Annotated in this window: 35 protein-coding genes, 1 tRNA gene and 1 pseudogene (1 of these 37 cut by a window edge); 8 read left to right on the top strand and 29 right to left on the bottom strand. The window is 60.5% G+C overall.

The features are described 5' to 3' along the window. Positions 1-20: 20 nt before the first annotated feature. A pseudogene (locus ACU18_RS20150) lies at positions 21-987 on the bottom strand (IS3 family transposase); the annotation flags it as partial. A gap of 77 nt (positions 988-1,064) precedes the next feature. After that, positions 1,065-1,676, bottom strand: coding sequence for a DUF6414 family protein (locus ACU18_RS03325; RefSeq protein ID WP_050684113.1), 612 nt, complete (start codon positions 1,674-1,676; stop codon positions 1,065-1,067). 1,225 nt (positions 1,677-2,901) lie between these two features. Here ACU18_RS03325 and ACU18_RS03320 point away from each other — a divergent pair. The 4 genes from ACU18_RS03320 to ACU18_RS03295 all read left to right on the top strand — a co-directional run bounded on the left by ACU18_RS03320 (position 2,902) and on the right by ACU18_RS03295 (position 9,625). Beyond that, entirely contained in the window at positions 2,902-3,924 is a 1,023-nt protein-coding gene (locus tag ACU18_RS03320) for a DUF4192 domain-containing protein (RefSeq protein WP_050684112.1), read from the top strand. Positions 3,925-3,944: 20 nt separating this feature from the next. Beyond that, positions 3,945-4,217: a glutaredoxin family protein gene (locus tag ACU18_RS03315; protein ID WP_050684111.1), complete on the top strand. Its 273-nt coding sequence runs from the start codon at positions 3,945-3,947 to the stop codon at positions 4,215-4,217. Positions 4,218-4,827: 610 nt separating this feature from the next. Continuing rightward, positions 4,828-8,394 carry a MobF family relaxase gene (mobF, locus tag ACU18_RS03305; protein WP_197273506.1) on the top strand — a complete coding sequence of 1,189 codons (3,567 nt, stop codon included), beginning with the start codon at positions 4,828-4,830 and terminating at the stop codon, positions 8,392-8,394. Positions 8,395-9,040: 646 nt separating this feature from the next. Further along, positions 9,041-9,625 (top strand): hypothetical protein, encoded by a 585-nt coding sequence (locus ACU18_RS03295; RefSeq protein WP_050684107.1) that lies wholly within the window; start codon positions 9,041-9,043, stop codon positions 9,623-9,625. Between the two features lie 234 nt (positions 9,626-9,859). Here ACU18_RS03295 and ACU18_RS03290 read toward each other — a convergent pair whose 3' ends face one another. The 3 genes from ACU18_RS03290 to ACU18_RS03280 form a co-directional block, all read right to left on the bottom strand. Next, on the bottom strand, positions 9,860-10,141 hold the full coding sequence (locus ACU18_RS03290; protein ID WP_050684106.1) for a hypothetical protein: 282 nt from the start codon (positions 10,139-10,141) through the stop codon (positions 9,860-9,862). Positions 10,142-10,240: 99 nt separating this feature from the next. Further along, positions 10,241-10,747, bottom strand: a complete 507-nt coding sequence (locus ACU18_RS03285) for a single-stranded DNA-binding protein (protein ID WP_050684105.1) — start codon at positions 10,745-10,747, stop codon at positions 10,241-10,243. Positions 10,748-10,799: 52 nt separating this feature from the next. Beyond that, positions 10,800-11,957 carry an ArdC-like ssDNA-binding domain-containing protein gene (locus ACU18_RS03280; protein WP_050684104.1) on the bottom strand — a complete coding sequence of 386 codons (1,158 nt, stop codon included), beginning with the start codon at positions 11,955-11,957 and terminating at the stop codon, positions 10,800-10,802. 51 nt (positions 11,958-12,008) lie between these two features. Between ACU18_RS03280 and ACU18_RS19540 the strand changes: the two genes are divergently transcribed. Continuing rightward, a complete protein-coding gene (locus ACU18_RS19540) occupies positions 12,009-12,233 on the top strand; it encodes a hypothetical protein (RefSeq protein ID WP_157407545.1) in 225 nt (74 codons plus the stop codon). Between the two features lie 305 nt (positions 12,234-12,538). Here ACU18_RS19540 and ACU18_RS03270 read toward each other — a convergent pair whose 3' ends face one another. The 10 genes from ACU18_RS03270 to ACU18_RS03225 form a co-directional block, all read right to left on the bottom strand. Then, positions 12,539-14,275 carry a type IV secretory system conjugative DNA transfer family protein gene (locus ACU18_RS03270; protein ID WP_157407543.1) on the bottom strand — a complete coding sequence of 579 codons (1,737 nt, stop codon included), beginning with the start codon at positions 14,273-14,275 and terminating at the stop codon, positions 12,539-12,541. A gap of 62 nt (positions 14,276-14,337) precedes the next feature. Continuing rightward, positions 14,338-15,798 carry a hypothetical protein gene (locus ACU18_RS03265; protein WP_050684101.1) on the bottom strand — a complete coding sequence of 487 codons (1,461 nt, stop codon included), beginning with the start codon at positions 15,796-15,798 and terminating at the stop codon, positions 14,338-14,340. After that, on the bottom strand, positions 15,795-17,285 hold the full coding sequence (locus tag ACU18_RS03260) for an SCO6880 family protein (protein ID WP_050684100.1): 1,491 nt from the start codon (positions 17,283-17,285) through the stop codon (positions 15,795-15,797). The genes ACU18_RS03265 and ACU18_RS03260 overlap by 4 nt, the downstream gene beginning before the upstream one ends. Then, positions 17,278-18,564 (bottom strand): type IV secretion system protein, encoded by a 1,287-nt coding sequence (locus ACU18_RS03255; RefSeq protein WP_050684099.1) that lies wholly within the window; start codon positions 18,562-18,564, stop codon positions 17,278-17,280. The genes ACU18_RS03260 and ACU18_RS03255 overlap by 8 nt, the downstream gene beginning before the upstream one ends. A gap of 141 nt (positions 18,565-18,705) precedes the next feature. Further along, positions 18,706-19,005 carry a hypothetical protein gene (locus ACU18_RS03250; protein ID WP_050684098.1) on the bottom strand — a complete coding sequence of 100 codons (300 nt, stop codon included), beginning with the start codon at positions 19,003-19,005 and terminating at the stop codon, positions 18,706-18,708. Between the two features lie 412 nt (positions 19,006-19,417). After that, positions 19,418-20,101, bottom strand: a complete 684-nt coding sequence (locus tag ACU18_RS03245) for an HNH endonuclease (RefSeq protein ID WP_050684097.1) — start codon at positions 20,099-20,101, stop codon at positions 19,418-19,420. A gap of 142 nt (positions 20,102-20,243) precedes the next feature. Further along, the gene (locus ACU18_RS03240; protein ID WP_050684096.1) at positions 20,244-21,746 is read right to left on the bottom strand and encodes an ATP-dependent nuclease; all 1,503 of its coding nucleotides are present in this window, start codon (positions 21,744-21,746) and stop codon (positions 20,244-20,246) included. A 267-nt stretch (positions 21,747-22,013) separates the two neighbouring features. After that, a complete protein-coding gene (locus ACU18_RS03235) occupies positions 22,014-23,276 on the bottom strand; it encodes a protein kinase family protein (RefSeq protein ID WP_157407541.1) in 1,263 nt (420 codons plus the stop codon). Between the two features lie 262 nt (positions 23,277-23,538). Further along, positions 23,539-24,066, bottom strand: coding sequence for a C40 family peptidase (locus ACU18_RS19535; RefSeq protein WP_157407539.1), 528 nt, complete (start codon positions 24,064-24,066; stop codon positions 23,539-23,541). Positions 24,067-25,409: 1,343 nt separating this feature from the next. After that, entirely contained in the window at positions 25,410-26,309 is a 900-nt protein-coding gene (locus ACU18_RS03225; RefSeq protein WP_157407537.1) for a sigma factor, read from the bottom strand. Between the two features lie 182 nt (positions 26,310-26,491). On the opposite strand from ACU18_RS03225, the gene ACU18_RS19530 reads away from it, so the two are divergent. After that, entirely contained in the window at positions 26,492-26,815 is a 324-nt protein-coding gene (locus ACU18_RS19530) for an ArsR/SmtB family transcription factor (RefSeq protein WP_157407535.1), read from the top strand. Here ACU18_RS19530 and ACU18_RS19840 read toward each other — a convergent pair. Then, positions 26,769-27,095: a hypothetical protein gene (locus tag ACU18_RS19840; RefSeq protein ID WP_197273505.1), complete on the bottom strand. Its 327-nt coding sequence runs from the start codon at positions 27,093-27,095 to the stop codon at positions 26,769-26,771. The two genes, ACU18_RS19530 and ACU18_RS19840, sit on opposite strands and share 47 nt — an antisense overlap. Positions 27,096-27,448: 353 nt before the next feature. Here ACU18_RS19840 and ACU18_RS20410 point away from each other — a divergent pair, with 353 nt between their 5' ends. Next, positions 27,449-27,733 carry an ArsR family transcriptional regulator gene (locus ACU18_RS20410; RefSeq protein WP_082178157.1) on the top strand — a complete coding sequence of 95 codons (285 nt, stop codon included), beginning with the start codon at positions 27,449-27,451 and terminating at the stop codon, positions 27,731-27,733. Here ACU18_RS20410 and ACU18_RS03210 read toward each other — a convergent pair. The 8 genes from ACU18_RS03210 to ACU18_RS03180 all read right to left on the bottom strand — a co-directional run bounded on the left by ACU18_RS03210 (position 27,702) and on the right by ACU18_RS03180 (position 36,167). Then, complete coding sequence (locus tag ACU18_RS03210; protein ID WP_050684091.1) at positions 27,702-29,354, bottom strand: alpha/beta hydrolase; 1,653 nt, start codon at positions 29,352-29,354, stop codon at positions 27,702-27,704. The two genes, ACU18_RS20410 and ACU18_RS03210, sit on opposite strands and share 32 nt — an antisense overlap. After that, positions 29,351-30,367: a hypothetical protein gene (locus ACU18_RS03205; RefSeq protein WP_050684090.1), complete on the bottom strand. Its 1,017-nt coding sequence runs from the start codon at positions 30,365-30,367 to the stop codon at positions 29,351-29,353. The genes ACU18_RS03210 and ACU18_RS03205 overlap by 4 nt, the downstream gene beginning before the upstream one ends. Continuing rightward, entirely contained in the window at positions 30,364-30,855 is a 492-nt protein-coding gene (locus ACU18_RS19525) for a hypothetical protein (protein WP_157407533.1), read from the bottom strand. The genes ACU18_RS03205 and ACU18_RS19525 overlap by 4 nt, the downstream gene beginning before the upstream one ends. 445 nt (positions 30,856-31,300) lie before the next feature. Further along, on the bottom strand, positions 31,301-33,043 hold the full coding sequence (locus ACU18_RS03195) for an ABC-three component system protein (protein WP_050684088.1): 1,743 nt from the start codon (positions 33,041-33,043) through the stop codon (positions 31,301-31,303). Continuing rightward, positions 33,033-33,284, bottom strand: coding sequence for an ABC-three component system middle component 6 (locus tag ACU18_RS20405; RefSeq protein WP_082178156.1), 252 nt, complete (start codon positions 33,282-33,284; stop codon positions 33,033-33,035). Before ACU18_RS20405 ends, ACU18_RS03195 begins: the two co-directional genes overlap by 11 nt. After that, positions 33,268-34,221, bottom strand: a complete 954-nt coding sequence (locus ACU18_RS03190) for an ABC-three component system protein (protein ID WP_157407531.1) — start codon at positions 34,219-34,221, stop codon at positions 33,268-33,270. Before ACU18_RS03190 ends, ACU18_RS20405 begins: the two co-directional genes overlap by 17 nt. A 646-nt stretch (positions 34,222-34,867) precedes the next feature. Further along, positions 34,868-35,998: a tyrosine-type recombinase/integrase gene (locus ACU18_RS03185; RefSeq protein ID WP_050684086.1), complete on the bottom strand. Its 1,131-nt coding sequence runs from the start codon at positions 35,996-35,998 to the stop codon at positions 34,868-34,870. A gap of 87 nt (positions 35,999-36,085) precedes the next feature. Continuing rightward, positions 36,086-36,167: transfer RNA gene (locus ACU18_RS03180), tRNA-Leu, on the bottom strand. Between the two features lie 203 nt (positions 36,168-36,370). On the opposite strand from ACU18_RS03180, the gene ACU18_RS03175 reads away from it, so the two are divergent. Further along, complete coding sequence (locus ACU18_RS03175; RefSeq protein WP_050684085.1) at positions 36,371-36,976, top strand: ANTAR domain-containing response regulator; 606 nt, start codon at positions 36,371-36,373, stop codon at positions 36,974-36,976. Between the two features lie 78 nt (positions 36,977-37,054). On the opposite strand, the gene pyk is transcribed toward ACU18_RS03175, so the two are convergent. From pyk to trpA, 5 genes are all read right to left on the bottom strand, one after another. Further along, the gene (gene pyk / locus ACU18_RS03170; protein WP_050684084.1) at positions 37,055-38,545 is read right to left on the bottom strand and encodes a pyruvate kinase; all 1,491 of its coding nucleotides are present in this window, start codon (positions 38,543-38,545) and stop codon (positions 37,055-37,057) included. Positions 38,546-38,609: 64 nt separating this feature from the next. Further along, complete coding sequence (locus tag ACU18_RS03165; protein WP_050684083.1) at positions 38,610-40,067, bottom strand: glutamate synthase subunit beta; 1,458 nt, start codon at positions 40,065-40,067, stop codon at positions 38,610-38,612. Then, a complete protein-coding gene (gltB, locus tag ACU18_RS03160; protein ID WP_050684082.1) occupies positions 40,060-44,670 on the bottom strand; it encodes a glutamate synthase large subunit in 4,611 nt (1,536 codons plus the stop codon). The genes ACU18_RS03165 and gltB overlap by 8 nt, the downstream gene beginning before the upstream one ends. 264 nt (positions 44,671-44,934) lie before the next feature. Further along, entirely contained in the window at positions 44,935-46,089 is a 1,155-nt protein-coding gene (gene lgt, locus ACU18_RS03155) for a prolipoprotein diacylglyceryl transferase (protein ID WP_050684081.1), read from the bottom strand. 3 nt (positions 46,090-46,092) lie between these two features. Next, positions 46,093-46,124 carry the 3' portion of a tryptophan synthase subunit alpha gene (trpA, locus tag ACU18_RS03150; protein WP_050684080.1) on the bottom strand. Its footprint extends 778 nt past the window's final position, so 32 of the gene's 810 nt are visible here — the last part of the coding sequence; its start codon lies off the right edge, out of view — the gene reads right to left on this strand; its stop codon occupies positions 46,093-46,095.

Here is a 46,124-nt window from a genome sequence, read left to right as displayed (position 1 = left end):
GAATCGAGTTGACATACTCAGGCGTTGTCACCGCATGCGCCCACCCTTCCCATTGATCCGTTCAGCCCATAGGTGTTCAGTGCCAGGACGAACTTTCTGGATCTGAACTGGGATCCGCGATCGCTATGGACCACCGTGCCCGCCGGTTTCCTGAGGGCCACGGCATGGTCCAGTGCGGCGACGGCCAAGGACGCTTTCATCCGCCCGTCCATCGAGTACCCGACGATCCGGTTCGAATGCAGGTCCTTGATCGCGCACAAGTACAACTTGCCCTCCCCGGTGTGGTGCTCGGTAATGTCCGTCAACCACTTCCGGTTCGGGGCCGTGGCGCTGAAGTCCCGTTCGATGAGGTCATCGTGGACCGGAGGGCCGGCTTTGAGCCCTGACCGGCGCCGGCGGTGGATCACCGAGAGGATGCCGTTCTGGGAGCACAGCCGCCAGATCCTGCGTTCGCTGGCCACGGGACCGGGTCCGGCGTTGATCTCATCGGCGATGAACCGGTAGCCGAAGGCAGGATCGTCGCGGTGGTGATCGATGGCGGCGTTGACCAGGTGCGCTTCTTCCCAGTCCCGGGCCGGGACGGGGTTGGCGGCCCACTGGTAGTAGGCCTGTCTGGAAAAATTCAGTACCCGGCAGGACACTGCCACAGGAACCCTGACCGGGGCGTCCCGGCAGCCAGCTCACGGACCAGCGGGTACATCATTTTTTTGGATTGATGTCCCGAGACAGATAGGCCACAGCGCGGCGCATGACTTCCGCTTCCTGCTCCAGGAGCCGGATGCGTTCATTGGCCTCCCGCGACATCGCGGCGTCATCGGACACCGCGCCGGACGCTACACCATCTCCTCTGTCGGCGATCTTCAACCAACGGTGCAGGGCAGCAGGTGAAACACCGAAGTCCTTAGCGATCTGGGTGATGGGCGCTTCGCCCTTGCGGGCAACCGCGACAACATCGCGGCGGAACTCTTCGGGAAAGGCTTTGAGCATGATGAACATCATTCCACCCGCAAGGATCAAATCCTCACAGGCAAAGTGTCAATCAAACCTTCAGTAGTCCCAAATTCCTAGACATAGATAGCAATTGGAATCACCTTGACGATGGGCGGCTTGAGTCCCAACTTGAAGCTCGTGTTGAACTTTCCATCTTGAGCCGCGACGCGCATGTTCTCGTTTAGTTCATCGAGCATCGGCTGTTGGATTCGGTTGAGAACTTTGTTACGGCTCAATATTGAGGTTGCCTTCATGGAGACTTCACTCACCTTGCCGAGAACGGTGAACGTGCCGTCGAGGATTCGATCCTTATCCTGGCTTGCGAAATGCTCTGTATCGCAAATAGTGACTGCCGTAACGTGTCTGCGGGCAGATCCCCCCACGACGTTTCCGAAGTACTCTCGGGTCGTTTCGTTCCGGAAGTCCTGACGCACTGCTCTTGTGGCGGCAGCGGCTATCTCGGCCCTGGCCTCGGAGTCTAGGTTAGATTTTTGTATGAATTTTTGCAGTTCGTCATGTCCCTGCTCGTAGTAGAAGTCAAACTTTTCTCGTTGGTCCTTCTTAGCCAGCCATTTGGTCACCGCCGCTACGAGCTCTGGTGTTGCCAAGTCGAGGATACTGTTTATCTCGTTTGCTTCAAACGTGGCCGCGAATTCTACGAACGAGCCAACATTTATACCCTGCAATGAGTCAACGTGAGTGGCGACGCGGGCTGACCAGACGCCACCCTCGCCCGAATGACTAGGAATCTTTGTTCGTCAGATCGATACGGCTTTGGCCCAGACGGAGGTGTCCACAGAGCACCGCGTACCGGTACCGGTTGGCCGAACACCGGCCTCCGGAGGCCGTACCAGTCAGATAGCCTGCAGGTGCGGCCTCCGTCGCCGAGCAAGAAAACTCTCACGCCGAGCATCGTTGCACAGGCATTCGAGGCAGCAGAGCTCACGTCAGGGGGCTGAAGCTGTCAGTGGCATTGGCAAGTGCATAGGGGTGCTGGATGGAGGAACTCGTAGTCTGGTTCCACCTCTTCGTATGGAGACCTGGCTATAGGCGCCAAAAGGTCGTCCAACTTCTTTCCCACCGCTTCAACCTCAATCTTCACCACGTCCGCACAGTACTGCGGGGCTAAGACAACGACCGGTAGGGCCTTCTCGCAAAACGTGGCAGGACCATGGACGTCATACAGCTGCCAGGCGGCTCCTCCGCGACGGGCTCCGGCCGGGCTCTCCTGCGCTTTGTACCGAGTTTGCCGTCATGTAGCAGATCGCGGCAACGCCATGAAAGAGCTATCGAGGTCACTCAGGATCTTCTCTTCAGAAGGGCGACATACATGAGAATCAAGATCTTAGGGTTCCGCAGCAGGCCGCAACGCCACCTTCAGGCCAAGGCGTCCCAAGCACTTAGGACGCAATTTACGGTGGTCAGGAAACACAGCCTGGGACGCCCAGGGTAACGGGGCGAGCGGACTGAACTACCGCGACTACTACTGGATGATGTCGCTGGCAGATTTTCTGGCGTGGATTCAAGGGACGACGGCAGCGCACCATCCATCTCGTTCTCCAAGACGTGACGCGCAGCGACAACCATCCGGTCCCGGCCTCGACGCCGATCAGGTGATGCCTACCAATCAGCTGTTACAAGAAATCCAAAACAGGCGGTGCCTTCTGGTCCCCCATCATCGCTGGGCGGTCCCTGCACGCAACCCGCGCTACGCGCCGGGCATTCCCCAGGACATTGTTCCTCGGCGCTCCTGCGTCGCTTATTTCCTCACAACAATCTCCTCCCCCTGCCCGGTATCCCGGGTTGCCCTCCGGTCCCTCATACCCAGCGGTGATTCCTCTACCAGCAGGCCCCACCAAAGCAGAAGCCCAAACCAACAACGGCCCTGCCAATTACTGAGGAGAGATCATCATGGATACCCTGCACATCACCACACCGGCCGACCTCGTCAGCCTCATCGGCCACAGCCTCGGCTACTGGCCCCACGAAAGCCTCGTCTGCCTCTCCCTCCAACACAACAGGATGGGAGCCACCCTCAGGCTCGACCTGCCCACCACACCCGACCACGCCACCACCTACGCTCGTAAGGTCGGCGGCTACCTCCGGACCGACCAGGACGCGACGGCGGCCGTCTTCGCGATCTTCACCAACTCGAACCGCGACAGCGACAGTGAGGCCCTCTTCGGCCCCCTCATCGAATCCCTCGCCCAACAGCTCGCACTCGCCGGGATGCCGGTCCAGGCCGGCTGGATTGTCGGACCCACCGCCATTGCCGAGTTCAGGATCCACCCCGTCTCCTACGGCCCGGACATCCCGCTCTCCACAGTCCAGGCAAGCCAACTCAACGCCGAACTCATCTTCCGCGGCAGCCAAATTAAGAACGGCAGCACCCCCACCCTCCCCCACCGGACGCTCACGCCGGAGTTCACCGCCGACGTCGACACTCACTTTAAGACCGCACTGGCACAAAGCTCCGCCGAACGGTCAGCCGCAGCCCGCGGGCTCTGGTCCAGCCTCCTTGAGGACGGGAAGGAGCCGGCGACGACACAGCTCGCCGAAGTGCTCGCCCACCTCCAGATTCCCTCGGTCAGAGACAGGCTCCTCGCCGACATGCCCGGCCTGGACCTGCCGCTGGAACCGCTCCTCTTCGGCGAATCCGACACCGCACCGGACTGGGACCGGATCGACACCGCCGAAGAACTATTGCGGCAGCTCTACGCCGTCGCCGCGCCAGAACATGCGGCCGCGCCGCTGACCGTCCTAGGATGCATCGCCTGGTGGAAAGGCAAAGGCTCCATTGCATCCGACCTCATGGACCTCGCCCGGACCTTCGACCCGGACTACCGCCTAGCCCGCCTCATGAGCCAGATGCTGGGCTGCGGCCTCGTCGCCGGATGGGCCACCAACAAAACCCAGGCCTACCGCACGCTCTGACCCAGAAGGAAGCAATAGCCATGAACATCGTCGTTTACACCAAGCCTGGTTGCCAGCAGTGCCGCCTAACCTCCATCAGCCTCGATAAGGCCGGCATCGACTACACCAGTATTGATCTCACCACCAATGACGCAGCCCTCGAATACGTCCAAGACCTCGGCTACGCACAGGCGCCTATCGTCGTGGTGGATGACCATCACCATTGGTCCGGTTTCAACCCGACGGAAATCGTGAGGTTGACTCAAGCGCTCAAACTCGCCGTCGGCACACAGCCAAAGACCCACTCTTCCTGATCTCTACAGTCGTGCGCATACTCAAAGACCGTCGACCCACAGTCGGCGGTCTTTTTCTGTGCCTCGAATCCATTCACCCTAATCCACACTCATTGGCTCGCCGGCAGTTACTCCTTAGAGCCAGCTTCATCGGCCGAGCAACCCGCCAAGTGAAGCACCGTTCGACGACCCCCGCCCGAGCCAACACCGCAAGCAGACAAGCGCCTCACACCTCTGGCATCCAAGGCCAGTCGACCCGAAAATCATGCGGAGTGTGCGTCCAGACCACATGAACCGGTGTGAACAAGCAGAGCTCCGGACAGCAGACGCATTGCAAATCAAAAGACAACGACAAGATAGACCGGCTCCTGACAGAGCTGCGATCGCAGTCCTTCGAACTGGAGCGTTTGCATGCCCTCTACAGCGAACTGGAAGGTAGAAACGGACTCCTGCACAACGAAGTCCTGCGGCTGAAGCGTGCCCAGCGAACGAACGTACAAGATCTCGCCCGAGTAGCCGCGGTCTTGCTTCAAATTTCTCGCGCGAAAGCCATCGCCCTCGACCCAGTAACACTCGACATTCTCCGGAGGCGAGGATGGTTGCCAGCCAAGAACCGAACTGGAGCGCGGCCATGACCATGTCCATCGCCAGGCTCTCAGTACGGTCAGGGCTCAAGTATCTGTTCAAGTCAACGATGTTGGACGACTTATCCTCTACTCCCCCAGACACCATCAGCTACTACGTGCAGACGGGAACGCCCCAAGGTCGTTGGTTGGGCAATGGTCTCCAAGGGATCGCCAGGAAGGCTGGGGACAAAGTCACTGAGTCCGATGCACGTTCCATCTTCCAAGACGCGACCCACCCTGACAGCAACGAGCCGCTGGGGAGGGCCCACGGGCAGCTGCCGATCGGCCAAGAGGCCAGTAACCACAATGCGGCGAAGCACGCCGTCGCCGGGTTCGACCTCACGTTCAGCGTCCCGAAGTCCGTCTCCACGCTGTGGGCCCTCAGCCCCCGCCCTGTCCAAGAGCAAATACTAGACACCCACCACGAGGCCATCGAAGCAACACTGGCCTGGATGGAAGAGCAGGTCATCAACACCAGGTCCGGTCGGAACGGAGTTGCACACGTCGGCACTAGAGGCGCCATCGCCGCAGCATTCGACCACTGGGAATCACGCGCCGGCGACCCTCAGCTCCACACCCACCTGGTCATCGCGAACCGAGTCCAGCGCGTCACGGACGGTGCGTGGGCCACCCTGGACTCCCGCTCCCTATACAAAGCCGTCGTCGCCGCCAGCGAACACTACAACGGGCTGCTCTTCGATGCCTTGCACGCCAGCCTCGGCACGGACGCCGACATCCGAGCCCCAGCACAAAACACTCATAACCCAAGCCAGCAACTCACCGGCATCGCTGAAGCCCTTGTCCGCGAATTCTCCAACCGCTCAAGGCTCATCGACGTTGAGACGGATCGTCTGGTCAGAGAATGGATCACGGACCATGGAGCCCGCCCGACAGCGACAACCATCGTGAGATTGCGCCAGCAAGCGACCCTATCGACGCGAACTCCAAAAGACGTTGAGCCGTCACCGCTACGAACTCTGTCCGCACAGTGGCGCGACAGAGCAAAGAACAAGGGCTTCGATCCCGCATCGGTTGTTGGTTCCACTATTCGGCGCTCTCAATCTCGCCCATTCCGCAGTGGCGATTTCGCCCCGGACTGGATGGCCGCCGTCGGGCTCCTGACCCGACAGCGCGTGGCGACCAAACGCTCAACCTGGAATCGTTGGAACCTGATCGCCGAAGGTGAGCGTGTGTGCGCTGAGATCCGTTGCGCCTCCCCCGCCGACCGTAACGAGATGATCGATGCCGTGGCCACAGCCGCAGAACGTCAATCCGTGCCACTCAACGAGTACCGATACTGTGTCCCCGCGGATGCCGCTGATGACCTGCGATTCGCCGGACGCAGCGTTTTCGACTTCCACGGATCGCGTCTCTACACGGATGAGTCGATGCTTGCGTTTGAGGACGAAGTCATGGCGGCGAAGAACGCCGACGGCGGGCCGGCCGTGCCGGTCGATCTCGCCTTCCAGACGCTCACCTCATACAGAAACGGCGAGGGGTCACCCCTGCACGATGACCAGCTGACAGCAGCGTCGGAGGTCCTGCTGAGCTCCAGCAGGCTCGACGCCATCGTCGGGCCGGCCGGGACTGGAAAGACGACCACCCTTGGCGCGGTCAAAGCAGCATGGGAAGTTGCGCATCGGTTGGGTAGCGTTGTTGGCCTGGCGCCGGCTGCTGCGAGCGCCGAGGTTCTCGGCTCGGAGCTGCGGATGGTGACTGAGAACGTCTCTAAGTGGCTGCATGAATCTGTCGGGTCTGGTGCAGCGGAGAGGGCAGGACGGTTCTTCCGAGCGGGCGATCGACTCCGGGTGGCAGCGGCCCTCGGCGGCCCAATCGTTGGCCGCCTTCAACAAGAGGTCGCCCGGCTATCCGCCGAGCAGTCCAAATGGCAGTTTCATCCCAATCAGCTTGTGATCATCGATGAAGCCTCCATGGTCTCAACGCTCCAACTCACGGCCCTGATCCGCCAGGCGACGGAAGCCGGCGCCAAGATCCTCTTGGTTGGGGATCCGGCCCAGCTCGATTCCATCGACGCCGGCGGCGTGCTTGGTTGGCTTGATAGGCAAGGAAAGGCAGCCCGGTTGAGAACGATCTGGCGTTTCAAGGATCCGTGGGAACGGTCAGCCTCCCTCGGGCTGCGCGAGGGACGTCCGTCGGTGCTCGCAGAGTATGAGGACCACGGTCGCATCAGACATGGCCACTACTCGGACATGGTCGACCGTGCCTACTCCGCGTGGCACTCGGATGTCTTGTCTGGCCGAGTTTCGGTCTTGATAGCTCCTGATAACGAGACCGTGCAAATGCTCAATGAACGTGCTCAAGCCGACCGGGTAAGTCTGGGCGCCGTAGACGCGGAACGTACCCTGGTCCTTCGGGACGGCCTGCGTGCCGGTCGTGGCGACATCGTTATTGCCCGCCGGAATGACCGATCCGTTCGCGACGATCGAGGTGAGTTCCTTCGCAATGGGACGCTCCTCGAAGTCACTGGAGTCGATAGACGCCACGGTGTTCTAAACGCGATACGCAAAGACACCGGAGCTGCCCTACTCTTGCCGAGCAGTTATGTGGAGTCATCCTTGGAGCTGGGCTACGCCACAACGGCCCATCGCAGTCAGGGCCTCACTGTCGACACCGGCCACACCGTTGTGACCCCTGGCCGCCTCACGCGGGAACTGCTGTATGTCAGCATGACTCGGGGCCGACGCTCCAACACGGCCTACGTCAGCGAAAACGACCCGGACGAAGACGAGATCCTGGACCCTAGTGCCCGTTCGAGCTGGCGGGTGATCCTTGGTGAGGTCCTTGCTGCTGAAGGTGCGGAGCGCACGGCTCACGAGGTACGGGACTTCGAACGGCAGCACGCCGACAGCCTCGAGCGTCTGAGCCGCGAATACGATTACCTGGCTCAAATCGCTTCCGGTCTTGAACTCGCCGGGGATATCGACGGTCTTATGCCCGGCCGCTCTGAGGAGATGCGCGAATCTCCCGCTTGGGGCGCCGCAGTCGCTGCGTGGCGACGTGCCAACAACATCAGTCGCCTGGGAGCCCATCGGGCCTTGAACGAGACTCTGGGCTCAGAAGCCAATGCGCGGGACCTGACCGCGGTTGCCCACGCCCGGCTGCGCAGGTTCTGCTCGGAGCTGCCCCAATCACCTATCGATCCGTTGACTGAGCAGATCACGATAGACCGACCAGACCTCGGAGTATTGCTGGACCAAGTACGACTTCGCATTAGGAGCCGTGCGGAGCACGTCGCCAACGCGGCGCTACTTGGTGAGCCTGATTGGACCACAGAATTGTGGCAGGACATCGGTGCGGGGGCCGATCCGTTTGAGATGGCCGCCTTGATTCGAGAGGTGGCCGTCTACAGGGATCGTTGGGGTGTCAATAGCGCAGCCATCCCCCACGGTCCGACTCCGGCGGACTGGGAATGGGAACAGCGAGCGCAGTGGGAATATCTGCAGCGAGCAATCGGTCAAGTTGCCACACCACAACCAGTGCTAGAAGATGTCCGCAACTCGTATGAGTTCGACTCCCCAATAAGCCTGACAAGCACTGGATGGCAGCTTTAAACTGGAAGCTGGAGCAATTATGCAGAGGAACCCCGTCCTCAAGCCGAGAGTAGCAACACCCGCTCTTATCATTGCGAGCGCAATGACGCTGGTGCTTGCTGTGATCCTGGCAGTTCTAAGCTTCACGATTTCCGGCACGGCCTGGTTGCTGGTCGCCCTCACGACCCCCTGTGCAGTAGTCGTGCTCTTCTGGGCCCAACGTGTCCGCGGCCAACGGCAGTGGCAGGCCTTAACAGCAGAACAATGGAAGCGGTTCGAGAGCCTGAAGGCGGCTGGCGGGACCACAACCGAGGTCACAGTTCTGACCGTAGACGCTCTGCAGCCGACCGGCTCCTGGATCACTATCAGCTGGAATCGTTTCGACTACATCCAGCCAGCATGGATCGAAGCACTACCCGAGCCCCTTTGGCCTGGCTCTGTTCTGCTGATTCAGCCAGATCCGACGCAGGTACGACCTGGAGCCCCTTGGCCCTCGACCTACCGCATCAGCGGCGATCACGTCTTGGCGTGGGCACCTGTCCGAGGACACCGACCGCAATGAGGCATCACGACTGCTATATACCTCATACTCAAATGTTCTTTCGCCTCTGGTGAACGACCACTTGCATAGAAAAGACAGCGGCATTACCGACCTTATGCTTGTGCGATGACGACTTCGACCCAAAGCCTGCGCCCTTCATCGGCGGCCGAGCTGGCAACCAATGCTGAGAACTACAAGACGTCCTTTGTTGGTGTTCAGCTCGCAATGGTCGCCCTGATGCACCCAGCAGGCTTCATGGAGCGCGTTATGGATGAGATCACTCCTGAACTATCAACGAGTCCACTCACGGTCGTGAGGGCTGACGGTTCAACAGCCAGTTCCGAGAACATCAACTACTGGCTACAGCAGGCACGTAAGGACAACGGAAGAGGCTTGGGGCTGGGAGGAGACGTACTCCCCTTCACCGCAATGTTTATCGTTACCAGGCTGGCAGACGACCTCGATCAGCTTGGTTTGAGGGACAGTTCATCACCCGTACTTGAGTTCCTCAGGCACCTTCGAAATGCAGCGGCCCATGGCAACAGGTGGCACTTCGTAGGTCAGGAGCCAAAATTCCCCGCCAAGCTCCGAAGCATCGAACTGGACAGCTCCATGCATGGAACAACCGCGCTCTACAGCGGCACAGTGGGCCCTGGCGATTTCTTTGACCTCTTGGATGACGTGCGAGATGAGCTGCGTAAGCGACCCTAAGGATAGCTTTAGTCTCTCGCCCCAGGATTATGATTTTGACTCACTGTTTTAGGGTCCGCGATCCATCGCAAGCAATCGCCATCGCAAAGCCGGCACCTGCACCCCTCCATGGTGGCGATGGAGCATCATCGACAGCAGTCGCCACGGGCCTGGGGCTAGGCGCGCAGACACTTTAAACCTTTGCATCTTCGATGTCGGCGCTCGATTGAGGGGCATGCCCGATTCGGCACCACCCTACAGCGGCCGCCCCCTCCACGATTCCTGGTCCACCCGCTTCACCTGCCCGGCCGGGAACCACTCAACGTGATACACCCGGCCGTCGTCCACCCACTCGACCAGCCCAAAGGTCCTCGTGTATTTGATCGCCCGACCATAGATCTCCCCCACCCGAACCAGCGGCTGACTCCCAGGCTCCAGCTCAGTGATCTGGCCGTCGTCAGGCTTGGGGTGGCTATTGTCGGCGTCAATCTGCGCCATCATCCGGGCGAAGGCGGTGGAGTCTTGCTTCGGTCTCATACCAACAAGATTAGAACATATATTCGAACGCGGATCCTGAGCACGAAGAGGGCCCACGTCTCGACGATCGAGACGTGGGCGTGAGACGACGAAGACCGATCAAACCGTCATGTCATTCACTGGCCCTCCGCCTAAAGAAGACGTCACCACCGGCCCCTTCGAGGTGACGTTATACGCGGGCCAGCCAGTCGCCGTCGTCGCTTGCGGCCCAGTAGCCTCCACGGCGGCCTCGGGCTCCGCAACTGCTCGCGCGGAGCGTTGATACGTCGCCGTGCCAAAGCGAAGGTCCGGACCAATAGTGTCAGCGATGATCCGCCGGGCTTCACGCCGCTCGCCGTCCTTGTCGTACGAACGGAACTCAAGCTCTCCCGACACCGTCACAGGGTCTCCCTTCTTCAGAGACGTAGAAGCGTTCTCCGCGAGCATTCGAAACGCAGACACGTTGTGAAAGACCGGTTCGCCATCGCGCCAGGTGCCGTCCGGGTTCTGAATCCGCTGGTTCACGGCAACGCGGAGTTTCGCATGCGGAGTGCCGGATTCCCCGATGGTCAGTTCGGGATCTGCGACCAGGTTCCCCGTGATAGTAATGGGGATCTTTGTATTCATGATGGGTTACCTTCCTTAGTCGACGGGCCTCTCCCGACGGACATCTGTGCGTTCAAGGACCAGCAATCTCGGGACCATTCAATGACGCGTTCGGTCCAGGGACGCCGGCGTAGCTCGGACTCGCCGCGATGGACCGGTCAGCACTGGCGGTAGCGAACTTTCCTCCGAACCCAGGTGGATCCGAGACTGCGAGGATCCCCTTGGTTGCTGCGGTCACCCGTCCCAGGACCGACTTGGCGATGTCCACGCGTGACGTCGGCCTCCAACCTTCTGAGGAGTCGTGTTTCAAGTCCTTCTCCGCTCTTATCACCGCGTCTGCCCAGCCAGCGAGATAGGACGCTGATTGCGGTCCACGATCGATGCCATGGGCACGCAGGACGGTATACGCAACCGATTCGGCTTCCACTTCCGCTAAGCCGCGATGGTTGGCGCTGCTTCCATACAGTCGTCCCAAGCGGTCGTCCGGTCCGTGCAGAAGGACGTGTCCGAGTTCGTGGGCAAGAACCGCTACCCGCTCCTCGTCGTTCATCCAGGCACCAACTTGAATTCGACGAGCATCAAAGTCGGTATAGCCACTGGTGTAGCCCTGTTGAAATCCTGACACCTCAACCCGGAAGCTGTGTTCCTTCGCAACCTCACGCAGGGAACTCCACAGATCACCCACGTCCGCCCCACCCTTAGGATCCGCGCGAGGCACCAACAGCGGCGTACCCTCCGTTTGGGTGACGTCAAAGACAGCCTGCCCGCGCCAACCAGTGATCACGTTCTTCTTGCCTCTGCTGACGGCATCAACAGGTGCAGTGTGATTCGTTGGCAGGAGCTTGCGCTGCCCGTCGGCAAGTATCAGTTCCTGCATCGAGGCTGTCCGGGGCGCGATTACCCAGAGCGCGTGCTCTCCCCGCAGAACCGTTCGCCCATGCCGGGCCCACTCTTTGTAGCCGGCCACCAGCGTCGGCTCTTGGGTACCGCGCTGTGCCATCTGCATCATCAGTAGGGCGACGTTACCCCCGGAATAACGCCACAGGGTTGCGGAGGCGTCGAGCAGGACTTGCCAGCGCATGGGCGAATCGATGGCTTCCTCAAGTGCTGTGTGCAGTCCCCTGGTCAGTTCGGCTATGCGTTCCTCGGGTGACAGGCGAACGTTCGACGGCGGCGCGGCGGCTTCTTCAGCCCCGCTTGCGTCAGCATTCAGTTCAGATGCAGAGGCCACGACAGCCATCCTTCGTGCTTCTAGACAGCCCTATGAAGGGATCACCTATTCATGTCGAGCGAACCTGGCAACGGCATGACGGAATCAGCTGCTGGTCTGATGGGTGCCCAGCTTCCAGTCCTCGAAGTCCGGCTCGGCTGGCACGATCCTCATGACCGGTTCCTTATGGGCCTGCAGCCCGACGCACCCGGCCGTCCGCGTGTGGGTTCGGAGACGTTCGACGCCGTGTGGCAGCCTTTCGTGGAACGCCAGCGGACCGAATCCCGAGTCATCTGACGTGAAGGACGCTGCTTCCGCCCGCTGAAGCGCATACAGCTCGGCCACGATCTCCGAGTGTCGCCACCAACAATCCGGCACCACCGACGTCGTCAGCTGATAGGTCGCAACGAACCATCGCACCCAGTCGAAGAGGCTCTGCCACACCGCCTCAGCCTGCGCCGATGACATGTCACGCCATCGATGTGTCACGCCCACGGAGCGCGGCGACGGTTGGAATGAAGACCGGAACAGTTCCGCGGTTAGCTCATCATCCAAGTCAGATACTCGCCCCACCTCGAAGTCAGAATCATCCGCTTGAGTGTTCATGAATCAGTCTCGCTGTCTGCTGTCTGTCTGCTCAGATGACCAGCAGCCAACTCCCGCTCGGTCGCCAGCTTGGACCGTCCTAGCTCAGCGGCGTCCTTGCGCTTATGCCAGTCTCTTAAGTCCAGCAGGATGGGACGAGTTCGTCGGCCGAGCATGAGAGCCGTACCAACAGGAAGCCGCCGGATCTCATCCAGGCGGATTACCGGACTCTCTCGAATCTGCTCTCCGTCTTGCCGTCCCTGCGAGGACCACGACCGGGTATTCAGGATCAGGCTCCGTTCCCCTAAGAGGCACGCCAGCGAGCGCAGGTCACGCTCGTCCGAGCCTCCGCCGAAGATTACCTTGATGATCGCAGAATCCCAGATGGTGGCGGCCTCCTCGATCGACCAGCCACTCCGGGCCTGTGAAAGCGATTGAAGAACCACGAGCGTTGAAATGCCGATACCACCACCATCGGAGAGCACTACAGGCAGGCCGGGCCACGGCGATAGATTCGCTATCTCGTCGAGGATCAGAGAAAGCGGTGGATCGAGTCGACCTCCAGGTGAGACAAAGGCCAGTTCACGCGCAGCGTTATCGATGTCGTCAATCAGAGCCGAGAGGTAAGGACCAGCGGCCGCAGCTCCTGAGCGGGTGCCAATAAGGTAGAGAGTCCCCCGCTGCCTGATGAAGTCCTTGGGATCAAACTCTTGAGCTTCGTCCTGTGGGTTCAGCGCCGCTAACACCTTGGGAGATGAGAGCGGGGCCACGGCGGCCGAGACCCCAATCCAGGAGTTGGAAGTGTTCCGTGGGTCGTCTTCCAAGATCCCCATCAGATCAGCCTGCCACCCCAACGCCGCGCCGGGACGCCCCAGAATATCCAGCGCCTCTCTGGCCAACACCGGGCTGGACGACCATCGTCGGAATGCTGCGATGCCTTCCCCTGACAGGGCAGCCGCGTGGAGCAGGCACTGCAGCACGATCAGCGAGCGCTTTTGCCACGCTGCGTTCTCGCCCTTCATCTCTGTATCTGCGGTGATCACAAGAGCCCGTCGGGTTGCGATATCTGGGTCACCGCAACCACGTACCGGCGACCAACGCAGAGTCGATGGCAGACCAGACATGCCCTGAGGGTCAAATACCGTCACCGGCCGCCCATCAGACATCCGCGCTCGCATCGTGACCACCAGGTTGTCGGCTCTCGTGGATGTGGTGACAACAGCACCAGGCGCGTCGAGAATCGCGTTGATGACCACATACAACCCTTTGCCCGAGCGAGGAGCCCCTTGAATGACCATCGACTCTTCAGTGGAAACATGGATGGTCACCCCACGAGAGCGCCCAAGTGTCCACGACACATCGTGAATGCTCGGCTTGCTGAGACCTGGCCGAGTGAATTGCCCACGCTTGCGAACCGCCCTGGATCCGAAATCCCGAAGTATCTCCGCTCGGCCTGCCACGCCATCCCTGCTCAGGATGTCCTGCCGCAGCCAAGCGCCCGACTGTTTCCAGGTTCTCCACGCGAGGGCAGCAGCGGCTGCGAGCGCCGCAAGCAACGTGAGAACGGCACTCACAATCCACCAGACTGCCGCCATGTCCAAGATGCAGGCTCGGGATGTACCAACAATCCAGTCCTGACGGCCGGCCAACAAACCGACGCCTGCAGCAGGGTTGAAGAACGACGGCGGCCTGCCGCCACAGCGCCCTGCGCCGGCAAGCTGCGCGGCTGCTTGGACCAACAGGCAGAAGCCCATGTACCCGGTCAACGCCCAGAGCCCGCCTGAGACCAAGGGACTGTTGCTACCCGTCCGCGTCCTCACAGGTGCATCCGGTCGTCGGTGCCAAAGACTTCCAACTCGTCCGTGGTCACTCTGTTGGCAACGATGAATGAACGGTTCCCCACCTTCCAGAGCCCGACGCCTTTGGGCAGGTTCTCAACATGCTCGCACTCAGCTTCAGTGAGACCCAGTGCTTCTTTGGTCAGGCGCATGGCATCATGCTTCTGGCGATAAATGATGCGCGTGTCCGCTTCAGTCAGCAGTCCCAAGGCTTTCTGACGATGCCCGCTTGTGCTGTCTCCGATCTCATTGAGGTCAGCAACCTTGTGCATGATGAGGAGGTTCGCGATCCCGTAGGTGCGGGCAAGCCGCCATTGCTCGCTCATCTTGGCCAACATGTAGGGATCGGCGAGCATCCGCCAACCTTCGTCGTACACCACAAGCCGTTTGCCGCCGTCGGGGTTTGTCACTGCAGCTTCCAACCAGGTGGCACTGCAGGCGGCAGCGAGCGACAGCGCTTGCTCGGAGGCGCCGATGAGCGCGGACGTGTCCATCACCATCATTGGCGCGTCGGCATCGAAGGCCACCGTGGACGGTGCATCGAACATGCCTTCCAAGTCGCCTGAGACTGTGCGCCGCAGGGAGTGACTCACCGCCGCTCCGCCGTCCTTGCCAACAAGGGCGAGCGTTTCCGCGGAAGGACTCAAAAGGTGGTCCAGGACCATGGGGAGGGTCGGCGTCGAGTTCTCCGCAGTGGTTTCCATGAGGGCCATGTCGAGGGCGGTGTGCTCAACGGGATGCAACGGTGTGCCCTGACGCATGAGAGACACCAAAGCCACTATCAGTTGCCGGCGCCGCTGCCGGACGACAGCCTTCCACTGGGTGTCCGAAAGTGAACTGGGCCGCGGACCTGCATCCAGAGGATTCACGCGAGCAGTGCGCCCAGGGCCAACAGAAATGACCTTGCCGCCAACTGCCTTAGCCACTGACACCCACTCACCCTTGGGATCCGACGCAACTGCCGCTTTCCGTCCCAACGTGATGGAGCGAGCAACCAGCGACTTCCCACACATCGACTTACCGGTGCCGACCGTACCAATGACGACGATCGAAGGGCCGCTAATGATTCCTTTGTCGTACAGGATCCACGGATCGTAGGAAAAGGCTCCCGAACCAAAGACGTCAGTTCCTATGTACGTTCCCTCGTGGCCAAGTCCTGACTCCGTGATGAACGGGTACGCCGCCGCGAAGGTCATGGTCGAGGCGCGGTGAGGTGCCGGCCGGAGTCTATGCGGTCCCCATAATGACTGCGATTCCCTGCTCCCCCAGTCGCCGCCGAGGCGCTCGCGGTCACCGCGCCGCTCCAAGGCTTCGTCAATCCGCTGGCGGAGTTTGCGCTTCTGTGGCAATGACTCAGCGGTTGTCGCCTTTCTGAGACTCTTGCGTTCGGCGCGAGTGCCCGACGGCGTATAGGTCACCTCCTGGTTCTTGAGGCTCATCGCAATCCCCTTCCCAGAGGCAGTCCACCGGCAATAAAGGCTGCCCACTGCTGCCCTGCCAGCAATCGAAGTTCAACGAATGCGCCCGCGGCTGCGGACTCGAGTTCGTGGCGGTGTCGGGCCAGATCCTCCAAGGACGCTGCGGTAATGGTCACGAAGGTGGTCGGACGTACATCGCCATGTCCGGCAACGATCTCTTCTTCCCGTTGCGATACTTCTTCTTCCTCGGCTCGCTGCTCCCTCGTGGTGGGTCGATCGAAGCGGGCGTTGATCCTTCGGCGCGTTTCGTGGGCTTCCTGGGCTGATCGGATGTCGCGCAGCGCCTCCAGGGTCGGCACAGCGCGAATCACCTGCGTGACTGTATGCCGGAAGTCCCCGACGTAAACCAGCGGGTGCAGGAAGCCGGGATACACCTTTTGCCGCGGCCATTCTGCGACCCAGAAAGTCTGGTGGAATCCGGAGTCTGTGCGGAGGTACGTCCAGTGTTCCTCGAGGGCCATTGGACTTGAACTCAGTCGCCGTTGCTTGCTCGGTTGGGAATCCTGCGGCTCACTGTCATTCTTCACCGACCCGCGGGAGACCGTTTCAGGATCAAAGGAACCCCTGAATACCTCAAGTAGTCGGGATTCCGAAAGCCACTCGTCCACCCGGACTCCATGAGTTGCCAGGGATGTAGTGATGGCCTGCACCTCCAAGCGCAGAACACGCTCCAGTCCGCCTGTGCCTCCGCCAGATTCCTTGATGCGCCTCCTCGACTTGGCCGTATCCACAACAACGGACAACAAGACGTCGTGACTCATGGCGGATCCAGCTGCGGCTATCAAGTCTTGATACGCCACCTCACCCCACGAATTGCCACCAGGATGGCCGCCCTTTTGCACGATGGTGTGGTCGTAGAAATCCTGAAGGGCGGACGAAGGATACGGAACCGTGTAGTCCTGCACGGCAATTCTTGCTATGTCCGATCGCTGGGCCAGTCCGGCCTGCACACGTGACCAAGCCTGGGCCGCCCACGCCTTGTCATCGTCGTCGAGGAGAGCGAATGACCTGGTGGTACAACGCAAGACGACCGTTGCTTCCTTGCCCTGAGGGTCGACGATGAAGCACTCTCCACGACTGGTCATCTGGAGCTTGAGGCTGCCGAGTCCACCTGGCAGCGCAAGCTTTCCCGCTTTCAGCGCCTTCTCGGGACGGGCGAGGTATCGGGTCTGCCCCAGAATCAAACGCACGAAGAACAGCGTGATGAGGCTGACCCAAATGGGATAAGGGATTCGAGCATGTTGCAGCACTCCCATCAGCATGAGCAGCAGCCAGATGGGACTCATCGTCGTCAGTCCGACCGGACCTCCCGTCGCCGAGGCAATAATCGCCGTGAGGACGCCGAGGGCCAGCAACCCGAGCTGGTACCACTTCAACCCCATGAAGATGCCGCGGCGCTCGTACCGGGGAAATTTGACGGCCTCAAGGGCGCGGGAATCGTCAGTCATGGGGTTTCTCCGGAGGGAAGTGCCCCTCAGAAGCCTTGGGCCTGATGGGCGGCAATTGGGATGTGGGCAGCGCGCTGCCGGGACTCCGCACTTCGGGCTGCCGAGGAGTCCTTGGGCGGTTTGACTTTGGCGGTCCGGCGGCCGGGTTCCGGGCTATCGGCGAGGGCGTCGCAGACGACCCCTGCTTGCTCTGCTCGGTGACGACCTCTCCACTCACCACGGCGTCCTGCCTTGCGGCGCCTCCGCGGGCAGAGTTTGCTCCGTACGATGCCGAAGCGTTTTCACCCGAGGTGAGTATCGGCGTCGTACTCGTCAGGCCGCGTGGCAAGGGCACTGAAGGTGGCAGTACGCGCGTGGGGATGTCCCTGCGACTTGAGGGGATTGGTCGAGCTAGCGACGATCTGCCCAACATTGATGCAATCGTCATGCCACCGAGTTGTCGACTGAACTGCCTGGAGACAACTCCGCTGCTGCGAGCAAGAACGTGGCCACCGCCAGCCGTTTGAGCCGCTGCTGCGAGTTCGCCACCCGCAAAGCTCACCAGCCTCAGCGCCATCAATGGCGCCCCGCAGGCAAGAACCATACCGACAGTGCCAGCCGCTAACCCGGCAAAAGACGTCGAGTCCGCAAATAGCTTGATCGCCGCCGCAAGAACTGTCGCCGCCAGCGGTTTCGCCAGCAAGAGCGCGACGACGACTTCGCACCACCGCCCAGCCCAGGCCTTTGACTTCTCCCAAGGCATCATCATGAGGGCGACCGGCGCGACAGCCGCGAGGACGGCGAGGGCGAACGTCCTGAAGATCATGGAGCACATGAGGATGAACGCCAGAATCCATACGACGATGACTGCCATGACGGTCACTATCGCGCCGCCGACGGCTCCGCCTTGATTGCCCGGCGCTAGCGAAATGACGTTCCATTCTCGCTCGGAGCCTTCCGGAGCCCGTTCGAATCCGAAGAGTCGCATGAAGACTACATACGGATCCGTCCCGATGGACTCCAAGAGAGCGGTCGACGCAGAGTCGGTCACTCGGGTGAGCTGCTGGACAAGGTAGACCGCCGCGGCAACCAAAGGTACCGCGGCTGCTCCCCCGACGAGAGCTCTGATCAGCCGGCGAGGTTGCTGGCTGATCAGTCCCGAGAGGAGTTGAAGGATCATCCCAACTACCAGCGGAGTCATCATCACGATGACCCACCAATTGGTCAGTCCGCCGATGGCGGCCCACTGCGAATCGTCGACTTCGGAGACGCTGAATGCCCCTGTGATGAACCCCCACATCCACGAAGCGATGTTCTGGAGTACGTTGGCGAAGATTGAAGTAATGGAACCTTGGACGCCGTCATTGGCTTGCGAAACCAGTCCGCAGCCAGGCGGCCACCAACCGTTGAGGTCACACTCGATAGGCATGATCGCGAGCGGCTAGAAGCCCAACGGAAAGGCCGTCTGAGACCAGAGTATGTATCCGTTGATCCCGCCCAGAATTGCAGCGACTGGGCCGGTCCACAGGAGGATTACCCCTCCGCCTGAGGCAAGCCGCGACGATTGGCTCAGCTTGCCTGCCAACAGCATCGCAGCTCCGATGATCGCCACGATTGCAATGACGATGAAGGCGCCGACGAGGATGCCACCGCCGATCTGCTTGAGGGACTCAAGAAAAGGAAAGTTCGCGTTTGGTGTGATCCCAGGATCCACCGCTGCCAGTACCATCTGGTGCTCCATCCAGTCGTCTTCCTATGGAATGAGCTGCTTGGGCTCACCACTTCATAGAGTTCCGGGGATGGAACGACATGATTGCCGGCTTAGTTAGCACGCGAATGGTCGCTCAAGTTGAACAGCAGTCCATGTCGGACGCCCGAACCATCGCCCTTGGAATGCGGGTACGCGATCCGGCCCCGGGACCGTCAGGCTTAAGATGCCTCTCAGGGGCAGTCAGTTCCATCGTGTGCGCCCTGGAAATGGCACAATGAATCGCCAATCCCGGTCACCCCCGAGAAAGTTCTAGTACAGAATTCGCCAGGACTCATCGCGTCCAAGGATGCACCTGTCGGAGTCATATGTATTTCCTCGGGCTACACGGCAACTCGCCGGACGCCGTTAGAGCCGAGTCGCGCTCCAGTCGAGTTTCTGCGTGTCAAGAGACCAGAAAGCGGAATCCGCCTCTACAGAACTCTTCTGAGTTCGCCGCAGCAGTAAGTATCACCGGTTTCCAATGATTCAGTCCGAAGCGCTGTTCGATGCTACGCGCTTCGCGCAACAGGTACTTTTTCACCGTACTCGCGCCGCCGTCGTCGAAGTAATCGATGATCGCACCATGCTTCTCTACCAGCAGCTCAGTTGCTTCCTCCGAGTAGAATGTCGCCAGCTGGAATCGGTCAAACTGCGATGCGAGAATTTGATAAGTCGGCTGACGCATTCCCGGGGCGCGGACCACTTGAAACGAAGGAAGAACCGCGTTGTCAATAGACAAGTTCGCGACGAGAAATCGCTCCGTCGTCGGAAGTACGTCGAGATAAGCGTGGATGAATGCCGGGTAACCTTCGTCGGTCCTGTAGTGCTCGTCTTTTCGTTTGTTGCAGACGCCGCACACGGGTATCAAATTGACCGTGTACGCGGCAAACTCCGGGAAAATCTGTTTGGGAAGGTAATGATCCAGCTCGCTCGTATCACGAAGTCCGCAGAGACAGCAGATCCGGCTGCGGGCTAGAATCTGGGCGCCATCTTCGCTCAACGCCCCAGACCTCAATATGCCGTAGTTCGAGCGAAGCTTCTCTGCCGTGTCGTCGACTTTAATTACGGTCGACAGGTTGACGAGCATACCTGCCCTATACGTTGAGTAGGCCGACAGGACCGTCCCCCGGGCTTCGGCGAGTACTTCTGCAAATCGGCGTTGACGGCCCGACAAGAGGCGATCATAGAGATCTTCTTCATCGGTCGCGGGTGGCGATAATGTTCGCATATTATCGCGAAGCCGCTTGTGTCCGGAGGGCCAGTGCTCGTGCTTGACTGCTGAGTCCTAAGGGAAAGAGAGCCTCCAGCGCATCAAGCTTCATCTCCGCGGCCATAGCGCGAATCACCGCTCGATAGTCCGAAACGGTGTTGTCGAGTCCAAATGCCTCGTGAGTAAGTTCCCCAAGTCCGGCGCCAAAGGTCTCCAGTTGAGGGTCAACCGTACGAACAGTGGTTCCGAACCTTTCGACGACCCGCACGTCTTTCGCCGGAACTTCCTGTAGCACGACGGGACTGTGTGTCGCGATGATCGCAAACGAGTCGAAGCCCTCCAGAAGTCTTTGGATTGCACGCAGGAGGGCTGCCAGGAGCGAAGGATGCAAATGCGTCTCCGGTTCATCTATCAGAATCAGCGAGCGGTTACGAAGGTGTGCCGCGAGCTGGACGACGATATTTATAACGATCTTCTGCCCAGCACTCAGCTTCCCTAGCTTCTCTGCCGGCAAGTGACCGTCCTCGAACCAGGCTGAGAGGTTCAGACCGGCCCTTCCGAAAGATGGATCCCTGTCTAAGTCAGCTAGTGCCTCCTTGAACGCTGTAGTCTCACGGCTGCATGCCGTCCAGAATGCGCTTGTAAGCTCGATATCAAGCTCTGCAATCGACTTCAACTGAGAACTGGCTTTGCCGTCTTCAAGTCGGCGAAGCCCGCAGTAGGTGTACCCAAAGTAAGTGGTCGATGAGGACTCCTCATCATCCGTAAAGGCCGTGTACTCGCGCCCAATCGCGGGGGGGAGCTCAAAGGTGTCGAACGCACTGTAGGACACCGCAACCACAGTGCTGAAGGTCGAACTACCGCTGGCAGTTCGATGCGTGATGTCCTGCCCAACTCTGCTTATCTCTCTCGCCACATCTGCTAGCAGGCGAGTCTTCCCCACACCGTTATAACCGATCAGCACCTTACAACGACCCGGTAGTGGGCCTGAGTCGTCGTAATCGAAGCGAATCTCCCCGTCGTGATCATCGCTGTGGTGAGCAAACGACACCACTCCGTTGGGTGCTGAGGAACCTTCGACCACTGCACGTCCATTCGCCAGCGTGTGCTCAGCTTGCCCGAACCTAAGTAGTGATACCTGCCAGCCCTCTTCAGACGAAAATGCCGACGCTATACCGCTATCCGTGGCCGCGTCACGGATCGATTTAAGAAACTCCGCGCGTTCGGTCTCCGCAAGCGAGGCCAGTTTCTCGTAGTACTCAACGTCCTGGCCGAGAGAACAGTAAGAACTGTCCAAGGCGTCCAAGAGCGCCCCGCTGAACGGTGTGAAACCGCTGGTCTGGCCAGCTTTCAGAATTTTAACGGGCCCAAGTTCAATGAGCTCGCCTTCGGCTGTGAGTAACTCTGCCTGGAAAAGCGTTTTGAACCCGAAGTCATCCCAATTGTCTTTTCGCAGGATGACGAGGCTCTCGTCGCGTAGGCTCTCGGGCCTCGCGAAACCTTCTACGACGCGAAATTTCATCTATGTCCTCCCAACGTGACGTTATCAAGAAGGAGCAGGACTAGAGAAAAAGATCGGTTATATGAACCAGTTGGTTCAAGATATGCGGCCCTAGGCACGCAATTCGTTGATTGCCCGACCTCTAAACCATTTCCTCTGCTGAAACCGAAACGCAACCAGAGCTAAGCCTGGCCGCCATCACGTCTGGAGCGCTGCAGAGCGGCGTGGGTGCTCCCGCTAGCATCGGCTTTTTGGTCGGGTCTCGAGCGCTACGAAGGTCTGCCTGAATTAAGCTGGAGCTTCGGCGATTTCCGCTTGACCCGTATCCTTGAGCGTCTGCCCTTCAATAGGTTGAAGCGCGCTAGATGCGGTGTCGGCTTGAGACGCAGTCACGGGGGCCTCGATCTTCTCGACGGCCCCTATGATCTCGAGAATCGACTGAAATCTGCGGGTTGGCTCCGGATCCACGCACTTAGCGACGATGCCTGCCACTTGAGACTTCCCACCGACGTGTTTTTGGCCTGTGAATATGAATTGAAGGATGAACCCCACAGAGTAGATGTCGTTGACGGCCGCGAAGTCTTTGAATCGGTCGAGCGCAGGGTCGAGCTTTGTTCCTTTTAGTTCAGTCTCGGTCCGGGTGAACTCGGATCCTTCACGCTTGGCCAAACCAAAGTCGGAGAGTTTTACAAGTACGGCGGATTCGGTGTAAACCCGAACAAGGACGTTGTTTACACTGAGATCCCGATGAAAGTGTCCTTTAGAGTGGATGTAGTTCAGACCATAGAGGAACTGCAGAGCGATCCGTTTGCGGGATGCGAGGCTCAGACTGGCCTTGTTATTTCGGCGTGACACGTATTGCTCCAAAGTCGAGTCACAATACTCCATCAAGTAGGAGCCATCAGCTTCGTTATATTTGTAGACCTCGAGAATGTATGGGAATTTCAGCTCCTTCATCAGTTCGAACTCCTGTCGGAACCGGGCCCGTTCGCGATTGTCGACTCCGGGTTTCAGCTTCTTGCGTGCCAGCGTGATGCCATAGGCCGGGTCTACAAACTTGTGAACCATGGCGAATGCCCCTGCACCAACCATCTTCAGCTCGACTTTGGCGCCCCCAGACACCGCCAGCGCTGTCTCTTTACGCCAGAGCATCGGCGCGTAAGGATCCACCTCCACCGGTGTGAAGCCCGGAGGAACGGGGCTGCCGTGGGACGGTTGAAGCCAAGTAGCCGCAGCTCTTAGAGTCTCCGCGTATTCTGGCCGGACTACGAGATCCTGGCCGACCATGCGCAGGGCGCGCAGCAACTCATTGACCTCCTGTATGAGGCCCAATAGCTCCCGCGAATCATCGGCGTTGTAGTGACCTTCTTGTCCATTAGGCGCCTTCGTGTTGAGAAACTTCAAACAGGCGTCGAGGCGCTCGTGTATCGAAGCGAAAGCCCTTGGTGCTACGTCCTCACGGCGATACACAAGTAGATAAGAATGGTCTATACGTGCGGAGTCGTACTTACGCAGAAATAATGCCAGGCGCTCCTCTTCAGGCGTTTTCACAGTTCAAGACTATGGTAGGAAATACAGCAGGGCCTGGGTTCGATGGGAGGTCGTCCCTCGAGTTTTCCGCCTTTGTCCATCCGTGGCGGGCGAGCGCAACCGAAGAAATTACATTTGCTTAGTGTTCTCGTACGGGGGACTTTGACAGTCCCGGGAAAGCTCGACGTGATGGAAGGAAATCAGTCAAGAACGGCTCGCGGTCTTGGAAATGCATGTTAGACGTGACGGGAAGCGATTCGTCCTACACGTCAAACGACGACATTCACGACAACAGGTTGAAGTACGCGGTACCCGGATTCCAGTCGATTGGATGCAGCAGCGTACCGACGGACGGGTTGAGCGCGCTGTACATCATTCCGTCGCCAGCGTAGATCCCTACATGCCCCCAGTTATAGGGCCCCTGAGGATTTTGCACCACAAGGTCTCCGATCTGAGGGGTATCGGTCATTCGTCCTACGCGCCACTGCTCCACACGGGGCAAGTCGATCCCAGCCTGCCGATAGATCCACTGCACGAATCCCGAGCAATCCCAGGCTTTGAACGCCGTTCCACCCCAGACATAAGCGCCGCCCAGGCCTGCCTGGGTGAAACGTAGAATGTCCTGCCTGATTTGAGGGAAGCCTTCTGGGGAGACCGAATCTGGTGGGCCGCTCTCCCCCGCGCTGCACGTCGGGAACGAGGTGGCACCCTGCAGCAGGTCAAAAATGGCTGTCGCCTGCGGCTCCCATCGAGCATAGAGCTCGGGAAACGCAGAGACTTGGACTGCTTGGGCCGCCTGCCCTTTGCTCATCGCAGACCAGCCTGGCACATCCAGCAAACCTCGAGGACTGCCTTGATTCGGTCCAGATGGTCCTCCATAGAACGCCCGTGCGTTGTAAGAAAGATCCATCAGCTCTGCAACGGTTCCCCATCCAGCCGCTGGCCGCTGCTGTGCCGAACCTACTGAGTCGTGGTCACTCCCAACCCCGTCATGTGGAAACTGAAATGACGCAGGGACATTCGCATTGGCGAGCATCCGGAGGGTCGACTCCTGGAGAGACATCATAATGGCGATCACCATCGCCTCCCGAGGAACGCCAAGTTGCTTCCCGACGGAAATGTACCCCTGCGCCACAGCAATCTGCCCTGCGGAGAGTCCAAGGGCTTGACCATCCGGCCGAGATCCACTGTCGCCGAGGACGCTTTGTGTTACAGCGCCGCTACTCGACACACACCCGACAGGTGATTCCGGCTTGTCGCCTGCCAAGGCTAGAGCGACGGCGCCGACAACAACACCAACGGAAAGCACGATGACGAGTACGACGGCGATTGCAGCACGTACGAGCGTTCGGCGCCTGACTAGGGCCATCGCCACAGCCGGATGCGGCATCAGTAGACGATCCGGCTAGTCGAGGCATAGAAGCCAACCAATTGGCATCTATCAGGCGGGGCGGTTGCTGCCGGCGGGCAATTAGCCATCACGCTGACCGGCGCTGTGTAGGAATTGCTGCTACTGACTGTCTGGTCGACGACCTTGAGTCGAACCGTACAGACATGCAGCCCCGCCCATGGAGCCGGATGTTCGCGAACTTTTACGAGTTCGTTGTCGCATGCCATGGATTCGAACGTTGCCTCCCTGTAGGCACCTTGGCCCGCAAGCGAAGCGAAGGACCCCGCGTTTATGCCCGTTGCCTCGAACTCTTGGACCAGCACGGCCAACGGATTTGATCCGTCGGGGAGGACGAACCACCAACCTCGAATTCGAGCGTACACATCCGAATAGGACGAGCTTCGGGTGTCCCAGCTATAGATGGCCTCTGCGGCCGCGGAAGCAAGTGCGCGATAGTCGGCTGTGACAGGCGGAACGGACGCAGGCACCTTAGTGAGTAGAGCTGACCTCGTTGGTTTCGCCGTAGGCGTCGGGGAAACACTCGGCAGAGTCCGCGGCGACAAAGATTCTGCCGATGGAACACCCAAGCCGTTCCTAGATGCGGACTCCCGCGGCACGATCAGAACGAGGATGAGGGCGCCTAGGATAGCCGTCAGTGCCAGGCCAAACATCCACCGACGAGTCCGTCGCCCGCGCCAAAGGGACTTCACCATGTCTGCCTCCTAAGCCGGTCCATGGCTCCGCTCGCCAATGAGCAACATGACTCAAACAGCCGAAGTCATGGAACTGCGAATGACTCTCCATGCCGTTTGGTACAGGCGACGGGCCGTGCCGATTTGAACTGCCACATATCGATCAGTCACTTTGAACTCCTCGGCAACAGCGGCGATGGCAACCTGCCGTTCGACGCCGTGATGTTCAGGGAGAACGATTGCTTCGGCCACTCCCCGCAGCAGCGGACTCGGCAGACAACCAACGGCGTGCCGGCACAGACCTGGCATGTCGTACACGGCTTCAGGATCTACATCCAATGCTTGGCTTATCGTCTTTGCAGTCTGCCGAACCACCGTGACCGCATTCCAGCGGCGACGGTCTTGCGGCGACGGAGGGGCGTATCGTCGCGGCTCGGTAAGGCTGCCCACCGCGAGGCGCCATACCGGAGCCGACACGGCGGCCCGAGTCAGCCCAAGAACCATATGGGCCCATTCTTGGTCGATGATCTCCTCGGCATCGCGGTAATCACGTGAGACGACCAGAATCGTTAGCTGCTGAACAAGCCCCGGACTCTCACCGTTGCCAAGATCCAAAAGTAGCGGCAGCGTCTTGTGGCCGAGTTCCCTGCGGACGTGCGCTGCGCAGACATTCCCGGCTACGCCTTGCACCCAGGCCCCGAACGGAACTCCAGGGATCTGTCGGTAATTTCCGCGTGCCACCCCGTCCCAGACAGCCATCCTGATGTCTTGCATGACATCGTCCACATCGCACGAGCGGCCGATCCGGGTCAGGTGCGAGATGACGTAGCGACGCACGCCTTCGACTGCTCCCATCATTTGGTCGACGGAAACTCGCAGGGTCGGTGTCACCGGATTCAGCAGCGAAATGTCCACCGAGGATGGGTTTGAGATCTCTATTTCAGCATTGCCCGCCAGGTGTTCCAGGCTCATGGCTCTCACCGCTTCGACTAACGGATTCGAATATCTCCAGCGCCACCAGACGTGGTGACTCAACGTGGCAGTGACGACACTGACCACAACACAAGCTTCTAAAGAGTATTGTCGAAGATAATTAAAGTATCGTCAAGATCCCAGTTCTTACTTTTTGCATGTTGTTCAGCAAGAATGGAGCCATGCCACGGATCACGCAGCCTCACGACGACGCCTGGTCACCTGACGTTGAAGACGCCGTGGCAACGTTCGGGAACCGCTCCCGGAATGAGATTCTGAGATTCCTGACGGCAAACGGTCCTGCATCTAGAGGGGACATCGTCGCAGCGGTCAGCGCCGGCGAACCCAGCGTCGCCAAACACCTCATTGCCCTTGAACAGGTCCGCGCGATTGAGGTCGATGTGGAAGCCGGGCGGCGGCATGGCCGCTCTCCTCGCTACTCGGCCAATCCTGCCCGCATCAAGGAGTTGCTGGACGCCCATCTTCGGTATGTCTTGGAGGAGTAGCCGCGGCCCGCTCGCCATTCGGGTGCAAGCCGATGTCTTTGTTCAGATACTCGGTGATGGCACGCAGCGTTTCCGGCGAAACGTCGCCGAGCGTCCTAACGGCGAACGTCTTCACTCGCGCCGCTCTCAGAGACTTCACGAACTCCAACTGTGAATCGATGCGGTCGGGAATGTCGCCTTCGACGCCGTTCAGCAGATAGGAGGGATCGACGTCGAACATCTGGCAGATAGCGGCCAGCAGCTGCGGATCACTGACCAAGCGCCCAGTTCCATCCTTCATGTAGAACCATCTGGCCCTGGAGATCTTGATTCCTCGAGCTCGGAGTCCAGCCTCAATCTCCCTGAAAGTAACTGGGGACCCCCTCTCGGCCACAACTACGTCAAGCAGCAGATTTAGTCGGCGGGCGAGGGTCGTCTGTGGTGACAACTCGCCGTTGCGGCTAGCGTCCTTTGCCGGCATGCTCCACTGCCTCGTTCCAATAGAAATACGCTGCGTTGCCATCAGTATTCCGCGAGCGCAGTGACTAAACAATCAGCCCCACCTCGAATCTAGTCCGCTGCCTACAGGAGGCGTATCCTGTTGCTGTAGACCCGTCTACAGCAAGCATCCCCCAAACCTGAGCCGTGGTTTGAATGTCGACATCCATCTTGATGAACCGAAGACGGAGCCAGATCCTTCGCTTCCTCATCAGAAGTGGGCCATCGACCCCTGACGTCTTGGCGTTAGGACTTCAGGCTTCTCGAGCGACGGTTCGGCGTCATCTCCTGGTCCTTGAGTCTGCTGGTTACATTCAGGCTTTGGCCGACGAGCGTTACTCCGCTCACGCCTCATTCGTCGAGTGTCAGCTAATCGACCTAGCGGCCCAGTACTCAGTGCAAATGCCTCCTACGACTGCGCTCCCGCTTGTTCAGGACTAGAGCCAGTCAGCGGGAGACCGTAGAACCACTCCTCGACCGATCGCTCCCACTTTTCTGGGTCGACATTCCACTCCAGAGAGTGGCCCACAGACTCAAATTCCACCAATCTGACTAGGTCCGGCCTCAGGCTGGCAGCTTTCTTGGATGCTTCGAAGGGCGTTGTGTCGTCCTTCTCTCCATGGAGTACGAGGACCGGTTTGTTCAATTCAGTTGCTCGCGCCAGCCAATCTAGGGAATCGAGACTTATCGGTGCAGCAAGGCCGGTCACCCACCGAAGGGCCTCGGACCGGAGAATGGTGAAGCCTAGGTGCACAAGTGGCCGAGGAAGTCCGGCCGCCTTGGCATTCGCTGCCAGGGTCGTTCGCCAGTTGAACACCGGCGCGTCGAGAACCATCCCGGCTACTCGCGAGGAACTCGGCGACAGGGCCGCTGCTTGAAGGGCGATGGAAGCGCCCAGTGACCACCCAAAAAGGACAATGCGTTCAGCGCCATTGGAAATGGCGTAATTGATGCCGGCCTCGACGTCGCGCCACTCAACTTGGCCGAGGTTGTAGCGGCCATCATACGACGGCGGTGCGTCGCCATCATTGCGGAACGAGACAACCAGCGACGTCAGTCCCAGACGCCTTGCGACCGGTATGCCGCGAAGAGTGCCCGCCCTCTTGCCACCCATGCCATGGATGTGGATGGCCCAGGCACCGGATGCTTCAACACTGGGGGGCGGATCGAACCTCCAAGCAGGGGCGATACCATTCTCGACGGGAATCTCAACGTCTTCATACGGCACACCAAGTTGCTCAGGTTTCGAGTAAACGTACCCACTCCAGATCCCAGCGCTGGCCAGTTTGAGGTCTCCCGAGTCCACTCGCTCAACCGCCCGGGTTACTGTGCTTCGATCGTGGTTCGACTCAACGAACGACCCTAGACATGCATGACCTCTTCCTTGGTCAAACCATAAGCTGTATCGTCCCGGCGCTCTCGTTTGTTCCGTAGCGGGGAGTTCGATTTCTAGAGATCCGTCTCCATTGGTGTGCACGGCCCGAACGTCCAGACCCTCACGACGGATGTATTTTGGCACTACGACTTGACGAGCGAAGTACGCTGCACTGGCGACGCCAGCAAGCAAAGCCCCGGATGCAGCAAGAACTCCAACCGTTAAGGCCCTACGACTGTCACTGTCGGCATCGTCCATCCCCTGAGCTCTCTTGCGTTCGTCGATCACTTGGCGGAGCCTCACCAGGGTTTCCGAAGAGATCCCCTGCAACTGACGAGCGGCGAAGTTCCGCACACGTGACTCACGCAGGGTACGGAGAAGTTCCAGCTGAGAGTCTACGAGCTTTGGTATCTCCCCGGCATCGTCCAAGAGGTAATCACGGTCCACTCCAAAGAACTCTGCAAGGTTGCGAAGCGGCACGGGATCGGTCGCCAACGAGCTGTCCCCGCTGCGCATGTAGGCCCAGCGGGAGCGGGACAGCGGCGTTCCACGCTGACTCATATGCCGATTGATCTCGGGGTAGGTCAATGCCTCCGATCCCTCGGCCTCGTAGAGGTCAAGAAGAAGATTGAGCTTTCGTGCCAATCTGGTCTGCGGGGTCTCGGAGGAATTTGCATCATCCGTCATGTAGCCCGCTCCCCCTTCCGTCGACGCACCGGTAATTGGCCCACGAAAGGTCCCGCCAGGTAGCTCTCAGCAGCGTTCAAGACGTTGAGGTCGTGGATGTCCAAGGAGCTGCCTAACCCGGGCTCGACCAACAGTGCGTCCTGTACTTCAACAAGCATTCTATGGAGCTTTTGGGCTTGGTCCTGTTGGCTGGTCACTTCGGTGTCTCGCACGAGCCGAACGTCTTGCCGTTTCTTGGTGGTCTTTTCCCAGATTTTCGAGAGGCCACTGACCAATTCCTCCTCAGTCACCGATTCCCTACGGCGTAGGACTCGACGCGCGACGGGCGGGATGGCCAGACCTACGCACAGGAAAGTCATGGCGGCAACGACCGCCGCATCATAAATGGGCGAGATCGCACGCATAGCATCCAGGCGCCCTTGCAAATGCAGGATGTCCATGACGAGCACCAGCAATACAAGGAGAACGGCAAAGCTACAGCCAACCCCGATGCAGGTAAAAGCCGCGCGGAAGTAGGGCCTCGACATGTCGCCACGAAAACGGAAACAGGTAACTCCGGTAACGCTAACCACGTAGCCGATATAAACGAACTGCACGGATGAGTAGACGGCAGCAGACCACTGGTCACCGTAATCCACCATGAAACGAGTGGAACTACCCCGGGTGACGATTGCACTAAAGCTGGCTGCAAGGCCCACGATCACAACGGTCAAAAGAATCAAGCCAAGAGTGTCTCGTTTCTCTACCGTCTCGTCTGATGTCGCCGCACGAATGATTGCCCGCGAGAGAAAGTAGATCCCAACGACCATGGAGACATTGGCCGCGAGGTCAACGAAGTTACGACCACCCAACAACGAATCCATGCCTGCATAGACCTGGTCGATGTTGAGCGTCAGAGCGACTGAAATCGTGATTGCGGCCGTCAACACGCTGTGATCGCGGCGTCTCCTGATTCCAGGGAGGAGACAGATGACGAGTAGCCAAATCAGAGCTGCAGCCACAATCTGGATCATTCGAAAACCCTCTCGAACGATCTTGGCTCCCTGGCGCTGTTTCTGATTGCCGCAGCAAATAGATCCGCCAGCGATTCGGCGGCGGCTTCCAAGTCATCGGTGAAGCTGCTTCGGGCGAGTACGCGAGAGACAAGGCCTGGCGGGAGGTTCGGGAAGAGGACTTCTATGTAGTCTGCTGGGACGACTAGTTCATCGTGCCTCAAGACCATGTGTCCGAGTTCATGCAGGACGAACTGTTGTCGGTGCAGCCCAGACGGACTGACGGCATGCAAGATTATCTCTACTTCGTCTGTGGATAGCCACAAACCGCAGATCGATCCTCCGTTCAGCGCCCGGGCAGCTTCGATTTGTATAGGCCGATGCCGGACGCCTTCGACCACTTCGACGAGTCGTTCCAGGTTCAGGTGGGTCGGGAGCGTCAGACTGCCGAAAGCTCTCGCGGCGCGTTCCGCCGGCGATTGTCCTGAGGGATATGGGTTGTTGTTCATGGCATCCCCAGTGATGGATTCCCCTGGTTCGTCGTGCTTCGAAGCGGACGGAGCTAGCAGCGCACTCGAACCCTCAAATCAATTGAACGCCCGAGCTCTGGACATGTCCAGAGCCGCTGGCATGCGCGGCGTCGAACGGCGGCTCCTCCAATATTGTTGACGTGATTTAGGAAGCAGAACGTCCTGGTGCAATCGGCCTTCTGCCTCACGGCGCGCCCGCCGGTTGCGTTCAGCAGGAGGAGCGCCTCGCCAGGAACGCTGTCATCAACTCGGGCGGGACCCACGTTGAATTCGCGATGCAATGCAACACCCAGCTCGCAGACTATCGGACTAACCAAACGGCCAACATGCTTGAGTAATGGTGTTTGAGTCGACGTCGGTAAGGCGACATTTGCATCCGCACGACTACTGCTCTCAGGTCTTGAAGACTTGCAGCAATTCGCCGCTATCCAAAGCGGAACCCGAATAGTCCTCCAGTATCTGACTCGTCGGTGAGCCGTGTTTCCAAGATGTACGGAGCAGCGTCAAATGCTCCCTCGCTCTGGCTTTCTACCGTATCTAAGAAGTCAGAATTTAACGTCACAACGTACTGGAAGCCACACTGTTCAGCCAAACGCGCTCCAATGTTGAGGCATGAAGCCACCTGTCGTCCATCGATAGCATCAAAGAGGTGGCTATCGTGAACAAGGATGCGGGGTGCCCGCTCGACGCTGATAGCTGCCATCGCGCAGACAATATCTAAAATGAACGTCTCAACGCTCAAAACGCCCACGCTTGCATCGCCGGATATTCGGGGCTTAATGCTTAGAATGCCCTTAGTAGTCGGTGAGATGAGGAGAGAAGCCTCCCGATCTGTGTAGATCTCTGCCCCCAGGGCGCCGAACAAGGCAATCGCATGGTCAAGGCTCTCTTCGCGCTCATTGAGCTCGGATCTAACGGATGTGACCAGCTCGGCGGTCTTGAGCTTAATGGTCTCATTGATGGTGTTCACGGAGTTGGCCGTCTCCAGTCGCCGCTCGAGATCCGCGACGCCGGCATCCTGTTTCGCGAGGTCGCGTTGAGCAGTCAAAAACGTGTCGAGCGCTACGGTTTCCTGGAGAAGTTTCATCACCTTTGAACGCTGATCGTCGGACCGCCTACGCTCAATGTCGATTGCAGTAAGCCTTGCCGCGACGTTTTCGTGTTCCTGTTCCAGAAACAACCGCCTGTTGCGTACGACCGACTCGTGGAATGCGGCCACCTCTTCGTAACGCCGCATAACCGTCTCGGGCAGAACGAGCCCAATTTCGGCATATACCCGAACCAGCTTTTCTTTCACTCCTTCTGAGTCGCCAGCCCCTGTTTCGTCCAGCAACACGGCCTGCAGTTCACCATTCCGCCGCTGTAATGCCAGGGCTTCGTCGTTGAGTTGCTGGATAGCGCCGCTTAACCCATCCGCTTCCAGCTGGTGTTCAGCGTACTGGTCGTCCACTTTGAAACTCCGGAGGGCATTCTCCATGCGATCGCGCTGACGTCGGGCAGTCGCAAGCTGGGCTCGGAGTGTTGGTTCATCGAGGGATAAGTGGGTAAGCGCGCCCTCCTTTACCGCACTTCTGATCGCCTTCCCCTGTTTGTCAAGCCTGTTGATCCCGCCAGCACCGGATAGAATTTCGGGCGAAAGACCCAACATAAAGCCCAGCCTGACACCAGACTCCCAATCAGCCTCAGCTTGGTGTGACTTTATAGGGTTGCCAAAGTAGCTTCTAATGAGCTGACCCCAAAGGAGGCCCACGGTGGGGCGGGTGGCTTCCTTCGGTATGTGAAAGACTCTGTCCGAGAGCAGTGCCCGCCACTCGTCGACGTGCAGGTCATCGGTTTCAAGGCCCGACCATCCTGATACCTTGAGCCGAGTCGTGGGAGAGACTGGGCGCGTCACCACGACGGTGTCTACATCACCCTGCGATAGGCCCGGGAGCGAGAGGGTTGCCGTGAACGAGTGCTCACTCAATTCGACCGCCTTGAATTCCGACGGCAAGTCACCGCCCAAAAGATATCGCAGGATCTTAACGAAGCTCGTCTTACCTATGCTGTTTCGACTATCACCCTGATTAGAAAGATCCGTGCGATCAGCAACAAGGATATTTAGACCGTCGCGAAAGTGTAGACTTTTGAACCGGTTGTCGGAAGCAGTCAATTTTTCAAGAAACATTGGTCCGCCTAATGTATCCGTTTTCGTTAACGTCGATAAGCTTGATCGTGTAAAGGGTTGAAAGGGCGAGCGAGAACCAGTCAAAGGTGACGCGAGTCCCACGCAGCGACGTGCGAGGTCGTGCGTTGTAGGCGTCCCAGAGCGCTGAGACAGTCATAGGCCCTCGCAGGTGCGCCAAAATTTCGGATCCTACTGTTAGCAAAGCGCGCTCAGGGGAAACACCTTTAGTCGGAAGCAGCACTAGAAGTCTCCTGATCCCCCAGGTCGTCTACCGGCGTTTCGAAGATATGACAACCATCAAAGAAGTAGGAGACAACTGAAAAAGCGGCATTGGCGCGGCGCCCGTCCATTCGGAAGTTCGGGCCTGCCACGAAGACGTAGAGCCTCTCCAAGATTTCTGCAGGTTTCCCAGTGACCTCCCGCGCTTCCTGATAAAGCGCCCGGAATCGTTTGGCGTGTCTGTCGGCCAAATTAGGGTCGGACGACTCTTCATACCAACGTTCAATCCTGGGAGCGAGTAACCGGCCAGCATTAAACTCGATTCGGCTCGCCTCCGGCAGTTGATTGAAATCCATTTTATCCGAGGGCACAGGGAGCACTTCTCCGACAAACTCAAGCTCCTGATCGGTTGACCCAAGTGAATCGAGCAAAGGGAGCAGATCCGCGAGTTCCACGTGCTCGACGCCGGGCGCTCCAGGGAAAAGTGCATTGAGAGTCGCAAAGTCATATTCGCTGACCATTTTGGACCAGAGGTCTTCAGGTTTGACGACTCTTATCACGATCGGACGCGCCGATGCAGGACCATAGGCCTGCTGGAGATCCATGACCGCTCTGGATGCTAGGGGGCCCACTTGGGCGTTGGTGACAAACCGCCACACCTGGAACGTGGCCCACTCAGCGAAACCTCGGGCAAAGTCCGTTTTGATCTTATTAGCGAGTTCCCGTTCCGCGTTCCGTCCCGGGCGTTGTCCATAGCAGGCGTAGAAGATAGTCCCTGACTCTGCCAAACCGTCGCAGCCGCCATCACCGAGAGTTCCTGATGGGGCTGGATTCATGAAATCGTCGTGAAATAGACCCAAGATCTTGGAGACATAATCTTCAAAAGCGGTTCCCGACTCGAAGCATGCTTGCTGGTGACGGAAGTGATACCACTCGCGCCAGTTGGGCGTCAGTAGCATGCATCCCCCAGGTCTCCCGCCCCTCGCATTCGCCGAAAGGTCGTCTTTAGTTTCATCAATACTATCTTCGTTGGCACGACAACGACCTGCGACCCACCATGCTGGCACGCCAAGCGGTTGCATCGCCGCCTCCGTGCCATCCTTCAATCCATCACCACCTCCCTGCGAGGCAACAAACGTCCGGGGTGTCCGAAGTGCAACGAGCTGCACTAACGGTCACCCAGCAGCGCAAGCGCGAGTTGTTGCTCGAGGTCGAACACCGCCCGGGGCGGCGCAAGGCTTTAGCCTCTACGTCATGTCTTCATCTGCGAAGAGACGCATGAAAGACCAAGTCGAAAAACACCACGAGGACTGCAATGGACCTGGAATTCTTTGAACCTGCCGAAGCTGCGGCGCTCATGCGCTGCAGCGAAGGATGGCTGCGTGACGGCGCTGCTGCGGGACGCTTCCCACATGCGTGCTGGGGCAAGGGAAAGATCGTGTTCACGTCTGAGCACATCGCGGAGATCGCCCGGATTAGTGAGATATCGCCCGGCTCACGTCCGGCCGGAGATGTCCGTGAGCGAAGCAACACCAACACTCGGCTCATAGGGACTAGAGCCCGCAACCGCATGGCTTCGTAAGGGAACCCGAAAAGCTCAGCGCACTAACGCATAAATGCCGACACCGACCGCTCCGTAGCGTCCGCCCCAGCCTGCAGGGCCTCAGGCATGAGGTGCCCATAAACGCCCTCTGTAGTCCTGGTGGAGGCATGGCCCAACCGACGGGAAATCGTAAATATGGGCACGCCGTCCTGAATCAACCACGACGCATGCGTGTGCCGTAGATCGTGAATGCGTGGATTCTTCCTCAGACCGCGATCCTGGGCTGCCTTTACCGCCGGCATCCAGTAGTGGTGCCAGAACAGTTTGTGCACGATCCGCTCCCCCTTTGGCGTCGTAAACAGCAGATCGCCGCCGAGCCGTCCAGCCACCAAAGGAATCAACAGGTCCACGAGAGCAGGGTTCAACCCGATCGTCCTCTTGCCGGCACCTGTCTTCGTCGGACCAATATAGAACTGGTTCTGCCCATCCCGCTTCCAAGCCTTGTTGATCCGAGCCGTGGCCGGCTTGCCCAGCAGATCGATGTCCGCAACGGTCAGAGCCGTCGCCTCGCCGAATCGCGTCCCGGTCATCACCAGGAAGTTAGTGAAGTCCATGTACCGCTCCCCCATGCCGTCCATGATCAAACCGAACTCCGCGTGCGTGAGGAACATCATTTCGTCCTCGGCCTTTTCGACGCTCGGCAGCTGCACCCCACGGCAAGGATTGCGCGTGATGTACCCCAGCATCTCCGCGGTATTCATCGACGCAGAGATCAGGCCGTGCACATTCTTGATCGTTTTTGGGGAGCGGCCCTTGGCCATCATCGATTTCACCCAGTAAGCGATGAGTCGGTAGTCGAGCTTGTCCACGGGAACGTGGCCTATGACCTTCTTCACGTGCAAGTCGAGCATCGTTTGATAGGTCTTCACCGTGCCACTGGACGGCCGGATCAGCAGGTCGATGTGTTCCTGAATAACCTCACCAACAGTTGGTACGCGCTTCGCGTTGGTAAGGATCGCATGTTGGGCGACTTCGAAGTTCTGCCCATTCGCGTCGAGCAGTCGCTTTAGCGTTTCTGCTTCGGATTCAGTGGCCACAGTAAGGCCCTGGGCCTTGCCAGTCTTGGGGTCACGCCAGCGGACCATGAAGGACTTTGAACCGTCCTTTTTGGTGCGTGTAGAGATGCTGGCCATGCATAAAACGCTACGCCGCTGTACACACTTTTAGGGGTTTTGTACACAGTCAGGGGCCATATAGGCCCCTGACCTGCGACAATACTGTGCCCGAGGTGGGACTCGAACCCACACACCTTTCGATACCGCATTTTGAGTGCGGCGCGTCTGCCAATTCCGCCACTCGGGCGCGGAATACACGGAGGGGAACGGAAACCCCACGAAGGAACTGTGAGCAACGCGATCACTCCATGTACGCGGAATTACTCTACATGCAGATAGGCTGAATCCCAGAATCGCGCCGCTGACGCCGCAATTGACCATGCAGGCCATGTACAGCAGCGGTGGCACCTAAGATAGTGATGTCCCGCCGTACCTTTCCAAGGAGATCCCGTGACTGAACAGACGGAGTCAAAATCCACGTCCCAGCCGGCGCGCCGCGTCATTGTGGCTGAAGACGAAACCCTCATCCGCCTCGACATCATCGAGATTCTGCGCGGCGAAGGCTATGACGTTGTGGGCGAGGCGGACAACGGCGAAAAGGCGGTCCAGCTCGCCGAGGAACTCAAGCCTGACCTGGTCCTGATGGACGTGAAAATGCCCGTCATGGACGGCATCTCCGCGGCAGAGAAGATCGTCAAGGCCCGCATCGCCCCCGTGGTGCTGCTGACGGCGTTCAGCCAGAAGGAACTGGTGGAGCGGGCCCGCGACGCCGGCGCCATGGCCTACGTGGTGAAGCCCTTCACCCCGGCGGACCTCATCCCCGCCCTGGAGATCGCCCTGTCCCGCCACGAGGAGATCAAGGCCCTCGAAAGCGAGGTCTCCGACCTTCAGGAGCAGTTCGCCACCCGCAAGCTGGTTGAGCGCGCCAAGAGCCTGCTGACCACCAAGATGGGCCTCACGGAACCGGAAGCATTCCGCTGGATCCAGAAGACCTCCATGGACCGCCGCCTGAGCATGCGCGAAGTGGCCGAGACCATCATCAACCAGGTCAACTAAGGCCGCACAAAACACCAGACCTAAAAGGGAAGGTCCCCGCCGCGGCGGGGACCTTCCCTTTTGTCATTCAGAAGCCTGTTAGGACTTCTTCTTCTTTTCCGGCCAGGGGCCGAGCTTTTCCTTGTTGCTGGTCGCTTCGCCCGTGTAGGTCGAGTCGGCGAGGTCGCCCACCTTGTGCACCTTCAGCGAGTTCGTGGAACCGGCCTTTCCGGGAGGGGAACCGGCAGCGATAACCACCAGGTCACCGTCTTCCACCAGTCCCATTTCCAGGAGGCTGCGGTCAACCTGGGCGGTCATCTCGTCCGTGTGGTCCACCATGGGCACCAGCACCGGCTGGATTCCCCAGGTCAGTGCCAGCTGGTTCCAGACCTGCTCCACCGGGGTGAACGCGAAGACCGGCTTGATGGGGCGCAGGCGGGAAAGCCGGCGTGCCGAATCACCGGACTGCGTGAACGCACAGATGTACTTGGCGTCCAGCTGGTCGGAGATCTCGACGGCGGCACGGGTGATGGCGCCGCCACGGGTCTTGGGCTTGGTCCCCAGCGGGGGGACGCGCTCCAGGCCGTGGACCTCGGTGGATTCGATGATCCGGGCCATGACCTTGACGGTTTCGATCGGGTACTTGCCCACGCTGGTCTCGCCCGAGAGCATCACGGCGTCAGCACCATCCAGGACGGCGTTGGCGCAGTCGGAGGCCTCCGCGCGGGTGGGGCGCGGGTTGTCGATCATGGATTCCAGTACCTGGGTGGCCACGATGACCGGCTTGGCCCAGCGGCGGGCCAGCTCGATGGCGCGCTTCTGCACGATCGGCACTTCCTCCAGGGGAAGCTCCACGCCCAGGTCGCCACGGGCCACCATGATCGCATCGAACGCGTCGATGATCTCGGAGAGCTGCTCCACGGCCTGCGGCTTTTCGATCTTGGCGATCACCGGCACGCGGCGGCCTTCTTCGTCCATGATCTCGTGCACGCGGACAATGTCCTGCGCGTCGCGGACGAAGGACAGGGCGATCAGGTCAACGCCGCGGCGCATCGCCCAACGCAGGTCGTCCTCGTCCTTTTCACTCAGTGCGGGAACGTTGACGGCAACGCCGGGCAGGTTGATGCCCTTGTTGTTGGACACCATGCCGCCGACGGTCACTTCGGTGACCACCTTGACGTTGTCCACGGCCGTAGCGCGCAGCGCCACCTTGCCGTCGTCGATCAGCAGCGCGTCGCCAACGTTGACGTCCTCGGTGAGGCTCTTCAGCGTGGTGGAGCAGATCTCCTTGGTGCCGGGGACGTCCTCGGTGGTGATCGTGAAGACATCACCGACGGCGAGGGCGTGCGGGCCATCAACAAAGCGGCCCAGGCGGATCTTGGGACCCTGCAGGTCGGCCATGATGGCAACCGGCTTGCCCAGGTCCGAGGCGGCCTTGCGGACGTTCTCGTAGGTGCTGTCGTGCACGGTGTAGTCACCGTGGCTCATGTTCATCCGGGCGACGTCAACGCCGGCTTCCAACACCGCCCGGGTGTTTTCGTAGCTGGCAATTGCCGGGCCGAACGTGGCCACAATTTTTGCGCGTCTCATATACCTACCCTATTGGTAACTTGCATTGGTTAAGTTGTCGTCGAGGTGAACCCTCGGTGCCTATCTACAGGACGGCGATGGCCCGGTCGGTGGGCGCCACGGGTGCCGGCAGGATGGTGCTGCCCATCAAGAACTTGTCCACGGCGGCTGCCGCGGCGCGGCCCTCGGCGATGGCCCACACAATCAGGGACTGTCCGCGGCCAGCGTCGCCGGCCACAAACACACCTTCGGTGCTGGTCATGTAGTAACCGTCGCGGGATACGTTGCCGCGGCCGTCGAACTCGGCGTTCACCTGGTCGGTGATGCCTGCCTGCTCCGGGCCTGTGAAGCCGAGCGACAGGAACACCAGGTCTGCGGGGATGACCCGCTCGGTGCCGGCCTTGGGCAGGCGCTTGCCGTCCACAAACTCGGTCTCGGCCACCTTCACGCCGGTGAGTTTGCCGTCCTCCCCCACAAACGAAACGGTGGAAGCGAGATACGTCCGCTCGCCACCTTCCTCGTGGGCGCTGGCCACCTCGAAGAGGGTGGGGAATGTGGGCCAGGGCTGGTGCCCGGCTCGTTCCGCCGGCGGCTGCTTACCGATGGCCAGGGTGGTCACCGACGCGGCGCCATGCCGGTGGGCGGTGCCCAGGCAGTCCGCACCGGTGTCGCCGCCGCCCAGGATGACCACGTGCTTGCCCTGCGCATGGATCTGGTTCTCGACGGACTCCCCCGCCACCACACGGTTCGCGGGCACCAGGTAATCCATGGCGTAATGCACGCCGTCCAGGTCCCGGCCGGGAATGGGCAGGTCGCGGGGAACGGTGGCGCCGGTGCAGACCACGACGGCGTCGTATCGCCTCCGCAGCTGCTCCCATGTCACGTCGGTGCCCACCGCAACGCCGGTCCGGAAGCGGGTGCCTTCGGCCTTCATCTGCTCAACGCGGCGGTCAACCTGCTCTTTTTCCATCTTGAAGTCGGGGATGCCGTACCGCAGCAGGCCGCCGATCTTGTCGTCGCGTTCGTACACGGCGACGGTGTGGCCCACGCGGGTCAGCTGCTGGGCCACGGCCAGCCCGGCCGGGCCGGAGCCCACCACTGCCACGGTCTTGCCGGTCAGGCGGGTGGGCGGCAGCGGGGTGACCCAGCCGTTCTCAAACGCCTCGTCGATGATGGAAACCTCAACCTGCTTGATGGTCACAGCCGGCTGGTTGATGCCCAGGACGCAGGACGCCTCGCAGGGTGCCGGGCACAGCCGGCCCGTGAACTCGGGGAAGTTGTTGGTGGCGTGCAGCCGCTCAATCGCTTCCTCGCCCTTGTCCCGCCAGGTGAGGTCATTCCATTCCGGAATGAGGTTGCCCAGCGGGCAGCCCTGGTGGCAGAACGGCACACCGCAGTCCATGCAGCGGCCGGCCTGGCTTTTCAGGACGCCCTTTTCCTGGGCCTCGTACACTTCCTTCCAGTCCATGATGCGGACGGGAACGGGACGGCGTGGCTGGGTTTCACGCTGGCGTACTTTCAGAAATCCGCGTGGATCAGCCACCGGTCACCTCCAGGATTCGAGACCAAACTTCTTCGCCATCGGGGTCAAGGCCCTCTTCGATGGCGTCGAGACGGGTTTGCAGGACGGCCGCGTAGTCACGCGGCAGCACCTTGGTGATGCGGGCGGCGGTGTCATCGAAGTTTTCGAGGAGGCGCGCCGCCAGCTGGGAGTCAGTTTCTTCAACGTGCTTGACCAGCAGGCCATGCACAATGTCGCGGTCCTCGGCATCCAGCTCCTTGAGCTGGAGTTCGCCGGACTGCAGGGCTTCCTTGTTGACCCGGGCAGTGTCCAGGTCCAGGAGGTAGGCGGTACCGCCGGACATGCCTGCGCCGAAGTTACGGCCGGTGCGGCCGATGATCAGCGTCTGGCCGCCGGTCATGTACTCGCAGCCGTGGTCGCCGATGCCTTCGACGACGGCCGTGGCACCGGAGTTGCGGACCAGGAAGCGTTCGCCCACCTGGCCGCGCAGGAACATTTCGCCGCTGGTGGCGCCGTAGCCGATCACGTTGCCGGCAATGACGTTGGTCTCGGCCTTGAACACGTTGGTGCGGTCCGGCCGGACAATGATGCGTCCGCCGGAAAGGCCCTTGCCCACGTAGTCGTTCGAGTCGCCGAACAGCCGCAGGGTGATGCCGGCGGGCAGGAACGCGCCCAGCGACTGGCCGGCGGTTCCGTTCAGGGTCACGTCGATGGTGTCGGTGGCCAGGACGTCGGTGCTGAACGTCTTGGTGACCACGTGCCCCAGCATGGTGCCCACGGACCGGTCGGTGTTGATGACGTCCACGTTGATCTTGACCGGGCTGCGGTCCGTCAGGGCCTCGGTGGCCATGGTGATCAGCCGCTGGTCGAAGTGCTTGTCCAGCTCATGGTTCTGGCCGGTCATGTTCCGCAGCGGGGCGTCGTCGTCGAACTCCAGCCCGTGCAGGATGGGGTCCAGGTCCAGGCCGTCGGCCTTCCAGTGGTCCACCGCTTCGCGGGCGTCGAGGACCTCGGCGTGGCCGATCGCGTCCTCAAGGCTCCGGAAGCCCAGTTCCGCGAGCAGTTCACGGACTTCCTCGGCCAGGAATTCGAAGAAGTTGACCACAAATTCGGGTTTGCCGGTGAAGCGTGCCCGGAGTTCCGGGTTCTGCGTGGCAACACCCACGGGGCAGGTGTCGAGGTGGCAGACGCGCATCATGATGCAGCCTTCCACCACCAGCGGAGCGGTGGCGAACCCAAATTCCTCGCCGCCCAGCAGCGCGGCAATAACCACGTCGCGGCCGGTCTTAAGCTGGCCGTCCACCTGCACCACCACACGGTCGCGCAGGCCGTTGAGCATCAGCGTCTGCTGCGTCTCGGCCAGGCCGAGTTCCCAAGGAACACCGGCGTGCTTGAGCGAGTTCAGCGGCGAGGCGCCGGTTCCGCCGTCGTGCCCGGAAACCAGTACGACGTCGGCCTTCGCCTTGGTCACGCCGGACGCCACGGTGCCGATCCCCACTTCGGAGACAAGCTTCACGTGGACACGCGCCGACGGGTTGGCACGCTTCGCATCGTAGATCAGCTGCGCGAGGTCCTCGATGGAGTAGATGTCGTGGTGCGGCGGCGGGGAGATGAGTCCGACGCCGGGTGTCGAGTGCCGCGTCCGGGCCACCCAGGGGTAGACCTTCTGCGCCATCAGCTGGCCGCCTTCGCCGGGCTTGGCACCTTGCGCCATCTTGATCTGGATGTCGTCGGCGTTGGTCAGGTAGAGGCTGGTCACGCCGAACCGGCCGGACGCGATCTGCTTGACGGCGGAACGGCGCTTGGGATCAAGCAGCCGGTCCACGTCCTCGCCGCCTTCACCGGTGTTGGACTTGCCGCCCAGCTGGTTCATGGCAATGGCAAGCGTCTCGTGGGCTTCCTGCGAGATGGAGCCGTAGCTCATGGCGCCGGTGGAGAACCGCTTGACGATGCTGGAGACCGGCTCCACCTCGTCCAGCGGAACGGACGGCCGGTTGTCCTTGAACTTCAGCAGCCCGCGCAGCGTCATCAGGTTGGTGGACTGGTCATCCACACCCTTGGTGTACTGCTTGAAGATGTCGTAGCGGCGCTCACGCGTGGCGTGCTGCAGCCGGAACACCGTCTCCGGGTTGAACAGGTGCGGCTCGCCGTCGCGGCGCCACTGGTACTCGCCGCCGCCCAGGAGCGGGCGGTGGGGCTGCTCGATGCCGCCCTCGGGATAAGCCATTTGATGCCGGGCCGAAACCTCGGCGGCGATCACGTCAAGACCCACGCCGCCCAGCTGGGAGTGCGTGCCGGCGAAGAATTCGTCCACCAGTTCCTGGCCCAGGCCCAACGCCTCGAACGTCTGGGCGCCGGTGTAGGACGCCACGGTGGAGATGCCCATCTTGGACATGATCTTCAGGACGCCCTTGCCGAGGCCCTTGATGAGGTTGTAGACGCCGTCCTGCGCCGTGACCCCGGTGACGTCTCCGGAGCTGATGAGCTGCTCCACCGATTCCATCGCCAGGTACGGGTTCACGGCAGACGCGCCGTAGCCGATCAGGACTGCCACGTGGTGCGTTTCGCGGACGTCGCCCGCCTCAACCACCAGGGCGGTCTTGGTGCGGTTGGCGCTGCGCAGCAGGTGGTGGTGGACGGCGCTGACCAGCAGCAGGGACGGGATGGGTGCCCACTGTGCGTTGGAGTCCCGGTCGGAGAGCACAATGTACTGCACACCGCGGTTGATGGCGCCGGAGACCTGCTCGCAGATTTCGGTGAGCCGGGCACGGAGCGCGTTCTCGCCGCCCTCGGGGCGGTACAGGCCACGGACCTTCATGGCCACGCGGTCGCCGTCGGGGCTTTCGATGTTGGCGATTTTGGCGAGCTGGTCGTTGTTGATCACCGGGAACGGAAGCTGGACCTGCGGCTGCCGGACCTGTTTGGTGTCCAGGAGGTTGCCGTTGGGGCCGATGGCGCACGTCAGGGACGTGACCAGTTCCTCGCGGATGGCGTCCAGCGGCGGGTTGGTGACCTGCGCAAACGACTGCACAAAGTAGTCAAAGAGCAGGCGGGGCCGCTTGGACAGCACAGCCACGGGGGTGTCTGAGCCCATGGCGCCCAAGGGCTCGGCGCCGGTGCGGGACATGGGGCCCAGCAGGATCTTCAGTTCCTCGGTGGTGTAGCCGAAGGTGCGCTGGCGGATGTTCACGGAGGCGGCCGTGTGGACCACGTGCTCACGCTCGGGCAGGTCGTTGAGGTCGATCAGGTTGTCCTTGACCCATTCGGCCCACGGGTTGGCCGCGGCAACTTCTGCCTTGACCTCTTCGTCGTCGATGATCCGGCCGGTGTCCGTGTCCACCAGGAACATCTTGCCGGGCGAGACGCGGCCCTTCTTGACCACCTTGGAGGCTTCGACGTCGATCACGCCCACCTCGGAGGCGAAGATGATCAGGCCGTCTTCGGTGATCCAGAACCGGCCGGGGCGCAGCCCGTTGCGGTCCAGGGTGGCACCCACCAGGTTGCCGTCGGTGAAGGAGACAGCTGCGGGGCCGTCCCACGGTTCCATCAGCAGGGAGTGGTATTCGTAGAACGCACGCCGGGCCGGGTCCATCGTGGCGTGGTTTTCCCAGGCCTCCGGGATCATCATCATGATCGAGTGCGTGATGGGACGGCCGGACAGCCACAGCAGCTCGGCAACCTCGTCGAAGGACGCCGAGTCAGAGGCCCCGGGGGTGCAGATGGGGTACAGCTCTTCGGGGGAATCCCCCAGCAGCGGGTTGGCCAGCTGGGACTGCCGGGCGCGCATCCAGTTCCGGTTGCCCTTGACGGTGTTGATTTCACCGTTGTGGGCGATGGTGCGGAAAGGCTGGGCCAGCGGCCAGGACGGGAACGTGTTGGTGGAGAAGCGCGAGTGGACGATGGCCAGCTTGGTTTTGAACCGCTTGTCCGAGAGGTCCGGGTAGAACGGCTCGAGCTGCGCGGTGGTCAGCATGCCCTTGTAGACGATGGTGCGCGAGGACAGCGACGGGAAGTACACGCCGAACTTGTTCTGCGCACGCTTGCGGATCCGCCAGGCGCGGGAGTCCAGCTCGTTGCGGTCCAGCTCCTCGCCGGTGGCCGAGGCGAGGAACGGCTGCGAGAAGTAGGGCATGCAGGCCCGCGCCATGGCACCCACGAGGTCTGCCACAACAGGGACTTCGCGCCAGCCGAGGACGGTGAGGCCCTCGTCGGCGGCAAGGCCTTCGATGCCGGCCTTGGCGGCGTCGGCTTCGCGCTGTTCAGCCGGCAGGAAGGCGGTGCCTGCCACGAACTGGCCGGGTGCAGGCAGTTCGAACTCAGTGACGGCACGGAAGAACTCGTCCGGGATCTGCATCAGCAGTCCTGCGCCGTCACCGGTGCCTTCGTCTGCGCCAACGGCACCGCGGTGCTCAAGGTTGCGCAGGGCCGTGAGGGCGGCGTCAACGATGTCGTACCCTGGTTCGCCGCGGAGGGTGGCGATGATCGCCAGGCCGCAGGCGTCCTTCTCCTGCTCCGGGTTGTACAGCCCGCGTGCCTCCGGCAGGTTGGCGAAGCGCTTGAACGGCGAAACGGCAGCCTGGGACTGATCGGGTTCCGACCAGCTGGGCGTTGGTGTTGGGGTCATGGGAGACGTCCTTCCTCATGAAAGTGCGTATGGAAGGGACGCCATTGGCCCCACTCGTGTCCACGCCAAGTGACGGGCGCAACAAAGTGTTACTTACTGGAAATTGTAGGCCAGCACGGCCTGCTGAACTAACAGTTACGCAGGCCCCTGACCAAGGCCTGCCCCGGCAGCAGCTCTATGCTGTCCGGCTCGGCCCCATCCCACGACGCTGTGGATTCAGGGCGCTTCGAGCGGTGGCTCTGCTGCCCTGCCGGGCCGGACCGGTTACTTGCTGGTACCGGTGTCCGGCACGGATCCGGTGGCTGTGCTGCCGGATCTTCCGGCAGCCGTGGCATCCGGATCCGGCGTGGTGCCGGCCGGTGCCGCCTTGGCATCTTCCGTGGGGTCGGAAGCGTGCCTGGACCCGCTGTGGTTATCTGGGAGATTACCACGCGATTCACTATCTGAGACAGCAGAGTCCGGATTCCGGACCTCTGGGGATGCCGTCCCAACTGTTGTTCCGGCGTCGTCCGCTGCCGGTTCCTTGCCCGGCAGGAACACGCTGTCCGGCGTTGGCCTGCCCTTGAGGCCCAGCAGGATAAAGACCACCAGGGCCGCGACGAAGACAAAGATGCTGGTCCAGACGTTGAGTCGGGTGGTGATGCCGAACAGGTTGATCTGCTCGGCGTCATCGATGCGCATGGCTTCGATCCAGACCCGGCCCAGGGTGTAGTACATGGCGTAGAGCCAGAAGAGCCTGCTGCGGCGGAACCTGAACCTGCGGTCCAGGGCCAGCAGGATCACCACACCCACAAGGTTCCACAGTGATTCGTAGAGGAACGTGGGGTGGAACAGGGTGTCGGCGGCGTAACCCGACGGGAAGTTGGCGTTGTCGGCGTCCACCTGCAGTCCCCAGGGCAGCGTGGTGGGTCCACCGAAGAGCTCCTGGTTGAAGTAGTTGCCCCACCGGCCGATGGCCTGGGCCAGGAGGAGTCCAGGCGCCGCGGCATCCAGGAACGCCGTCAGCTTGACGCCGCTGCGCCGGCAGCCGATCCAGGCCCCCACAACACCGAGGACAACAGCACCCCAGATGCCCAGCCCGCCGCGTTGGATCTGCGGGATCAGGGAGAGGTCGCCGGTGCCGTCGAAGCCCGGGCCAAAGTAGGCGTCCGGAGAGGAGACCACGTGGTAGAGCCGGCCGCCGATGATGCCGAACGGGATGGCCCAGATGACGATGTCCCAGAGGCTCCCTTCCGGTGCACCGCGCCGGGCCCAGCGCAGCGAGGTCAGCCAGAGGCCCACCACAATGCCGGCGAGGATGCAGAGCGCGTAGGCGTGGATGCGCAGGGCGCCCCACGGGAGGGGAATGTCGAAGCCGGACCAGTCCGGGCTCGGGATGCTGGCGGGCACCAGGGTGGCCGCAGCCAGGAGGGTCTGCATGGTTTAGGCGTCTTCCCTGGTCAGGCCGGTGCTGA

Source organism: Arthrobacter sp. ZBG10 (genome assembly GCF_001238605.1).
Lineage (GTDB): Bacteria > Actinomycetota > Actinomycetes > Actinomycetales > Micrococcaceae > Arthrobacter.
Note: the sequence above shows the minus strand (reverse complement) of the source record. Positions and strands in the feature narration are given on the sequence as shown.

Coding starts and splice junctions, on each gene's coding strand:
- ACU18_RS03255 (WP_050684099.1), bottom strand. CDS start 18,564: ATGTGGGGGTTCATCACAGGGGCATTCAGCGTCTCCGAAGTCGACGAT.
- ACU18_RS03190 (WP_157407531.1), bottom strand. CDS start 34,221: ATGCTACTGACGCCCAACTGGCGCGAGTGGTATCACTTCCGTCACCAG.
- ACU18_RS03285 (WP_050684105.1), bottom strand. CDS start 10,747: ATGAATACAAAGATCCCCATTACTATCACGGGGAACCTGGTCGCAGAT.
- ACU18_RS19525 (WP_157407533.1), bottom strand. CDS start 30,855: ATGAACAACAACCCATATCCCTCAGGACAATCGCCGGCGGAACGCGCC.
- ACU18_RS03245 (WP_050684097.1), bottom strand. CDS start 20,101: ATGCTCGTCAACCTGTCGACCGTAATTAAAGTCGACGACACGGCAGAG.
- ACU18_RS03265 (WP_050684101.1), bottom strand. CDS start 15,798: ATGAGCCTCAAGAACCAGGAGGTGACCTATACGCCGTCGGGCACTCGC.
- mobF (WP_197273506.1), top strand. CDS start 4,828: ATGACCATGTCCATCGCCAGGCTCTCAGTACGGTCAGGGCTCAAGTAT.
- ACU18_RS03270 (WP_157407543.1), bottom strand. CDS start 14,275: ATGGGCTTCTGCCTGTTGGTCCAAGCAGCCGCGCAGCTTGCCGGCGCA.
- ACU18_RS19530 (WP_157407535.1), top strand. CDS start 26,492: ATGCCACGGATCACGCAGCCTCACGACGACGCCTGGTCACCTGACGTT.
- ACU18_RS03250 (WP_050684098.1), bottom strand. CDS start 19,005: ATGGAGCACCAGATGGTACTGGCAGCGGTGGATCCTGGGATCACACCA.
- ACU18_RS03205 (WP_050684090.1), bottom strand. CDS start 30,367: ATGATCCAGATTGTGGCTGCAGCTCTGATTTGGCTACTCGTCATCTGT.
- ACU18_RS03195 (WP_050684088.1), bottom strand. CDS start 33,043: ATGTTTCTTGAAAAATTGACTGCTTCCGACAACCGGTTCAAAAGTCTA.
- ACU18_RS19540 (WP_157407545.1), top strand. CDS start 12,009: ATGTCGAGCGAACCTGGCAACGGCATGACGGAATCAGCTGCTGGTCTG.
- ACU18_RS03315 (WP_050684111.1), top strand. CDS start 3,945: ATGAACATCGTCGTTTACACCAAGCCTGGTTGCCAGCAGTGCCGCCTA.
- ACU18_RS03225 (WP_157407537.1), bottom strand. CDS start 26,309: ATGAGCCTGGAACACCTGGCGGGCAATGCTGAAATAGAGATCTCAAAC.
- ACU18_RS20410 (WP_082178157.1), top strand. CDS start 27,449: ATGTCGACATCCATCTTGATGAACCGAAGACGGAGCCAGATCCTTCGC.
- ACU18_RS03240 (WP_050684096.1), bottom strand. CDS start 21,746: ATGAAATTTCGCGTCGTAGAAGGTTTCGCGAGGCCCGAGAGCCTACGC.
- ACU18_RS03210 (WP_050684091.1), bottom strand. CDS start 29,354: ATGACGGATGATGCAAATTCCTCCGAGACCCCGCAGACCAGATTGGCA.
- pyk (WP_050684084.1), bottom strand. CDS start 38,545: ATGAGACGCGCAAAAATTGTGGCCACGTTCGGCCCGGCAATTGCCAGC.
- lgt (WP_050684081.1), bottom strand. CDS start 46,089: ATGCAGACCCTCCTGGCTGCGGCCACCCTGGTGCCCGCCAGCATCCCG.
- ACU18_RS03295 (WP_050684107.1), top strand. CDS start 9,041: ATGACGACTTCGACCCAAAGCCTGCGCCCTTCATCGGCGGCCGAGCTG.
- gltB (WP_050684082.1), bottom strand. CDS start 44,670: ATGACCCCAACACCAACGCCCAGCTGGTCGGAACCCGATCAGTCCCAG.
- ACU18_RS03320 (WP_050684112.1), top strand. CDS start 2,902: ATGGATACCCTGCACATCACCACACCGGCCGACCTCGTCAGCCTCATC.
- ACU18_RS03290 (WP_050684106.1), bottom strand. CDS start 10,141: ATGAGACCGAAGCAAGACTCCACCGCCTTCGCCCGGATGATGGCGCAG.
- ACU18_RS19840 (WP_197273505.1), bottom strand. CDS start 27,095: ATGAAGGATGGAACTGGGCGCTTGGTCAGTGATCCGCAGCTGCTGGCC.
- ACU18_RS03185 (WP_050684086.1), bottom strand. CDS start 35,998: ATGGCCAGCATCTCTACACGCACCAAAAAGGACGGTTCAAAGTCCTTC.
- ACU18_RS19535 (WP_157407539.1), bottom strand. CDS start 24,066: ATGAGCAAAGGGCAGGCGGCCCAAGCAGTCCAAGTCTCTGCGTTTCCC.
- ACU18_RS03260 (WP_050684100.1), bottom strand. CDS start 17,285: ATGACTGACGATTCCCGCGCCCTTGAGGCCGTCAAATTTCCCCGGTAC.